Origin of the sequence: Paeniclostridium hominis (assembly GCF_014306135.1) — a bacterium.
Classification (GTDB): domain Bacteria; phylum Bacillota; class Clostridia; order Peptostreptococcales; family Peptostreptococcaceae; genus Paraclostridium; species Paraclostridium hominis.
The window spans coordinates 1-57671 of sequence record NZ_JACRWD010000006.1; the positions used below are offsets into that span (position 1 = coordinate 1).

Annotated in this window: 59 protein-coding genes and 1 rRNA gene (1 of these 60 running past the window's edge); 8 read left to right on the plus strand and 52 right to left on the minus strand. The window is 28.4% G+C overall.

Going from position 1 to position 57671, the window contains the following annotated elements; genetic code table 11:
* The 11 genes from H8891_RS11960 to tilS all read right to left on the minus strand — a co-directional run.
* Positions 1–402, minus strand: a 16S ribosomal RNA gene (locus tag H8891_RS11960); the annotation flags it as partial.
* A gap of 254 nt (positions 403–656) precedes the next feature.
* On the minus strand, positions 657–860 hold the full coding sequence (locus H8891_RS11965; protein ID WP_187006632.1) for a hypothetical protein: 204 nt from the start codon (positions 858–860) through the stop codon (positions 657–659).
* 223 nt (positions 861–1083) lie between these two features.
* Positions 1084–2610, minus strand: a complete 1527-nt coding sequence (gene lysS, locus H8891_RS11970; protein ID WP_147547510.1) for a lysine--tRNA ligase — start codon at positions 2608–2610, stop codon at positions 1084–1086.
* 15 nt (positions 2611–2625) lie between these two features.
* Positions 2626–3105: a transcription elongation factor GreA gene (gene greA, locus H8891_RS11975; RefSeq protein WP_187006633.1), complete on the minus strand. Its 480-nt coding sequence runs from the start codon at positions 3103–3105 to the stop codon at positions 2626–2628.
* A 99-nt stretch (positions 3106–3204) separates the two neighbouring features.
* A complete protein-coding gene (gene dusB / locus H8891_RS11980) occupies positions 3205–4173 on the minus strand; it encodes a tRNA dihydrouridine synthase DusB (RefSeq protein WP_187006634.1) in 969 nt (322 codons plus the stop codon).
* Positions 4174–4274: 101 nt separating this feature from the next.
* Positions 4275–5045 carry a type III pantothenate kinase gene (locus tag H8891_RS11985; RefSeq protein ID WP_147547517.1) on the minus strand — a complete coding sequence of 257 codons (771 nt, stop codon included), beginning with the start codon at positions 5043–5045 and terminating at the stop codon, positions 4275–4277.
* Between the two features lie 17 nt (positions 5046–5062).
* Entirely contained in the window at positions 5063–5656 is a 594-nt protein-coding gene (locus H8891_RS11990; protein WP_243207845.1) for an ECF transporter S component, read from the minus strand.
* Positions 5657–5821: 165 nt separating this feature from the next.
* On the minus strand, positions 5822–6781 hold the full coding sequence (locus H8891_RS11995; RefSeq protein WP_187006635.1) for a P1 family peptidase: 960 nt from the start codon (positions 6779–6781) through the stop codon (positions 5822–5824).
* Positions 6774–7760 carry a biotin--[acetyl-CoA-carboxylase] ligase gene (locus H8891_RS12000; RefSeq protein ID WP_334298953.1) on the minus strand — a complete coding sequence of 329 codons (987 nt, stop codon included), beginning with the start codon at positions 7758–7760 and terminating at the stop codon, positions 6774–6776. The genes H8891_RS11995 and H8891_RS12000 overlap by 8 nt, the downstream gene beginning before the upstream one ends.
* Positions 7761–7819: 59 nt before the next feature.
* Complete coding sequence (gene ftsH / locus H8891_RS12005) at positions 7820–9757, minus strand: ATP-dependent zinc metalloprotease FtsH (RefSeq protein ID WP_187006637.1); 1938 nt, start codon at positions 9755–9757, stop codon at positions 7820–7822.
* Positions 9758–9788: 31 nt separating this feature from the next.
* The gene (tilS, locus tag H8891_RS12010; protein WP_187006638.1) at positions 9789–11177 is read right to left on the minus strand and encodes a tRNA lysidine(34) synthetase TilS; all 1389 of its coding nucleotides are present in this window, start codon (positions 11175–11177) and stop codon (positions 9789–9791) included.
* 258 nt (positions 11178–11435) lie between these two features.
* Here tilS and H8891_RS12015 point away from each other — a divergent pair, with 258 nt between their 5' ends.
* Entirely contained in the window at positions 11436–12134 is a 699-nt protein-coding gene (locus H8891_RS12015) for a polysaccharide deacetylase family protein (protein ID WP_187006639.1), read from the plus strand.
* Positions 12135–12196: 62 nt separating this feature from the next.
* Here H8891_RS12015 and H8891_RS12020 read toward each other — a convergent pair whose 3' ends face one another.
* From H8891_RS12020 to yabG, 10 genes are all read right to left on the minus strand, one after another.
* Positions 12197–12619, minus strand: a complete 423-nt coding sequence (locus H8891_RS12020) for a DUF1934 domain-containing protein (protein ID WP_187006640.1) — start codon at positions 12617–12619, stop codon at positions 12197–12199.
* Positions 12620–12676: 57 nt separating this feature from the next.
* Positions 12677–13486, minus strand: coding sequence for a glutamate racemase (gene murI, locus H8891_RS12025; protein WP_187006641.1), 810 nt, complete (start codon positions 13484–13486; stop codon positions 12677–12679).
* 19 nt (positions 13487–13505) lie between these two features.
* On the minus strand, positions 13506–14570 hold the full coding sequence (locus H8891_RS12030) for a D-alanine--D-alanine ligase (RefSeq protein WP_187006642.1): 1065 nt from the start codon (positions 14568–14570) through the stop codon (positions 13506–13508).
* Positions 14571–14699: 129 nt separating this feature from the next.
* Positions 14700–15224 carry a cell wall hydrolase gene (locus H8891_RS12035; RefSeq protein WP_187006643.1) on the minus strand — a complete coding sequence of 175 codons (525 nt, stop codon included), beginning with the start codon at positions 15222–15224 and terminating at the stop codon, positions 14700–14702.
* A gap of 27 nt (positions 15225–15251) precedes the next feature.
* Positions 15252–15914 (minus strand): stage II sporulation protein R, encoded by a 663-nt coding sequence (gene spoIIR / locus H8891_RS12040; protein ID WP_187006644.1) that lies wholly within the window; start codon positions 15912–15914, stop codon positions 15252–15254.
* Between the two features lie 115 nt (positions 15915–16029).
* Positions 16030–16713: a GntR family transcriptional regulator gene (locus H8891_RS12045; protein ID WP_187006645.1), complete on the minus strand. Its 684-nt coding sequence runs from the start codon at positions 16711–16713 to the stop codon at positions 16030–16032.
* Positions 16706–17587, minus strand: a complete 882-nt coding sequence (gene ispE / locus H8891_RS12050) for a 4-(cytidine 5'-diphospho)-2-C-methyl-D-erythritol kinase (RefSeq protein WP_187006646.1) — start codon at positions 17585–17587, stop codon at positions 16706–16708. The genes H8891_RS12045 and ispE overlap by 8 nt, the downstream gene beginning before the upstream one ends.
* A 116-nt stretch (positions 17588–17703) precedes the next feature.
* On the minus strand, positions 17704–19251 hold the full coding sequence (locus H8891_RS12055; protein ID WP_187006647.1) for a DUF3794 and LysM peptidoglycan-binding domain-containing protein: 1548 nt from the start codon (positions 19249–19251) through the stop codon (positions 17704–17706).
* A 95-nt stretch (positions 19252–19346) separates the two neighbouring features.
* On the minus strand, positions 19347–19613 hold the full coding sequence (locus tag H8891_RS12060) for a Veg family protein (RefSeq protein WP_147547546.1): 267 nt from the start codon (positions 19611–19613) through the stop codon (positions 19347–19349).
* Positions 19614–19778: 165 nt separating this feature from the next.
* The gene (gene yabG / locus H8891_RS12065) at positions 19779–20675 is read right to left on the minus strand and encodes a sporulation peptidase YabG (protein ID WP_187006648.1); all 897 of its coding nucleotides are present in this window, start codon (positions 20673–20675) and stop codon (positions 19779–19781) included.
* 203 nt (positions 20676–20878) lie between these two features.
* On the opposite strand from yabG, the gene H8891_RS12070 reads away from it, so the two are divergent.
* The gene (locus tag H8891_RS12070; RefSeq protein WP_187006649.1) at positions 20879–21967 is read left to right on the plus strand and encodes a PfkB family carbohydrate kinase; all 1089 of its coding nucleotides are present in this window, start codon (positions 20879–20881) and stop codon (positions 21965–21967) included.
* A complete protein-coding gene (locus tag H8891_RS12075) occupies positions 21967–22884 on the plus strand; it encodes a pseudouridine-5'-phosphate glycosidase (RefSeq protein ID WP_187006650.1) in 918 nt (305 codons plus the stop codon). Before H8891_RS12070 ends, H8891_RS12075 begins: the two co-directional genes overlap by 1 nt.
* Positions 22885–22918: 34 nt before the next feature.
* Here the strand turns inward: H8891_RS12075 and H8891_RS12080 are convergent, their stop codons facing one another.
* From H8891_RS12080 to H8891_RS12100, 5 genes are read right to left on the minus strand one after another with little or no spacing between them, the layout of a single operon-like run.
* Entirely contained in the window at positions 22919–23080 is a 162-nt protein-coding gene (locus tag H8891_RS12080) for a hypothetical protein (RefSeq protein ID WP_187006651.1), read from the minus strand.
* A 9-nt stretch (positions 23081–23089) separates the two neighbouring features.
* Positions 23090–23596 (minus strand): SEC-C metal-binding domain-containing protein, encoded by a 507-nt coding sequence (locus H8891_RS12085; RefSeq protein WP_147547554.1) that lies wholly within the window; start codon positions 23594–23596, stop codon positions 23090–23092.
* Between the two features lie 56 nt (positions 23597–23652).
* Positions 23653–24357, minus strand: coding sequence for a peptide arginase family protein (locus H8891_RS12090; RefSeq protein ID WP_187006652.1), 705 nt, complete (start codon positions 24355–24357; stop codon positions 23653–23655).
* 1 nt (position 24358) lies between these two features.
* On the minus strand, positions 24359–25030 hold the full coding sequence (locus H8891_RS12095; RefSeq protein WP_187006653.1) for an RluA family pseudouridine synthase: 672 nt from the start codon (positions 25028–25030) through the stop codon (positions 24359–24361).
* Positions 25030–25902: a class I SAM-dependent methyltransferase gene (locus H8891_RS12100; protein ID WP_187006654.1), complete on the minus strand. Its 873-nt coding sequence runs from the start codon at positions 25900–25902 to the stop codon at positions 25030–25032. Before H8891_RS12100 ends, H8891_RS12095 begins: the two co-directional genes overlap by 1 nt.
* Positions 25903–26068: 166 nt before the next feature.
* On the opposite strand from H8891_RS12100, the gene H8891_RS12105 reads away from it, so the two are divergent.
* On the plus strand, positions 26069–26581 hold the full coding sequence (locus H8891_RS12105; RefSeq protein WP_187006655.1) for a ferritin: 513 nt from the start codon (positions 26069–26071) through the stop codon (positions 26579–26581).
* A gap of 71 nt (positions 26582–26652) precedes the next feature.
* Here the strand turns inward: H8891_RS12105 and H8891_RS12110 are convergent, their stop codons facing one another.
* The 7 genes from H8891_RS12110 to H8891_RS12140 all read right to left on the minus strand — a co-directional run bounded on the left by H8891_RS12110 (position 26653) and on the right by H8891_RS12140 (position 36373).
* A complete protein-coding gene (locus tag H8891_RS12110; RefSeq protein WP_187006656.1) occupies positions 26653–27846 on the minus strand; it encodes a phospholipase C in 1194 nt (397 codons plus the stop codon).
* A 196-nt stretch (positions 27847–28042) separates the two neighbouring features.
* Positions 28043–31249: a carbamoyl-phosphate synthase large subunit gene (gene carB, locus H8891_RS12115; RefSeq protein ID WP_187006657.1), complete on the minus strand. Its 3207-nt coding sequence runs from the start codon at positions 31247–31249 to the stop codon at positions 28043–28045.
* Between the two features lie 38 nt (positions 31250–31287).
* Positions 31288–32337, minus strand: coding sequence for a carbamoyl phosphate synthase small subunit (locus H8891_RS12120; protein WP_187006658.1), 1050 nt, complete (start codon positions 32335–32337; stop codon positions 31288–31290).
* 14 nt (positions 32338–32351) lie between these two features.
* Positions 32352–33068 (minus strand): orotidine-5'-phosphate decarboxylase, encoded by a 717-nt coding sequence (gene pyrF / locus H8891_RS12125; RefSeq protein ID WP_187006659.1) that lies wholly within the window; start codon positions 33066–33068, stop codon positions 32352–32354.
* 385 nt (positions 33069–33453) lie between these two features.
* The gene (locus H8891_RS15610; protein ID WP_187006660.1) at positions 33454–34179 is read right to left on the minus strand and encodes a LytTR family transcriptional regulator DNA-binding domain-containing protein; all 726 of its coding nucleotides are present in this window, start codon (positions 34177–34179) and stop codon (positions 33454–33456) included.
* A gap of 12 nt (positions 34180–34191) precedes the next feature.
* The gene (locus H8891_RS12135) at positions 34192–35058 is read right to left on the minus strand and encodes a sensor histidine kinase (RefSeq protein ID WP_187006661.1); all 867 of its coding nucleotides are present in this window, start codon (positions 35056–35058) and stop codon (positions 34192–34194) included.
* Between the two features lie 538 nt (positions 35059–35596).
* The gene (locus tag H8891_RS12140; protein ID WP_187006662.1) at positions 35597–36373 is read right to left on the minus strand and encodes a nitroreductase family protein; all 777 of its coding nucleotides are present in this window, start codon (positions 36371–36373) and stop codon (positions 35597–35599) included.
* 308 nt (positions 36374–36681) lie between these two features.
* Here H8891_RS12140 and H8891_RS12145 point away from each other — a divergent pair, with 308 nt between their 5' ends.
* Entirely contained in the window at positions 36682–37911 is a 1230-nt protein-coding gene (locus tag H8891_RS12145; protein WP_187006663.1) for an aminopeptidase, read from the plus strand.
* A gap of 82 nt (positions 37912–37993) precedes the next feature.
* Here H8891_RS12145 and H8891_RS12150 read toward each other — a convergent pair whose 3' ends face one another.
* Entirely contained in the window at positions 37994–38947 is a 954-nt protein-coding gene (locus H8891_RS12150; RefSeq protein ID WP_187006664.1) for a carbohydrate kinase family protein, read from the minus strand.
* Between the two features lie 356 nt (positions 38948–39303).
* Between H8891_RS12150 and H8891_RS12155 the strand changes: the two genes are divergently transcribed.
* Positions 39304–40029 (plus strand): tRNA 2-thiocytidine biosynthesis TtcA family protein, encoded by a 726-nt coding sequence (locus H8891_RS12155; protein ID WP_187006665.1) that lies wholly within the window; start codon positions 39304–39306, stop codon positions 40027–40029.
* Positions 40030–40420: 391 nt separating this feature from the next.
* Here the strand turns inward: H8891_RS12155 and H8891_RS12160 are convergent, their stop codons facing one another.
* On the minus strand, positions 40421–41077 hold the full coding sequence (locus H8891_RS12160; protein WP_187006666.1) for a YitT family protein: 657 nt from the start codon (positions 41075–41077) through the stop codon (positions 40421–40423).
* Positions 41078–41338: 261 nt separating this feature from the next.
* Here H8891_RS12160 and H8891_RS12165 point away from each other — a divergent pair, with 261 nt between their 5' ends.
* Both H8891_RS12165 and H8891_RS12170 read left to right on the plus strand, forming a co-directional pair.
* A complete protein-coding gene (locus H8891_RS12165; RefSeq protein ID WP_187006667.1) occupies positions 41339–42550 on the plus strand; it encodes a glycine C-acetyltransferase in 1212 nt (403 codons plus the stop codon).
* 33 nt (positions 42551–42583) lie between these two features.
* The gene (locus H8891_RS12170; protein ID WP_187006668.1) at positions 42584–43558 is read left to right on the plus strand and encodes an L-threonine 3-dehydrogenase; all 975 of its coding nucleotides are present in this window, start codon (positions 42584–42586) and stop codon (positions 43556–43558) included.
* A 61-nt stretch (positions 43559–43619) separates the two neighbouring features.
* On the opposite strand, the gene H8891_RS12175 is transcribed toward H8891_RS12170, so the two are convergent.
* From H8891_RS12175 to H8891_RS15615, 17 genes are all read right to left on the minus strand, one after another.
* On the minus strand, positions 43620–44066 hold the full coding sequence (locus H8891_RS12175) for a DUF7832 domain-containing protein (protein ID WP_187006669.1): 447 nt from the start codon (positions 44064–44066) through the stop codon (positions 43620–43622).
* A gap of 37 nt (positions 44067–44103) precedes the next feature.
* The gene (locus H8891_RS12180) at positions 44104–44721 is read right to left on the minus strand and encodes a DUF488 domain-containing protein (RefSeq protein WP_187006670.1); all 618 of its coding nucleotides are present in this window, start codon (positions 44719–44721) and stop codon (positions 44104–44106) included.
* Between the two features lie 158 nt (positions 44722–44879).
* Positions 44880–45605: a DeoR/GlpR family DNA-binding transcription regulator gene (locus tag H8891_RS12185; protein ID WP_187006671.1), complete on the minus strand. Its 726-nt coding sequence runs from the start codon at positions 45603–45605 to the stop codon at positions 44880–44882.
* A 226-nt stretch (positions 45606–45831) separates the two neighbouring features.
* Positions 45832–46173, minus strand: a complete 342-nt coding sequence (locus H8891_RS12190; RefSeq protein ID WP_147547596.1) for a zinc ribbon domain-containing protein YjdM — start codon at positions 46171–46173, stop codon at positions 45832–45834.
* A gap of 123 nt (positions 46174–46296) precedes the next feature.
* Positions 46297–47070 (minus strand): sulfite exporter TauE/SafE family protein, encoded by a 774-nt coding sequence (locus H8891_RS12195; protein ID WP_187006672.1) that lies wholly within the window; start codon positions 47068–47070, stop codon positions 46297–46299.
* Positions 47071–47083: 13 nt separating this feature from the next.
* Entirely contained in the window at positions 47084–47215 is a 132-nt protein-coding gene (locus H8891_RS15525; RefSeq protein WP_276510628.1) for a hypothetical protein, read from the minus strand.
* A gap of 249 nt (positions 47216–47464) precedes the next feature.
* The gene (locus tag H8891_RS12200; protein WP_330606241.1) at positions 47465–47701 is read right to left on the minus strand and encodes a hypothetical protein; all 237 of its coding nucleotides are present in this window, start codon (positions 47699–47701) and stop codon (positions 47465–47467) included.
* A 273-nt stretch (positions 47702–47974) separates the two neighbouring features.
* The gene (locus H8891_RS15135) at positions 47975–48214 is read right to left on the minus strand and encodes a YcxB family protein (RefSeq protein WP_200820157.1); all 240 of its coding nucleotides are present in this window, start codon (positions 48212–48214) and stop codon (positions 47975–47977) included.
* A 15-nt stretch (positions 48215–48229) separates the two neighbouring features.
* A complete protein-coding gene (locus H8891_RS15140) occupies positions 48230–48508 on the minus strand; it encodes a hypothetical protein (protein ID WP_006440996.1) in 279 nt (92 codons plus the stop codon).
* Between the two features lie 191 nt (positions 48509–48699).
* Positions 48700–50658 (minus strand): tetracycline resistance ribosomal protection protein TetB(P), encoded by a 1959-nt coding sequence (gene tetB(P), locus H8891_RS12210; protein WP_006440995.1) that lies wholly within the window; start codon positions 50656–50658, stop codon positions 48700–48702.
* Complete coding sequence (gene tetA(P) / locus H8891_RS12215) at positions 50642–51904, minus strand: tetracycline efflux MFS transporter TetA(P) (protein WP_006440994.1); 1263 nt, start codon at positions 51902–51904, stop codon at positions 50642–50644. Before tetA(P) ends, tetB(P) begins: the two co-directional genes overlap by 17 nt.
* 996 nt (positions 51905–52900) lie before the next feature.
* Positions 52901–53770, minus strand: coding sequence for an AraC family transcriptional regulator (locus tag H8891_RS12220; protein WP_006440993.1), 870 nt, complete (start codon positions 53768–53770; stop codon positions 52901–52903).
* Between the two features lie 227 nt (positions 53771–53997).
* Positions 53998–54582, minus strand: coding sequence for a hypothetical protein (locus H8891_RS12225; RefSeq protein WP_057537347.1), 585 nt, complete (start codon positions 54580–54582; stop codon positions 53998–54000).
* A 160-nt stretch (positions 54583–54742) separates the two neighbouring features.
* On the minus strand, positions 54743–54991 hold the full coding sequence (locus H8891_RS15145; protein WP_057537348.1) for a YkvA family protein: 249 nt from the start codon (positions 54989–54991) through the stop codon (positions 54743–54745).
* A gap of 84 nt (positions 54992–55075) precedes the next feature.
* Positions 55076–56722: a recombinase family protein gene (locus H8891_RS12235; protein ID WP_057537349.1), complete on the minus strand. Its 1647-nt coding sequence runs from the start codon at positions 56720–56722 to the stop codon at positions 55076–55078.
* Positions 56723–56896: 174 nt separating this feature from the next.
* On the minus strand, positions 56897–57085 hold the full coding sequence (locus H8891_RS12240) for a hypothetical protein (RefSeq protein ID WP_057537350.1): 189 nt from the start codon (positions 57083–57085) through the stop codon (positions 56897–56899).
* A 94-nt stretch (positions 57086–57179) separates the two neighbouring features.
* A protein-coding gene (locus tag H8891_RS15615) for a DUF927 domain-containing protein (protein ID WP_081012895.1) crosses the window boundary here: on the minus strand, positions 57180–57671 show its end. 984 nt of this gene lie beyond the right edge of the window; only the last 492 of its 1476 coding nucleotides appear in the window; the start codon falls outside the window, past its right edge — the gene reads right to left on this strand; the stop codon is at positions 57180–57182.

Here is a 57671-nt window from a genome sequence, read left to right on the forward strand (position 1 = left end):
TTCATCGCTCACGCGGCGTTGCTGCATCAGGCTTTCGCCCATTGTGCAATATTCCCCACTGCTGCCTCCCGTAGGAGTCTGGACCGTGTCTCAGTTCCAGTGTGGCCGATCACCCTCTCAGGTCGGCTACTGATCGTCGCCTTGGTAAGCCGTTACCTTACCAACTAGCTAATCAGACGCGGGTCCATCCTGTACCGCAAAAGCTTTGATATTTTTATCATGCGATAAAAATATATCATCTCGTATTAGCATACCTTTCGGTATGTTATCCGTGTGTACAGGGCAGGTTACCCACGCGTTACTCACCCGTCCGCCGCTCTTCTCCGAAGAGAATCGCTCGACTTGCATGTGTTAGGCACGCCGCCAGCGTTCATCCTGAGCCAGGATCAAACTCTCAAATAAAAGTTGTCCATCGCTCAGCTATCATTATCTGAATATCTGGCTTGGTTGTTTGTTGTTTAATTCTTTAAAAAGAATTTTTATAATTAACCTACTGTTTAATTTTCAAAGTTCATTTAACAACTTCATTAGTTTAACAAGTTTTTTCTTTCTTGTCAACTCTTTTTTGTTATTTCGTTTGCCCTTTTCTCAAGGACAAGTAATACTATACCACCTCATTTTAATAACGTCAATACTTTTTTAAAACTTTTTTTATTTTATTTTGCAATTTTTTGTGTATAATAATTTTCATACTCTGCAAATCTAGTATTTTCAATACTTACATTCTTTTTCTTTACTAACTTTCTTTTTCTATTAATTTTGTTATAATCACTTATAACTTCACTATTCATATAAATCATAACTTGTAAAACTAAAATCATTATAGAAATTAAACACATCCAATTTATTAAATTTTTCATTTAATTACCCCCAATATTTTTATTTATTATAGATTTCTATTTTTTATTCACACTTCCTCTCTTTATTTTTCCCCATACATTTTGTTTTTATATTTTTATTTATCACCTTACCCCAACATTTAATTTTAAACTACATATTTTTGTATCATTATTATAATTTTAATGTTGAATTAATAATAAAAAAACCTTTCTGATTTTAAAATCAGAAAGGTCTTTATTTATATTATTCTTCTATTTCATCATTAGAAGTTTCTTTTATAGGTTTCATTGTAGGGAATAATATAACGTCTCTTATAGATGGAGAGTTAGTTAATAACATCATAACTCTATCTATACCTATTCCTAGACCACCTGTCGGTGGTAAACCTACCTCTAAAGCATTTACGAAGTCCTCATCCATATCACAAGCTTCGTCATCTCCTAATTCTTTCTTTCTTAATTGGTCCATAAATCTTTCTTTTTGATCTATTGGGTCATTAAGTTCTGAGAAAGCATTTGCTAATTCCCATTTATTTGCGAAAGCTTCAAATCTGTCAGTTTTTCTTGGATCTTCCACATTTCTCTTAGCTAACGGAGATACTTCAACTGGATGATGAGTTATAAATGTAGGTTGGATTAATTTATCTTCACCAAACTCTTCAAATAAAGCATTTATAACTTCTCCTCTTCTCATTCCAGGAGTTATTTCTATACCTTTTTCCTTAGCTACAGCTAAAGCTTCTTCATCTGTGTTAATAGTAGAGAAATCTACTCCAGCATATTCCTTAACACATTCTTCCATAGTCATTCTTCTCCATGGAGGAGTGAAGTCTATTTCAGTTCCTTGATAGTTTATCTTCATACTTCCAGTAGCAGCTTCTGCCATGTAAGCTATCATATTCTCTGCTATTTCCATCATATCAGTATAATCTGCATATGCTTGGTATAATTCTACAGCTGTGTATTCTGGGTTATGCTTTATAGACATACCTTCATTTCTGAACATTCTACCCATTTCATAAACTTTATCAAATCCACCTACTATAAGTCTCTTTAAATATAGCTCGTTAGCTATTCTTAAGTACATAGGTATGTCTAAAGTATTATGGTGAGTTATAAATGGTCTAGCATTAGCTCCACCAGCTATAGTATTTAATATAGGAGTCTCAACTTCTAAGAATCCTCTTTCGTCTAAATAAGATCTTAAAGCTTTCATAGCTTTAGTTCTTGTAACGAAAGCATTTTTTACTTCTGGATTAACTATTAAATCAACATATCTTTGTCTATATCTTAAATCTTGGTCTTTTAGTCCATGATACTTTTCTGGAAGTACTTGAAGAGATTTTGTTAATAATTTTACATCGTTAGCTTTTATAGATATCTCTTCTTTTTTAGTTTTGAATACTTCACCTTCAACACCTATTATGTCACCTATATCATATGTAGAAAAGACAGCATACTCTTCTTCACCGATTCTATCTAATCTTACATAACATTGAATTCTACCTTCTTGGTCTTGTATATCTATAAATCCAGCTTTACCTTGGATTCTTTTACTCATTATACGTCCAGCTAATTTTACAACTTTTCCTTCAAAAGCTTCAAAATTATTTTTTATATCTGTAGAGTAATTAGTTCTATCATATCTACTTACGTGGAATGGATTTCTTCCCATCTCTTGTAACTTAGCTAATTTATCTCTTCTTACTTTAAGCACTTCAGTAAGTTCTTCTTTTGCTTGATCATTAGCATGTTGTTGATCATTATTCATTTGTATACCTCCAGATTATCTTCTTATTTCTAATATCTCGAACTTAGCAATCCCGTCAGGAACTTGAACATCTACTATTTCTCCTTTTGCTCTACCTAAAAGAGCTTTCCCTACAGGTGATTCATTAGATATTTTACCTTCATATGGATCAGCTTCAGCAGAACCAACTATTGTATATTCTACCTCTTCTTCAAATTCCATATCATTAACCTTAACTATAGATCCTATAGTTACTATATTTGAATCTATCTTAGACTCATCTATTATAACTGCTTTTCTTAGCATGTTTTCAAGCTTTATTATTCTTTCTTCAACTTGAGCTTGTTCATTTTTAGCTTCATCATACTCAGCATTTTCTGATATATCTCCAAAAGATATAGCTATCTTTATTCTTTCAGCAACTTCTCTTCTTCTAACTGACTTTAGATACTCTACCTCGTCCTCTAACTTTTGGTAACCTTCTTGAGTTAATAATATTTCCTTATTATCTTCCATAACCCCTACAACTCCTTCTCTTAATTATTATTTAAAATTAAACAAAACTTATTTTATATCTTAAGCATTTATGCGCTATATTATAAATTACTATCATCCTTATGTCAAGGAGTGGTCCAGGTAGTCACTTAGCTTGTTTACAACTTCTTCACAGCTTTCTATCTTGTTAATTTCATCTCTTAATCTAGCTGATCCTCTAAGACCTTTTAGGTACCATGCAATATGTTTTCTCATCTCTCTTACAGCAACATACTCTCCATGTTCCTCTACTGCTAATTTTAAATGCTTTAAAGCTGTATTTATTCTTTCTTCGCAAGTAGGCTCTGGTAATATTTCTCCTGTTTTCATATAATGATTTATTCTTTTAAATATCCATGGATTACCTTGAGCACCTCTACCTATCATTATTGCATCGCAATTAGTTTTATTTATCATATTTATAGCATCTTCTACTTCAAATACATCACCATTACCAATTACAGGTATATTTATATTTTTCTTTATTTCAGCTATTATATCCCAATCAGCTTTTCCTGAATAATATTGTTCTCTCGTTCTTCCATGTATAGCTAATGCACTTATACCTGACGCTTCTGCAATTTTTGCAATTTCAACAGCATTCACACTATTATCATCCCAGCCTTTTCTTATTTTTAAAGTAACAGGCTTTTTAGATTTTTTAACAACAGATTTTAATACTTCTTCAGCTAATTTAGGATTTTTCATAAGAGCAGATCCGTCTCCATTTTTTACAACCTTAGGAGCTGGACATCCCATATTTATATCCAATATTTCATTTGGATATTCATTTAATATTTCTGCGGCTCCTCCCATAAATTCTGGATCTGAACCAAAAATTTGAACAGCAACAGGATGTTCTTCATTCTCTATCTTTAGCATTTTTTTAGTATTCTTATCATCATAGCAAAGGGCTTTTGCATTAATCATTTCTGTATATAACATACCACAATCTTGTTCTTTACATATTAATCTAAATGGTAAATCTGTTACTCCTGCCATAGGAGATAAAAATACCTTATTGTCTAGTGTAACATTTCCTATTTTCATATATAGTCTCCTCTTTTAAAGTTTTACTTATATCTATACCCATTTTCCTATAATATCTTATCATAAAAAAGGAACTGGATTTAATATCCAATTCCTTGTTACTATTCTTTATTTTTATCATAGATTATTCTTAATCCTTCTAAAGTTAAGAACTTATCTACACAATCTATACTATTAGTCTCAGATGCTATTAATGATGATAGTCCTCCTGTAGCGACTACTTTCACATCTTCATTTCCTAATTCTTCCTTCATCATCTTTACAATTTTATCTACTAAACCTACATATCCATATATTATCCCAGATTGCATAGCCGAAACTGTATTTTTACAAATCGTCATTCCAGGCTTTAAAAGTTCTACTCTAGGAAGTTTTGATGCTCTTTGGAATAGAGCTTCACTTGATATTTTTATACCAGGTGCTATAGTTCCTCCTAAATAGTCACCTTTTGCTGATATAGCACAAAAAGTTGTAGCTGTTCCAAAATCGATTATTATCATAGGTGCTTTATACTTTTCTATTGCAGCAACGGCATTTACTATTCTATCTGCCCCAACTTGCTTAGGATTATCATATTTAATATTTAATCCTGTTTTTATTCCAGGCCCAACTACTAATGGTTGTTTGTTGAAATATTTTATACAAAAATTCTCAAGAGAATGCATAACATTAGGTACAACTGATGATATTATCACATCTTTTATTGATTTTATGTCTACATTATCATATTGAAATAAATTATTTATCAGCATCCCATATTCATCTGATGTTTTTGCTTTATCAGTACTAATTCTCCAATACTTTTTTAGCTCTTTTCCCTCATATATACCTAATACCATGTTGGTATTTCCAACGTCAAATACTAAAAGCATCTAATCTAACCTTCTTTCTATTTTTTGCTTTTCTTTAGTATAATTACAACTCCAGATACAACTAAAGCTCCAACAATAGCTTCAGGTATACCATTAGTAGCAGCAATTCCTAATATTACAGCTCCAGCTGTAGATGTATCTCCTCCTATAGCTTCTACATATCTTTGTGCATACAGTAAATATACAAGCCCTAAAACTCCAAATGTATTTATAATCGAACCTAAAAAACCAGAGCATAACCCTGAAACAGAAAGATTTTTAGTTAATTTAAATACACTTTTATAAATGTAATATGTAGCAATACCCATTAAAACTCTTGGAAGTATCGAAACTATCGGGTTCATAAACATAAAATTAGTTGGACTTGGCGTAGTTATGGCTCTCATAAAACTAGTTAGCCCAAATATTAATCCTAATATTCCCCCAACCATAGGCCCTTCAATTATAGATCCGATTATAACTGGTATATGCATTATAGTTGCATTAACAGGTCCAATCGGTATAAATCCCAGTGGCGTCATAGATAACATTATAGATATAGCTGATAACATACCTATTATAGCCATTTGCCTAACATTAATTTTTTTCTCTACTCCTACTTGTGTTTTCATTTCTAAAATACACCTCCGTTCCAGCTCTTAAAAGATGCCGGACTTTTCATTAAAATTTTTAGTTGTTATTTATCTATATCATAATCAGTCAGGCTCCTAATTTATAAGGATGCCAGCTGCAACAAAAACAATTTTATCAATAGGTAATAACATTGTCAATAATTCTTATTTTAAATTAATTTCATTGTATGAAGGTATATTATTAATTGATTTTGCATTTTTAATCGCATTTATTATACTCTTTTCAACTACCTCTGTAGCCAAGGAACCTAGCAACGTTACATCCGTTTCAATCTCACCAGTTGCTAATGTAAATATAGTATCTCCATCATGTGGAGTATGTATTGGAAATATCGTTTTTGCATATCCATTATGTGCCATCTGAGATACCTTTTTACACTGGGCCTTGTCCAACTTAGCATTAGTAGCCACGACTCCTATAGTCGTATTATCTATATTAAATCCACCTTTGTTCACACCTTGTTTCATAAGATCGTAAGTATTTAAAAATTCATCTTTACTATCATTTAAAACTCCAGCTATTACTTTCCCTTCTTCATATACATCTCCAAAAGCATTTACAGCTATTAATGCAGCTACAACTAACCCATTATCTAACTTAATCGAGTAACTTCCTATTCCACCTTTAGTACAGAAATTACTACCTTTTATTTTCCCAACAGTAGCTCCACACCCTGCACCAAAATTACCTTGCTCAAGATTTGTATAACTAGCTACCTTACAAGCTTCATATCCCATATCAATATTTGGTCTACATTTTGGATCTCCAACTCCTAAGTCAAATAATACTGCCCCAGTTACAATAGGTACCTTTGCAACTCCAACATCAAAGCCTATCCCATTTTCTTCTAAATATTTACTTACACCACATGTAGCTTCTAATCCAAACGCAGAACCACCAGATAATACTACAGCATGCACTTTTTGAATCATGTTAATAGGATCTAACAAATCAGTTTCTCTTGTCCCAGGTGCTGAACCCCTAACATCAACCCCACATACTGCACCTTCTTCACATATAATAACACTACACCCAGTTAAGCCTTCCATTTGTTGTACTTGGCCTACTTTAATCCCTTTAACATCTAAAATATTATTATACATATCCATGCTCCCCTCTTATAGATACTTCTCCAGATATAATTTCTTTTCTATTTCCTTTTTCATCTTCTATAACTAAATTTCCATCTTGATTTATATCAATACATTTAACTTTTTCTTTTTTATCATTTTTTATAGTATATATATTATGTCCTATAATTGCAGAGTGTTTTCTACAAATATCTAAAGTTTTACTCTTATCATTATGGTATATATAATCTATATAATTTTTTTCAAATTCCAATATGAAACTTCTAATTACTTCTACCCTAGATATATTATACCCTTCCTTTTGAATTGATGTCGCAATATTAACTATATCCTCAGAAAAATCTAATGTTTTAACATTTATGCCTATCCCTAAAACTATATAATTTACTCTTTCAATTTCAGCTGATAGTTCTGTTAGTATACCACATACTTTTTTTCCATTTATGATTACATCATTTGGCCATTTTATACTCGCATCTATCCCTAAGTTGTTAAGAGCTTTTACTATACTTGCTCCAGCGATTAATGTTATAAATGGCGCATCCATAGGAAGTATATCAGGTTTTAATATAATACTCATCCATATTCCATCATATTTTTTAGAGTGCCATTGTCTTCCTAGTCTACCTCTACCATTTACTTGTTCTTCACTTATAATTATTGTTCCATTTTTTTTATCAATAGAAACACTTTTAGCATAATTATTTGTTGAATCTATAGAATCAAAATGAATTATATCTTTTCCAATAAATTCAGTTTTTATTTCATGCATAATATTTTCTTTACTAAGAATATCATTAGGTATCTCTTTTAATCTGTAACCTTTTCTGTTTACAGATTCTATATCATAACCTTGTTCTTTTAAAGCTTTTACATGTTTCCATACAGCAGTTCTAGATATACCTAATTGTTTAGATATTTCTTCCCCTGATATAAACCCCAAACTATTATCTAGCAATATATTAATAACTTTTTCTCTCAACAATAACACCTCTACCTTAATAATAATTAAACTAAAGGCTAGGGTAAACCCTAGCCTTTGATTTTTTATTAATTATTTATTTGATCATCATTTTGATCTTTATTTATATCTTTTGATAAATCTATTTTTTCCTCTTTTGTATCAACAACTTCTTCTGTTGTTGCATTTTCTGATTTAGCCTCTAAAGGTAACTCTTTATTAAATGCTTTTATAAATTGATCTGCATCTAAAGTCTCATATACTAATAGAGCTTGAGCTACATACTCTAAGCTATCCATATTATCTTGAAGTAATTTCTTAGTTTTCTTGTAAGCTACATCAACTATATCTTTTATCTCATTATCTATTTCAAATGCAACCTCTTCAGAATAGTTTCTCTTACTTCCTATACTATTACCTAAGAATACTTCTTCTTCACTATCACCAAAAGTCATAGGTCCTAATTTAGAACTCATTCCATACTTAGTAACCATTTGTCTAGCAGTAGCAGAAACTCTTTCTAAGTCATTTGAAGCTCCTGTAGATATATCATCTAAAGTTAATTCTTCTGCAACTCTACCACCAAGTAAAACAATTATATTTTCTTTCATTTCATTCTTAGTAGCATAGAATTTATCTTCTACTGGAAGTTGCATTGTAAATCCTCCAGCTCTACCTCTTGGAACTATTGTTACTTGATGAACCGGACTTACATGCTCAAGTACATGAGCACAAACTGCATGCCCTGCTTCATGGTAAGCTGTAAGTTTTCTTTCAGGTTCACTTATAACTCTAGATTTTTTAGCAACACCTGCTATTACCTTAGTTATAGCTTCTTCTATAGTTTCCATTTTTATTTTCTTTTCTCTTTTTCTAGCTGTAAGTATTGCAGCTTCATTCATTAAGTTTTCTATATCAGCCGGAGTAAATCCAGGAGTTCTTCTCGCTAGTACTTCAACTTTAACATCATCTTCTAGTGGCTTATTCTTAGAATGAACTTTAAATATAGCCTCTCTACCTTTAACATCCGGAGCTCCTACAACTACCTGTCTGTCAAATCTACCTGGTCTTAAAAGGGCTGGGTCTAATATATCTGGTCTGTTTGTAGCAGCCATTATTATTATACCTTGGTTAACACCGAAACCATCCATCTCAACTAATAACTGGTTAAGAGTTTGCTCTCTTTCGTCGTGTCCTCCACCAAGACCTGCTCCTCTTTTTCTACCAACTGCATCTATCTCGTCTATAAATATTATAGCTGGAGCATTCTTTTTAGCATCTTCAAATAAAGATCTAACTCTTGAAGCCCCTACTCCAACGAACATTTCAACGAAATCTGAACCACTTATACTAAAGAAAGGTACTCCCGCTTCTCCTGCAACTGCTCTTGATAAATATGTTTTCCCTGTTCCTGGAGGTCCAACCATTAATATACCTTTAGGAATTCTAGCTCCTAAATCTATATATTTCTTTGGATTTTTTAAGAAGTCAACAACTTCTTGTAAGTCTTCTTTTTCCTCATTAAGTCCAGCTACATCTTTAAATGTAACTCTTGTCTTTTCATCATCTTTATGAACCTTAGCTTTAGATTTACCAAAGTTCATAACTTTTCCGCCTCCACCTTGAGACTGATTCATGAAAACAAACCATAATATTAATACAAAGAACAGCATAAATAATGATGGTAATATTTCGAAGAACCATGGTGTAGTTGGTTTTGGTGCTCCTGTTAACTGTAATTTACCTTCGTCAGCTTGCTTTAATAACTCATTTGCAAGTTGTTGAGACTGAATTTCTTCTGGTATGTATGTTTTAAACTTTTTGTTAGTACTCTTTATAGTTCCTTCTAGAACTGTGTCTTCTACAATCTTTATACTAGATATATTTTCTTTCATTAATTCTCTATAGACGCTTGAAAACTTCATTTCTTCTACTTTGTCTGTAGAACTACCTGAGAACTGTACTATACCTACTATAATGATAAATATAAGTAGATAAAAACCTGCTCCCTTTAAAAATTTATTCAAAAGAAGCCCTCCTTTCGTAAGTTGTTTTAATTTATAGTTTCTTAAAGGTAATCTTTAAGACTTCTTTTGTATTTGCATTAATTTTATAATTTTCACTGATTTTATAATCTCCAACACAAACAACTTCATTATCATCCACCAATACAGGAATTTTGCTTCTTTCCTCTCTTGGTATTTTTAAATCTATGAATAAATTCTTTAATTTCTTACTTCCTCCAGTAAGTTTAATTTTATCCCCAGATTCTCTATTTCTTACAATTATCCCTCCTTTAAATTTATCTAAATCAAATCCTTTAGAGGATTTATCAACCTTCATACTGTTAAATCTTTCAATACTCATTACTTGAGTTTCTATAAACAATCCTAATTCTTTTACCTTTATCATACCTTCTTTAGGAAGTTTATAAGAAAACTCTATTTCATCATAAGTTATTTCTTTGTTAGTAAATAATATGCTATTACTATTTCTATAAACAAATAAACCTCTAGGTAACACTAACTTTTTATTTATTTTATTATCATCCTCTAAATCTAGTATATCTTCTATGTGTTTTTGATCTACGAAATTAGTATCTCCTAAAATATACTTAATAGAATTTCTAATTATTCTAGTTTTTATTGCTTTATGCAAGTTAGTATATTTATCTAGTAAGATTTCTATATTTTCATCATCACTCGATTTAGTTACCTCGTTGAATTTATTTATACCCTCTTGTTCAATATAATCACTATCTAGCTTTAAATTATTACCCATTCTACATATAGCTTCAATCACATTAGCATTAAAATTTTCTTGCATATATGGAATTAAATCTAATCTTATTTTATTTCTAGTATATATATTTTCTAAATTTGTACTATCTATTCTTGGGTTTAAATTATATTCGTCACAATATTTTTCTATACTGCTTCTTTCTATATCAAGAATAGGTCTTATTATAGTGTCATCTCTTTTATATTCTATACCTTTTAATCCCTGTAATCCTGTACCTCTCATAAGCCTCATAAGAATAGTTTCTGCTTGATCATTTAAATTATGTCCAATTGCAATTTTATTTGATTTAGTCTTTTGTTTTATTTCATAAAACATTTCATATCTTAATTTTCTTGCACCTTCTTCAATTGATAAGCTATTTTCTTTACAGTATGCTGGGACATTTATTGATTTAACGAAAAGCTTAACTCCTAAACTATCACATAAATTAGATATATACATTACATCTTTTTGAGCCTCTATACCCCTTATCTGGTGATTTAAATGAGCTGCATATATAGATATATCATACTCATTTTCAAGCTGTTTTAGTATATGTAATAAACATACTGAATCAGGACCTCCAGATAAACCTAATACAACTTTATCGCCTTTTTGTAATAAATTATATTTATTTATAGTACTTCGTACTCTATCTACTATCATAAACTATACCTCTTACACTTAGTTTTTTAACTCAAGTATACTTTCTATAAAAACTTCTCAAATCCTTGTATAAATTATTTTATTTTTATAACCTTATCAAGTAATATAATACCAAATAAATTAATCTAGGGATAGTTTTTTATATACATTTAATTTTAGTTATACAAAATTACTTTATCCTAAATATATTTTAAATAATATCATACAATAACAATATAAAATATAATTTTTAAAATTTATAAACAAGGAGCATCTAATATGAAAAAATTTATATCAACCTTAGTTATGTTGTCTATATTTATTTCATTTATGACAACCAACAGTTATTGTTTTCAAAGTCCTATATCCAAAAGTAAAGTAGCTTATATTACTTTTGATGATGGACCAAACAAATATACACCAAAAATATTGGATTTATTGAAAAAATATGACATGAAAGCAACATTTTTCTTATTAGAAGATAGAATTAATGCTTATCCTGAGATAGTAAAAAGAATTTTAAACGAAGGTCATTCTATAGGCTTACATGGACAAAGCCATGAAAAAACTGTTTTTTATGCTAATAATTCATCTGCTTTAAATGAAATGAATAGCACAAATCATACTCTAAAAGATTTAATAGGTTATAATATAAAATTAGTTAGAGTTCCTTATGGAAGTAAGCCACATTTAACTGCAATTCAGTATAATAGTCTAATAAATTATGGTTATAAAGTTTGGGATTGGAATATAGATAGCACAGATACTCATAAAGGTTGTACTACATCTTCAATAGTATCAAATACTTTAAAAGAATTAAATAATTACCATACTCCTATTATACTGTTTCATGATAAACAAATTACAGTAAAATCATTGCCTTATATATTATGTCATCTTAAAGAAAATAATTTTGACTGTAAACCTATAAATCAAGATCAACCTTCTATGAATTGGTGGAATAAAGCTCTTTACTAATTTAAATTTAATAAAGTTTAAAAAGCTGACTAATAATAATTAAATATATAGTCAGCTCTTTTTTAATTCTTTTTTCTAACTTCTATTCGTATTTTATTTACACCCTCAAATAATCCTACAATCTCCATATTATAATTTATATCTATCTCTATTGTCTCATCTGTTTTTTCTACATTTAATTTATTAGTGTTTATCTTTATATTAAATAGACCTTGAGGAGTTTTATAGTTAGTAAAAGTTTCTTTTCCCAAAATAAATCTCATATTAGAGTTAACTACTCCAAATCTTTTTATCAAAATCTCTTTCTCTGATATTTTTATAGTGGTTGTAACATGAACTGCTCCCTTTTCTAATTCTTCTTTATAAACAATATATGTATCTCCATTTTTTTCATACATATTTCCTACTGATACAACCTCTATACAATCTTCATTTCCTAAACTATCATATTGCTTGGTATTCATAGATATGTTAACATCTATCATTTTTAACCTCCATAATAATATAAACTTTAGGGAATTTTTCCTAAAGTTTATATATTTTTAATACTTTTGTATTTCGATCTGATTTATGTCCTCTATTTCTGTATTTAAAAATTCTCTTCCTATTGTTGCAAATCTTTCTGGTATATCAGACACATAATATTTGTAATAAGGTTGGTCTGAAGAATTTTCAGCCAATAAGTTATTTTTAGTTAGTACATCTTTTAAGTCTTTTGCTGTTTCTCTTGCTGGATTAACAAGTTTAATTTTACCTTCAACAACTTTATTAATTGTATTTGTTAAAAGAGGGTAGTGAGTACATCCTAAAACTAAAGAGTCTATATTTGATGACTGTAACTCTTCTAAATATTTTTTAGCAGTTAATCTAGCTACTTCTGTATCTGCCCAACCTTCCTCAACTATCGGTACAAATAGTGGACATGCTTTACCTATGATTTTTATTTCACTATCTAACTTATTTATTTCTTTTTCATAAGCTTTAGAATTTATAGTTCCTTCCGTTCCTATAACCCCCACTAACTTGTTTTTAGTGGTATATGCAGCTGTTCTAGCTCCAGCTTCTATAACTCCTATTATAGGAATATCATACTTTTCCTGAGCTAAAGCTAAAGTTCTTGCTGTAGCTGTATTACAAGCTATTACTATAGCCTTAACATTTTTAGATATTAAAAAATTTATAGCTTGAAAAGTGTATTTTATAACTGTCTCTTTAGATCTTGATCCATAAGGAACTCTTGCAGTATCCCCAAAATACACTATATTTTCGTTAGGTAGTATACTAGTTATTTCTTTTAAAACTGTAAGCCCACCTAGTCCTGAGTCAAAAACTCCAATCGGATTATTATTCATATAATATACACCTTCTTTATTATTTACCTTCAATGGCTAATTGTATTAATTTGTCTATAAGGTCAGTATATTGAATTCCTGTAGCATCCCAAAGTTTTGGGTACATGCTTATATTAGTGAATCCTGGTAATGTATTTATTTCATTTATATATATTTCATCTGTTTCTTTATCTATAAAAAAGTCTACCCTAGAAAGTCCACTACCATTTATTCCTTTAAATGCATTTATTGCCATATTTCTTATACTTTCCATTGTTGTTTCGTCTACTTTTGCTGGTATTTCTAATTTAGAAGCTCCATTTACATATTTATCTTCATAGTCATAAAAATCTTTTGCAGGTATTATCTCTCCAGCTATAGATGCTTTTACATCATCATTACCTAAAACAGCTACTTCTATTTCTCTAGCATTTATACCTTGTTCTAAAACTATTCTTGTATCATGCTTTAAAGCTTCATTTATACCTTTTAAAAGCTCTTCTCTATTACAAACTTTAGATATTCCTACACTCGAACCCATGTTAGCAGGCTTAACGAATACAGGATAGTTTAATTCACTTTCAATTTTATCTAATTCTTTTTCTTTATTTAAATTAAATTCCCACTTATTCGTATAAGTGTAATTTACTTGTGGCAGTCCTATTTGTGAAAATATTTTTTTGCATATAAGTTTATCCATACCAACACTAGATGCTAAAACTCCACATCCAACATAAGGTATATTACTTATTTCAAATACACCTTGTATCTTACCATCTTCTCCATATGGTCCATGTAAAACAGGGAATAAAACATCTATCTTTTTAAAACTTCCATCTTTAAACTCTAGACCAACTTTAGAATTCCCATTAGGTATCAAATTTATTTTAACATCATTATTCGCTAAACTTTCCCACTTACCATTAGCCATATCTTCTGCTGAACCGTTATAATAAATCCAATTTCCATCTTTTGTTATACCTATTGTATGAACATCGTATTTTTCTTTATTTATATGCTTAAATATAGATGAAGCTGAAACTCTAGAAACATCATGTTCCCCAGATTTTCCACCGAAAATTAATGCTACACTTAATTTTTCCATCTCGCTCACCCTTCTATCTCACTTATATTTTTTTATAATTATATGCGTTTTTATTATCTAAGTGATTATTATAGTGCATTTGGCAAAAAAAATAAAGGAGTATAAACTCCTTTATTTTTTAATATTTAATTATTTTGCAAACACATGATTACCTATTCTTTTATATGGATCTAGTGTTTTAATCCAACTGCAGGTTGCAATTTCTGGATTCCAAAAATATATAGCTCCACTAGTAGGATCTTTTCCATATAAAGCTTCTCTAGCAGCCTTATATGCACTGTCTGTAGGGTTTTTATATATTTCTCCATTATTTACTACTGAAAAGGCATTTTTTTGATATATAACATCTTTTATATTGTTGGGGAACCTTGAGTCTAAAACTCTATTTATAACGACTGCAGCAACAGCAACTTGTCCCTCATAACTTTCACCTCTAGCTTCACTAGATACCAACTTAGATAGTAAATATAGCTCATCATTTGTAATGCTTATAACTTCTTTAGACCCCTTTTCAGATTCTCTCTCATTTACTATTTTTTTATCATAATCTTTATAACTTTCTTTAATTTCATTTTCAGCAAATATATTATTTAAGTTAGTGCTAGCAAATAATAAAGTAAAAACTACTAAAAAAAGTTTGGTGTGGTATTTCATATTATATAATTCACTCCTTTTAAAATATTACTTACTATTTTTACTAAAAGATTTTAATATCTCTAGTATTTTAAATTTTAGTTTTTTATTAGAAGCTTTATCTGCATTTTTCCCAGATATTAATTTGTATTCTTCTTCAGTTAATACATTTTTTAACTTTTTATCTGTTTCTTTATCTATAACACCATTATTCTCATCCACAAAACATAGTGGTGGAAACATAACACACCACCAATTTTTACCTTCCCCATCTCCTATAATAATTCTTAAAGCTTTATATTCTCCAGCAGGTAAAACTATATTTGAATATTGCTTTGCAGGAAATTTACTATATTCAAGATTTACCTTTACTTCATAAGTATAACCATTTTTCGAAATAATATTTTTAGATATTCGTTTGATGTTTTCACCCTCTGATAGTATTATCTTTTCACTTTCTTTTATACTATTAGATTCTTTTAACAATGGTTGTAAATATTTTATTACTTCATCTCTAACTTTTAATTTTAATTTTTGATCTTCTTCACTATCACTATTTGCTAATACATGAAATCTTATTAATTTATCTTTATAATTACTAGAAACTTTCTCTACTTTAGATACTTCCCCATATATATATACCGTACTTATTGTAAGTATAGATAATAATAATAAACTTAATCCAACTATCCTTAATTTTATATTTCTCATAATATATATCCCCCTAATATATTTTAATATCTTGATTATTTCCAAAATACATAGTTTTATTCCTAATCTATATAAATAAAAAAGAGACTGTTAAATTTAACAGTCTCTTTTTTATTTATAAGTCCTTATTGTTTATAGCTTTTTCTATTATGAAATGTTCTGCTTTTTCTATATGTTCTATTGCATATTTTTTAGCATCTTCATTATTTCCAGAAATAATTGCTTCTAATATATTATTATGTTCAAGCACAAGATTGTATGATGTATCAAAGTCTGATATATAAGTAGCTCTAAATCTATGAACTTGTTCCCAAAGTGAATTTATAATTTGGCTTAACTTTTTATTTTTAGTAGTATTGAATATAAACTCATGAAACTCTACATCTTTTTTTAGCAATGTATCTATATCATCTTTATTTTCTATACTTTTCTTAAAATCCTCAGCTATTTCTCTTAATTTCTTAGCATCATCTTCATGTATTCTTTCTGCAGCTAAGTACGCAGCTAGTCCTTCTAAGCTTGATCTTATTTCTAATACATCAATAATATCTTTTAATGACATATTAGCTACATAAGCTCCTTTTCTAGGCAACATAACTACTAGACCTTCTAGCTCTAATTTTCTTATAGCTTCCCTTACAGGTGTTCTACTAACCCCTAATTGTTCTGCTAATTGAACTTCCATAAGTCTTTGTCCTGGCTTTAAATGCCCTTCTAAAATAGCTTCCCTTAAATTTTCGAAAACTACATCTCGTAGAGGTTTATAGTTATCTAGATTTAACTTTGTTAAACTATCCATAAATTTCAACTCCTTTGTTGCTACTATTAACTAAATATACTTGATTATAGTCTATTAGTAGCTCTTCTTTGGCCTTTATTGCATATTCTTTATTGTCAAATAACCCAAAAACTGTAGGGCCACTTCCACTCATCATAGATCCTAATGCTTTATTTTTCATCATAGTAGCTTCTATTTGCTTTATTTCTTTATACTTTGAAGCTGTAACTTCTTCTAAAACATTAACCATATTTTCAGATACATATTTTATATCATCATTTTTTAAACTCTCTATAAGCTTTTGATTTTCTGGTCTTTTTTGAACTTTATTCATATCTAAAGATTGATAAACTTCTTTAGTTGACACAAAAATATCAGGCTTACATACTAATATGTTTACACCTTCACTTAAACCATGTATGTTAGTTAATTCTTCCCCTATACCTTGTGCTAATGCACTTCCTCCTGTTATACAAAACGGCACATCTGCTCCTAATTGTAAACCGATTTCTTTAAGTTCACTTTCACTCAGCCCTAAATTCCAAACCTTATTTAATCCTACTAAAACTGCAGCTGCATTAGAGCTTCCTCCAGCCATTCCTGCTGCCACAGGTATATTTTTTTGTATAGAAATTTCTACTCCATCTTTTATATTAAATCTCTTTTTTAAAATATCAGCAGCTTTATAAACAATATTATCCTGATTTAAAGGTATATCCTCACTATCACTTTTTATTTTTATAAAGTCACCTTCTATTTTAGTGATCTTCAAGTTATCATATAAATCTATGGTTTGCATTATCATCTCAACTATATGATATCCATCATCTCTTTTCCCAAGCACATCTATTGATAGGTTTATTTTAGCTCTGCTTTTTAAATCTATAGAGTTCATTATTACCTCCTTACTTATGCTAAAACGGTCATAAATATTTACAGTATACATTATACTACAAAAAATAAAATAATAGGGAATTATAATTCCCTATTATTTTATTTTGCATATATTTTTTATTCTACATTAACCTTTTTCTCTATTATTAGACATTGCCCTGTAAGTAACTGATCATCTGGTTTTATTTCATTTACTTCTGCTATATCGTCTATCGTAGTATTATATTTTTTAGCTATGTTCCATAACTTATCTCCATCCTTAGCAATATAAAGAGTTATACTTGGTCTTTGAGATAAATCTACTGGTCCTTGATCTTCACCTTTTATTATAAAACTATCTTTCTTTTTATCTAATACTTCACAATATCTTCTCACTTTTACTGTTACATCAATTTGGTCTCTATTTAAATCAAATTCTACTCTATCTATAGTTACATTATTAAATGCATTTGTAGTATCCTTTATATTTTCAACTTCTATATCATGAGTAAATGGAATTTCTTCTGTTAGTCTATATACTGGTCTTAATCCTTCTACTGGAGTATATAAAGCATCTACACGAACTACACCTTCTATTATATTTTTATTTCCTTCAAAGAATGAATTTTCCACTATTATGTTTGAATCAACGCTCACTACATCTTTTATTTGTATATCATCACTATTACTTTTTATCGTATCTCTTATATTAAAAAATTCACTTCCACTATTTATAACTTTATTAAGTTCTACATTTCTACTCTCAAATTTTAAAATTCTATCAGGTGAATACGCATCTTGTAATACTTCTCTAGTAACATCTTCTGAAACTTTAACTTTTGCTCTAGCTGTACAATCAATTTCTAAAGCTCCAGTATTAGCTTCTTCATTTCTTTTAAATACATAATTTAAATCAACTATATCTACTATAGCTTCTTCCTTCATTCCTTCAGATACGCCTGGTACTTCTATAAATTGAGTAAAATCTAATCCAACTCTATCTAATTCAACTAATTCTCCTTCATAAGTGTAAGCTACAGGATTTAAATCTAAAACCCCACCTACTATAACCTTATTATCAGATACCCTAGTTTCTTTTAATTTTATTCTAGGCCCTATTGAAACTATATTAGCTATGTCTTCTGTACTTATATTTATAGTATCTCTTATAACACTTTCTGACTTTTCTATTCCAACTATATCTTCATATTGAACTTCTTTTCTATGCTTTTGAACATCTTCTATTTGAGAAACATCTTTTATTATATCTATAGTATTTTTTTCAAATAAGCTACCTCTTATATTTAAAAGCGCTCCTACTCTTATCTTTCTTTCATTTATAACTGTACAATCTATATGTTCTACATCATAGAAAAGCATATTTTCCATGTCTGCAACGATATTATCTTTTTCTACTACTTCATTTATCTCTATTCTTCCTTCTACATTTGATACAGTATTTTTATCTTCTGTCAAATAAATTACATTGTAGTTGAAGTTTCCTCTAAATATTATCTTTCCATCTAATACTTCTTGCTTCTTTAAAGCTATGTACCCTTCTGTTTTTATAATTTCATATACATCATCTTTCTTATCTGATACAACAGCCTCTGTTTCTATGAAAGTTTGAAATCTTCCAAAGTCTATCCTGTTGTCAACTTGTAATATATCTTTTATTAGATTCATACGTTACCCCTCCTAAATTAAATATAAATATCACACTATATTTATATTTAGGAAACAAAAAAAAAATTACACCTATTTTTAATAGGCATAATTTTTTAGCTTACATTTAATTTATTTGTCTCTTTAATTACTTTCAATTTAACGTTATCAGTTAATAAGTCTGAGTAACTGTATGACACTCTAGAGTATCCATTATCCTCATCATCTAACTTAACAACAAATATACTTGGATATACTTTTTCTAATATACCTCTTTTAGTAACTATTTGTTTTCTTCCTTTGTTTGCTTTTAATACAATTTTTTTTCCTAGGTGCTTCTCTAAAGTCTGTCTTATTTTATTCAAAGTTTGAACAGTGGCCATTATATCACCTTCTTTAACATTATATGTTCACATAATGATATACTACCACACTTAACCTTTTTTGTCAAACCAAACTAATTATTTTATATATTTTTTAATAAAAAGTCAATACTGTTTTTTTTATAAATTTTATTTTATAATTTATACCTCTAATTTGAAACATTGTCAATAGTTATTATATATAGATAAAGGCATTGTAAGTCTAAATTTACCTCTTGTTTCTATCCCACCAACACCTTTAATACCTGTTACGGTATGACTTAAAATCTCTTCTAGGGGAACTACTTTATCTATTCTTGAACAAGCAATTTTTTCAACTACTAACAGTGGATCTAAGGCATGTATCATTACACGGCTTGGAGAACTTGCAAAATTTGCTCCTGCTTTAATTATTTCTTCATAATTTGATTGACAGGCACCTGCAAATATAACTAAGCTATCTAATGATGGATCATACTTTCTTGCTTCTCTAACAGTTTTTATAAAATTAGCAGTATTTCTATAGTTTTTTAAATCTTTAAGACTACCTTTATTATTAACAATTGCATCATGACCTGTTATTACTAATATGGATGGATTATGTTGTTCTAATAAAGTTCTAACTTCTTTATATTGTAAATTTTCAGGTATTGCCTTACCAATTGCTGGTATGCCCAATTTTGTGTAAACATCTAAACAAATCTTTAAATACTCAGGATCTCCATCTATATGAAGTACCTTTCCTGGCATACCATATGAATTTTGTACCTGACTTTGAACTTGCGCTTGTTTTGGATAATTTGAAGATTTCTGTGTAGCTCTACTTAATTTTTTATTTCTTTCTTTAGTTTTTTTTATACTCTTATATAAAATATTTTCAACATCTTTATCTATAAGAGCATTTCTCATATCATAAAAATTTGTTTTTTCCAAGTCATCAATACTAGAATCCGCAATTATTCTAAATGCAACCCCCTTTAGAATCGCTATTTTTTGGTTATTCTCATCTATTTCAAAACCTATTATTCTAAAAACAATATCTTTATTGTAGGATTTTCTTACTACAGTGTCTCCTATCTTCATAACATAGATGTCCTCCTAACAAATATTAGTTTTCTTAATTTATATTATGAAAGTCGACAAAATATTGTTCCTATGCTGCCTAATTTGTTCAATTTTTGTAATTCAAAATTAAAATTTACTATTGAAATTGTTTTATGTAAATGTTATCATCTTCTTAACAAATGCTTATTTATATAAGCAAATATTAATTTATGGTGATATTAATGACTGATAGAGAAAAAGAAATTTTAGAAATTTTAAGAGATGACCCTATGGTTTCTCAACAAACTTTAGCAGATATGCTTAACATAACTCGTTCATCTGTTGCAGTACATATAACGAACTTAATGAAAAAAGGTTATATAAAAGGAAAAGGTTATATCATAAGTAAAAGTAATTTCGTCACTGTTATAGGTGGCTCTAACGTTGATATACAAGGATCCCCTAATGATGAACTTACTATGTTTGATTCCAATCCAGGTAAAGTTGATATTTCACTTGGAGGAGTAGGTAGAAATATATGTGAGAATATTTCTAAACTAGGTATAAATACGAAACTTATATCAGCCGTTGGAAATGATGTTTATGGAGATAGAATATTATCAGAATGCAAAAAGTTAAATATAGATACTTCTGATTGTTATGTATCAGATTTATATCCAACTTCTATGTATTTATCAATACTAAACAATAACTATGATATGCAATTAGCTATATCTCATATGGATGTTATGGAAAAAATAGATATTGATTATATAGTATCTAAACATACTTCAATTAAAGACTCTTTAGCTATCGTATTAGATACAAACTTATCATTTGAAGTTATAGATTATATAAGTAGAACATATAAAGATATTCCTATATTTATTGATACTGTTTCTACACAAAAAAGCCTTAAGGTAAAAGATATAGTAGGTAGATTTACTACTATAAAACCTAATAAGTTAGAAGCTGAAATACTATCAGGTATAAAAATAAATAACAATGATGATTTACACACATGTGCTAAATACTTTTTAGATAAAGGGGTTCAAAATGTATTTATAACTCTAGGACATGACGGTGTATTCTGTGCTAATAAAGATGAATCTTTACTACTGCCAGGGGTTTCAGTAGATATAGTGAGTGCTACAGGCGCGGGAGATGCCTTTATAGCAGCATTAGTTTACAGTTATTTAAAAAACTACAATTTGACTGATACAGCTAAGTTTTCAACAGCTGCTTCAATACTTACATTACTACACAAAAATACTATCAATCCAAGTATGTCTGTTGATAGTGTTGAAAAAATATTAAAGGAGATGATCTAATGTTAGAAAAATACTTGCATATACACCCAGAGGTTAAAAGAGCTTTATCAGAAGGTCAACCAGTAGTTGCTTTAGAATCTACTATAATATCTCATGGTATGCCTTATCCTAAAAATATAGAAATGGCTAAAAATGTTAGCAAAATAATAAGAGAAAATGGTGCAATACCTGCTACTATAGCAATAATAGATGGTGTTTTAAAAGTTGGTCTTACAACTGAAGAAATAGAGTTTCTAGGCACTAGCAAGGATGTTTTAAAAGCTAGTAGAAGAGATTTACCTTTTATTATATCAAAAAAACTAAACGGAGCTACTACAGTAGCCACTACAATGATATTAGCTAACTTGGCTGGAGTTAAAGTATTCGCTACAGGTGGTATAGGTGGAGTACATAGGGGTGCTCAAGAAACTTTTGATATATCTGCAGATTTACAAGAATTAGCTAATACAAACGTTGCTGTTGTGTGTGCTGGTGCTAAATCTATACTAGATATAGGTCTTACTCTAGAGTATTTAGAAACTAACGGAGTTCCAGTTGTAGGATTTGGTACAGAAGAATTCCCTGCATTCTACACTAGAAAAAGTGGATTTGGAGTTGATTATAAAGTAGATTCTTCTATGGAAGTTGCTAATGCCTTAAAAGCTAAATGGGATTTAGACTTAAAAGGTGGTATGGTTATAGGAAATCCAATACCAAAAGAGTTCGAAATGGATTATGATACTATAAATAGCGCTATAGAATCAGCTTTAAAAGAGGCTGATGAGAATAATATAACTGGTAAAAAAGTTACTCCTTTCTTACTAGATAAAGTAAAAACTATTACTGCTGGTAAAAGTTTAGATGCTAATATAGAGTTAGTTTACAATAATGCCAAAGTAGCTGCTCAAATAGCTAAAGATCTAGCTAATTTAAAATAATACTATAAATAAAAAAGGAGCTTAAGCTCCTTTTTTAATCTTCTTTTAGGTTAGGAATTACTTTTTTTACTTCTTCCACTTGATGCCACGTCTTATCGATGTCGTTATCCTTAACGTAATCCTTCAAAGAACTTAACGAATTAAATTCTTTTGTAGATAGATTATCATCTTCATCAATGAATTTTAGTAAAAACATGTTATCTCCTTATTTTCCACAACATTTTTTGTATTTTTTACCGCTTCCACATGGACAAGGTTCATTTCTTCCTATCTTTTCGTCCTTAACTACAGTTTTAGTAGCTTTGAAAGCTTTTTGTAATTCTTTTCTCTTATCTTCTGATAATATGTTGTTCCATCCTTGTAAGTTATATAACCAATGAGCTTCTACAGCTACCATATTGTAGTATAACTTTTCCCAATCTATTTCTAACTTAACTTCTGTATCTGCTTCTATAGTTTCTAATTTTTCTTCTGTTAAATCTTCTTTTAAACTTTCGCTTATTCCATCTATGAATCCCATCATATATTCTACTGATGTATTGTAAGCTGTAGCTAAATCGCTAACTTTTCCTTCTATAACGTCTTTTTTAGCGTTTAATATTTCATTATATATTTCTGTTTCTTTCTTTAAATATTCTTCCCAAAACTTAACTTCTTCTTCTTGGCTATTATGATTTTCACTTAATGATCTCCATGTAGTGTATAAACTCATTTTTATTTCCTCCTATTCATGACTAAGTCATGGTTTAATTTATAAATAATTAACTCTTATATTATATCACAATTGAATAATTCTTTTAATACTTTTATAGCATAGTCTTGTTCTATGAAAAACGGGCTACTTGCAATAGTTATAACACTAGATCTTTTTATATATTCTCTAATTTTATTAACTCTTAAATCATAAGACATATACTCCATATCTTTTGAAAAAATATCTAAATCTATATCTAAAACTATTTCACCTTCTACATCCATTTCCAAGCCATAAGTACTATCTATTATCACAGCCTCTGAGAAAATATTATGATATAATGCAGGTTTTATAAAATTCCCTACATTCAATACGTAGTTTGTATATCTAAAAACATCATCTATATTTTCTACATCTACATCATAATTTTCTGGCTCTCTCATGTCTTTATGTTGATCTATATGAACTAACTTACACCCTTTATTGAATAAGCCTTCTTTAAGGCTTTTTATCCAAAAATAGAAAGAATGATTGTGATTGTCAAAAATATATACAGTCTTATCTCTATAGTTAAATTTAACCATATTCTTTAGACCTATAGCATTTATTTCTTCTTCAAATTCTATTTCACTAAACACTACTTCATTTCCTACTTTTACATCACTTAAATCTCCTTGTATAAGCTTAGGAACGTATATTTTTTTATTCTTTCTCTCATTATATGAAAACATATTATTTCCTAGAGGTTTATCTATATAAAAACCAGTATATTTATTCATTTTAAACCTCGAATAAATTCCATGGGTATTTATTTGGAGGCTCACATATAAACTCCATTTTTTCTTTTGTAGTAGGGTGAGTTATTTCTATTTTATAAGACCAAAGAGCTATTTGATCTCCTTTTTTATTTATATCTTGACCATATCTTTGATCTCCAAATAAAGGATGCTTTCTACTTGAAAATTGTACTCTGATTTGATGCGGTCTACCTGTTTTTAAATCAACTTGAACCATGCTAAATTTTTCATTTTTAGCTATTGTTTTATAGCTTAACTCTGCATCCTTAGCATCTTTGTGATTTTTATTTACTACACTTACCATATTGGTTTTTTTATTCTTGTAAAGATAATCTTTTAATGTATCACTATCTTTTCTCATATTTCCATTTAAAACGGCTCTATAAGTTTTCTTAAAACTTTTATTTCTAACTTGTTCAGATAATCTAGATGCAGCTTTAGAAGTTTTTGCAAAAACCATTATTCCACCTACTGGTCTATCTAATCTATGAACAAGACCTATAAATACATTCCCTGGTTTATTGTACTTAACTTTTATATAGTCCTTTAATAAATTAACCATATCTTTATCATTAGTATCATCTCCTTGAGATAATACATTAACAGGTTTTTCTACAACTAATAAATGATTATCTTCATATATGACTTTTATCATTATTTAGACTCCCATCTTCCAAATATTCCACAAGGAAGAACTTTTCCATCTTTAGATGTAGGTATCCCTATTTCTCCACCATATATTTTTCCACCTTTAGCATGCTTAGCAACTGTAGCATCTAATATATGTTCAAGTATTATTGGAGATAATCCAGTTGTATATGAATTTATTAAGAAAAATAATGGATTGTCTGATAATACCTTAGTACATAATTCAACTAGTCCATATAACTTTTCTTCTATTTGCCATACTTCTCCCTTTGGACCTCTTCCATAAGAAGGTGGATCCATTATTATAGCATCATATTTATTTCCTCTTCTTATTTCTCTTTCAACAAACTTAACAACATCATCAACTATAAATCTTACTTTTCTATCTTGAAGTCCTGATGTATGTAAATTTTCTTTAGCCCAAGTAACCATACCTTTAGATGCATCTACATGACATACTTCTGCTCCAGCATATGCACATGCAACAGTAGCTCCTCCAGTATATGCAAATAAATTTAATACTTTTATTGGTCTTCCTGCATTTTTAATTTTATCCATTGCCCAATCCCAGTTTGCCGCTTGTTCCGGGAATAATCCTGTATGTTTAAATCCTGTTGGACTTATATTAAATTTTAAGTTCTTATAACTTACTGTCCATCTCTCAGGATATTTCTTTTTATGTTCCCATTGACCTCCACCTCTACTACTTCTGTGATAGTGTCCATGAGGATTTTTCCATAATCCTTTTTCATTGGCTATTGGCCACATAACTTGAGGATCTGGTCTTCTTAAAACAATATTTCCCCAACGTTCTAATTTTTCTCCATTTCCCATATCTATAAGTTCATAATCTTTCCATTTATCAGCTAATAATAACATTGATTTCCTCCTAGAATTTTAATCTCAATTTATGTATTATACCATATTATTACTTGATATTTTGAGTATTTTAAATACTTTATATTCTTATTGTTAAATTTTGGTATTACTAGTGTATAATAATATTGTAGTAAAAATTTTAATGTAAATTTAGGAGGTTTTTTTTATGGCAAGTCAAAGAGTTTTAGATGCATTAAACAATCAGCTCCAAATGGAATTTTTCTCTGAGTATTTCTACATATCAATGGAAGCATACTTTGCAGATAATAATTTAGATGGTTTTGCAAACTTTTTCAACGTTCAAGCTAGAGAAGAAAGAGACCACGCATATAAAATATTTAACTACATAGGTAGAGCTGGAGGTAAAGTGGTTTTACAAGGAATTGAACAACCAAAGATAAACTTTGAAAGTCCATTAGACGTGTTTGAATCAGCTTTAGAACATGAAAGACTTATAAGTAACTCAATCCATGACTTAGTTGATTTAGCAATATCTGAAAAAGATCATACTACATCATCTTTCTTAAGATGGTTTATTGATGAACAGTCAGAAGAAGAAGAAAGTATGGAAAAGATAGTAAGAAAATTAAGATTACTAAAAAATGATCCTGCTGGTCTTTTAATGATTGATCAAGAATTAGCTCAAAGAACTTATATACCACCAACTCAAAATGCATAAATTCAATATCTATGATAAAAGCCATTTATATAAATTAAGTTTTTTATATAAATGGCTTTTATTATTTTTATTTATTTTATATTATAAATTTCATTCCCTGAAAATACTTCATTAATATCCTTTTGAAGAATTACTTTTCCATTTGATATTAATTTTATGTTGCTTAATTCCCAGTCATCGCTTATAGGTGTTCTATTTTCTTTTCTAACCCAGTATTTTGTTATATCATTTGTATTGACTTTTACATCATCTTTTACTTTTAATATATAATTATCTATTTGATTTCTTTCAAAGTCATTTCCTGCATTATCTAAATTCCATTCATACTTATTTCCATCTTTAGTTTCGAATCCAAAGTGTACATTATCGTCAGTTCCTGCGTATTCTTTATCTGCTGTTTTTAAAACTACATTAAACTGATTTGATAAGCTATTTGCTATTTGATCCTCAGAAACTTCATTTATAAATCTATATAAAAAACCTGCTGTACATACTTGAGAATTTTTTACTGCTTCTCTTCCTGAATAATCCCAATCATCCCAATTATGTTTCATAGTCGAATGACTATAATATAAAGCTTTTGCCTTTTTAGCATATTTTACAGAGTTTTGAGTCATCCATTGATCAAAATCCTTATTAGCTAACGCCTCTTTATATACACCTTGAGTTGTATCATTTCCAGTTGTATTTAAAGCATAATTCTCTTTTCGATTTTCTACAAATGTTTCATACTTTACATGACCAGGACTATCTACTGCAGTTACATTAGCTGCATGATATGGTGTATTTAAGTCCCCTAAATAATGCATTCCTTGCCCTAGTAAAAATGTAGCTTCTTTGTAATTTCCTTTTTTCCATTCATCTTGTGCTAAAGTAGCAAATTTTCTTACTTGTGTTTCAGCGGTATCATAAATAGGTGATGCTACATACCATTTATTATCTAGTGTGAAGTTATTTCCCGTGTCTGGATCAAAGAAATGATCCTGATATAAATCATATGCATTAGGATCATAGTCTGGAAAAGTTGAACCTAATTTTAAATCTTTTAAATACTTGTTTAATATTTCTATGTTTTGTTTTACTGGTTGTGGTTCATTTTTATTTAAATCATTATTTAACATAGTTAATCCATGTTCTGCAATAAGTGCATGTGTTCCAGTTCCGTCTTTTTTACCATCCCAAGCATAAGATGTACCTCCCATAAGTGTACATAATCCTAACACAAAAAATGCATTAATTGATTTTTTTAAAATCTTATTTTTCATCATTTATCCTCCCTAATATATAACAAGAAAATATTTTACCACTTTCTCTTTCCTATGATATTAACATTAACATTATTAAAAACAATAATTTTGGACTAATATGCCTATATTATGGAGTAAAATTGAAAATTATAAAAAAAGTACCTCTAATGATTATAAAAATCACTTTGAGGCACTTTTTAATTGAATAATTCTATTAATCAGCTATGTTATAAACAGCTAATTTTTCTCTATTTATTTCTTTCTTCTTAACCTCTACTAAAGCCTTTAAAGTATCTAATGATGTCATTACTTCTGTTGAGAACTCTGTAGCAGTTCTTCTTATTTTAAATCCATCTCTAGTTGAATCATTTCCTTTAGTAGGTGTATTTATAACTATATCAACTTGTTTATTTCTTATAACATCAAGTATATTTGGTCTAGATTCTTCTACTCTATTTACTATTTCTGCATCTATTCCATTTTCTATTAAAGCTTTTGCAGTTCCTTCAGTTGCTACGAAAGTATATCCTAATTCATTCATGTCTTTAGCTATTTCCATAAACTCATCTTTATCATAATTATTTATAGTAGCTAATACTACTCCTCTTTTGTTAGACATCTTCTTACCAGCAGCTAAGAATCCTTTATATAGTGCTTCTTCTAAAGTTTCTCCAACTCCTAAAACTTCTCCTGTAGATTTCATTTCAGGACCTAGACTTACATCAACTCTAGCAAGTTTAGACATTGAGAATACTGGCACTTTTACAGATACTAATTTAGGTTCTTTATAAACTCCTGTTCCATATCCTAAATCTTTTAATTTAGATCCTAACATACATTTTGTAGCCAAATCAACTATAGGCACCTTACTTACCTTACTTATATACGGAACTGTTCTACTTGCTCTAGGGTTAACTTCTATTATGTATAGTTCTCCATGGAACTCTATAAATTGTATATTTACCATTCCTAATACATTTAACTCTAATGCAATTTTTTTTGTATAATCTAAAATTTTAGCTTTTATCTCATCACTTATGTTTTGACTTGGGTACATAGTTATACTATCTCCAGAGTGAACTCCAGCTCTTTCTAAGTGCTCCATTATCCCTGGTATTAATATATCTTCTCCATCACATATAGCATCTACTTCTATTTCCCTACCAGTTAAGTACTTATCTATAAGCACAGGGTTTTTACTATCTCTTAAGAAAGCATCTGTTAAATATTGAGTTAACTTATTTTCATCATAAGTTATTTCCATACCTTGACCACCAAGTACATAAGAAGGTCTAACAAGTACTGGATATTCTAACTTCTTAGCTTCTTCGATACCTTCATTTACTGACCATATGGCTTTACCTTTAGGTCTATTTATATCTAACTTTTCTAATAATTCATCAAATTTTTCTCTATCTTCTGCTTCATCTATATCTTTACAACTTGTTCCTAAAATTTTTATTTTCTTTTCATCTAAGAACTTAGCTAATTTTATAGCAGTTTGACCTCCGAATTGAAGTATAACTCCATCTGGATTTTCTTTTTCTATTATATTTAATACTTCTTCTTCTGTTAATGGCTCAAAGTATAGCTTATCTGATGTATCAAAATCTGTACTTACTGTTTCTGGGTTGTTATTTATTATTATAGTTTCTATTCCTTGTGCTCTTAATGACTTAACACAGTGAACTGAACAATAATCAAACTCTATTCCTTGCCCTATTCTTATAGGTCCAGAGCCAAGTACTATAACTTTCTTTTTATCACTTACTACTACTTCATCATATTCTTCATAAGTTGAGTAATAGTATGGAGATAATGCATCAAATTCTCCTCCGCAAGTATCTACCATTTTATACGATGGAGTTATATTGTATAGATTTCTTAATTCATAAACTTTTTCTGGACTTATTTTCATTAAGTCAGCTATACCTTTATCTGAGAATCCTTTTTTCTTAAGTTCTAATAAGTAGTCTTTACTTAAGTCTTCTATATGCATTCCTCTTAATTTCTCTTCTTGTTCTACTATCCATTTAAATTTATTTATAAACCACTTATCAACTCCAGTGATTTGCTCTATCATTTCTATTTTATAGCCTCTTCTTATCATTTCAGCAAGGTCAAATAGTCTTTCATCATCAGGAACAACTACTCTAGCCTTTAACTGCTCTATACTTCTGCTTTCAGAAGCTTTATGCACTAAAGAGTATTTTCCTATTTCTAAAGATCTTATACCTTTAAGTATAGCTGCCTCAAAGTTACTTCCTATACTCATTATTTCCCCTGTAGCCATCATCTTTGTACCTAATTTTCTATTCGCTTGCTTAAATTTATCAAATGGCCACTTAGGTATTTTAACAACTACATAATCAAGTGTTGGCTCAAAACATGCATAAGTTTTCTTTGTAACTGCATTTTGTATTTCATCTAGTGTATATCCTAAAGCTATCTTTGCAGCAACCTTTGCTATTGGATATCCTGTAGCTTTTGATGCAAGAGCTGAAGATCTACTAACTCTTGGGTTTATTTCTATTATTGCATATTCTAAACTATGCGGATTTAAAGCTATCTGAACATTACATCCACCTTTGACTTCTATGGCATTTATTATATCTATCGATGCTTTTCTAAGCATTTGGTATTCTTTATCACTTAAAGTTTGACTAGGTGCAACAACTATACTATCTCCAGTATGAACTCCTACAGGATCTATGTTTTCCATGTTACATACCGTTATACAGTTTCCGTTTCCATCTCTCATTACTTCATATTCTATTTCTTTCCAACCTTTTATACTTTTTTCTAGTAATACTTGACTTACTGGACTTAATTGTAATCCTTGAGAAAGTATTTCTATCAATTCTTCTTCTGTTTCAGCTATACCTCCACCAGTTCCTCCAAGTGTATATGCAGGTCTAACTACTACTGGGTATCCTATTTTATTAGCAAAAGCTAATCCATCTTCTAAGTTAGTTACTATATCACTTACTACTACTGGTTGGTTTATTTCTTTCATAACTTCTCTAAATAAATCTCTGTCTTCACCTTTTTTTATAGATTCTATAGAAGTTCCTAATACTTTTACATTATATTTATCAAGTATACCTGAATCATAAAGTTCAACTGCTAAGTTAAGTCCTGTTTGACCTCCCATACCTGCTAAGATACTATCTGGTCTTTCTTTTTCTATTATTTTTTCTATAAATTCTATTGTTAATGGTTCTATATATATTTTATCCGCTACCTCTTCATCAGTCATTATAGTAGCTGGGTTACTGTTTATTAAAACAACTTCTATTCCCTCTTCTTTTAAAGCCTGACAAGCTTGTGTTCCAGAGTAATCAAACTCTGCTGCTTGACCTATTATTATAGGTCCTGACCCTAATACTAATGTCTTTTTAATACTATCTATTTTAGGCATACTCTTAATCTCCTTATCTGGTTAATTTAAGCAATCTATTATATTAATTCTAAGAACTTATCGAATATATAATCATTGTCTTTAGGCCCTGGACAAGCCTCTGGGTGATATTGAACACTATATATTGGTAATTCACTGTGTCTCATACCTTCTACTGTGTTATCGTTTAAGTTTACATGTGTTATGTTCATATTTTCTGGCATTTGTGAAACATAGTACCCATGATTTTGAGATGTTATATAAACTTTTCCATCTTCCAAATCTTTAACTGGATGATTTCCACCTCTATGTCCAAACTTAAGCCTTGCTGTTTTTCCACCTAGTGTTAAGGCTAAAAGTTGATGTCCTAAACATATACCTGCTATAGGTTTTTTGCCTATTAATTGTCTTATGTTTTCTATAACATCTTCTAAATCTTCTGGATCTCCAGGTCCATTTGATAAGAATATTAAATCTGGATTTTCATTTAGTATTTCTTCGGCTGTTGTTGTTGCCGGTAAAACTACTAAATCACATCCTCTTGCTTTAAAAGATCTTAATATGTTTTCTTTAACTCCAAAGTCCATAACTGCTACCTTTGGACCATTCCCCTTTATATATTCTGTTTCTTTTCTAGTTACTGTTTTTACTGCTTCTGTATTTGAGAATTTATCTATTTTTGAAACAACATCTTCTAATGTCGCATTATTTTCTAAAGTGATTATCCCTTTCATAGTACCATTGTTTCTTAATATTTTAGTTAATGCTCTAGTGTCTATACCTTCAAGACCTATAACTTTATTTTGTTTTAAATATGTGTCTATATCCATCTCACATCTAAAGTTATTTGGATTATCACTCTTTTCTCTTACTATAAATCCTTTTACATGAACTCCTCTTGATTCCACATCTTCTAGATTTATTCCATAATTCCCAATTAGTGGGTAAGTCATTGTTACTATTTGCCCATAGTATGATGGATCTGTTAAAACCTCTCCATATCCTGTCATAGAGGTATTAAATACTACTTCTCCTACACTTTCATTTAAATAACCAAAAGCTTTACCTTCAAATATCGTTCCATCTTCTAATATTAACTTAGCTTTCATAACTTACCTCCCCCTTAGGCATTTTCTATTTCTTTTACTATATTTGTTGCTGCTTGACTTGGATTTTCAGCCTTAGTTATTGGTCTTCCAACTACTAAGTAATGAGCTCCTTTATTTATCGCTTCTTTTGGAGTAACAACTCTTTTTTGGTCTCCTTTATCCGCACTTTCAGGTCTTATTCCTGGACAAACTGTTACAAATTCACTTCCACAAGCTTCTACTATTTTATCAACCTCTTGTGCTGAACAAACTATACCATCTATTCCTGCTTCTTTAGCTAATCTAGCTCTTTTTATTGCTAATTCTCCCGCAGTCATATTACAACCTATATCTTGTAAATCTTTATCACTTAATGAAGTTAATACTGTAACTCCTACTATTATTGGTTTTTCTATTCCCAACTTTTCAGCTTCTTCTTTTGCAGCTAATGCACATTGTCTCATTCCTTCCATATCTGAAACATGTATTGTCATTAGCCAAACGTTATCTCTAACTGCTGCTCTTACTGCGCTTTGCATTGTATTTGGTATATCGTGAAACTTAAGATCTAAAAATATCTTTTTACCCTTTTCTTTTAAATAATCTACTGTTTTACCCCTTGTTGCTACATATTGTTCTAACCCTACTTTAAATATATCTACACTATCTTCTAACTTATCTATTAATTCCTTAGCTTTATCAAAGTCGTTAGTATCAATTGCTACAATTAGTTTGTCTTTTCCATTTATCATTTTACTCTCTCCTTTTTATATAAAGCCCCTAATATCAGAAAAATCCTTATACCTAGAGGTATAAGGATTCAATACTTCATAACTTTGTGTTATGGCGATATCTTTCCCAGCCTCTCTGGACTAGTTTAAAAGACTTTATTTTATTTTTATATATTAAAAAAACCTCTAACTAATCCAGTTAGAGGTTATATGTATGCAAATTAAATCTATTTATATAACCTTACTAGTCTCTCTGGACTACTTTCAAGGAAGTTTTTATTTTTAATTTATAAATAAGATTGCTTAATATCCTCTCGGGATAATTTAAAGCCTTCTCTTGTGTATAATTATTACACTTATTCATATACATGTCAACTATTTTATGTATTTAAGCTATCATAGTATCTTAAGATACAATACTTTCAACTGTCTTTTTTAAAAGCAACAAAGATACATAGCATTTACTTCCATCTTCCATAGTAATAATTCTTTGTTTTTTATTAATGTTTCTTACTTTATTTTTATTTACAATATAAGACTTATGACATCTTATAAATCTATCATCTAATTTTTTTTCTAGTTCTTTTAGGGTTCCATTAAACTCTATGTAACTTTTAGTAGTATTAAGTCCTATAAATCTTTTTTTACAAGTTTCAAAGTAAAGAATGTCTTCATATTTAATCTTATCTATACAGTCTAATCTTTCAATAAAAAAATAGTCTTTATTTAAGCTATCTTTCATTTTATTATTTGCACATATTATACATTCTCTTATTCTATGTTTTACTTCTTCATAATCTTCTTTAATAATATAATCAATTGCACCTATGTGATATTTAAAAACAAGATGACTCATATCTTTATGAGATGTAATCATAATAATTATTGCACTTTTATCGATATTATTTATCTGCCTTGCTAATTCGATTCCATCTATATCCTCACCTATGTTTATATCTAAAAAGTACACCCCTCTACCTTTGTTTTCTGATATATAATCTATAATTTTCTTAGATGAGTTACTAGATAATACTATATCACCTTTTATATTTTCATTTTCTAAAATAGATACTATAGATTTTTCAAGGCTATACCTTTGATCGTCATTGTCCTCACATATAAATATTCTCACCCTAACTCCTCCTTATTTATATATGTCTAACTTTTGAATAAATTCCCCTTCTGCTTTTATAGTAAAATAAGCATTATTATAGTTACTCAAAATTTCTTTTAAATTGCTAAGTCCAATTCCTCGTCCTTCCCCTTTTGAGGAGTATCCATTTTTAAACAACTCAGATGTATTCTTTATATTACTTTTATATGTATTTAAAATTATTATTGAAGTTAAATCTTTTTCATCTATAATCGATAAAGTTATTAATGGATTTTCAGATTCTAAAGAAGCTTCTATACAATTATCTAATGCAATCCCTAAAATCCTGCATAAATCTAAACTATTAAAATTTATATATTCTATAACATTTGGAATATATACCTTAATCTCTATTCCTTTTTCTTGAGCCTCTATTAATTTTGAAGCTATTACCCCTTTAACTTCTATATATTTTATATTTCCAATTGATGCAAGACTTAGATTGTATAAATCCAAATTTTTTGTTGAACATTCTATATTTGAATAAAAAAATTTTTTCAATCCTTCCATATCATTTTCTTCTATATATCCACTCATAGATAAAATAATATTTTTATAATCATGTCTAAATTTTTTTATTTCATTTGTCATATCTTCTAATTTTTTATTATATTCATGTATCTCTTTTAATCGGTTTTGATTATTCATTAACATAATTAGAGACATAGTTGATAAAAATGTTAAAAAATTTAAAAATGACAACATTAAACTATGTTTAACTTCTAATTCAGTTATACAAGATACATCTATTTGTCTAATAGTCTCAAAATATATGCATATAGAAAGTATACTTATTAACAAAATTAATATTTTAATTTTAGATTTATATAACACTTCAAAATCTTCAAGTGTTTTCATAAACTTACAGTTTAAAATTTTTGAAACAATAATGATAATTAAATATGTAATTAAATAGTATAAAATTAAATACACTATTGAACTTATTTTATATATGTTTATATCTGTTAAAAATAAAACTATATAGTAACAAAAAATATTAACTGCTATATATAATACTGTAGATATTAAAGGAATTATAACAGTTAATAAAGTTTTCTTTGTAAGCCTATAAACAAAAATAGCATTTATTATATTTAATCCATATAAAGGTGATACCTTCAAACATTTAGATACCATACATATACTTATATATAAAATCAAAAAGTATACAGCTAACTTAAGTTTATTTCTTTTAAAATCATAAATATTTATAAAACTTAAGCAAATTCCAACACTTGTTAAAAGTATATAAAAATGAAACATATCCCATATACCTTTCTAATTAATTTAACAACATTATAACATAAATTATCATATTGTTAAATTTTTACATATTTTGATAAATTTATGCAAAAATTAAAAAGCAACTCTATAATTTAATAGAGTTACTTTTTAATTATACGACACTTATATAATATTCTTTTCTTAATTTATCTTTAAGATTTAGCTTTATATATTCAAAATCTATATTATTATATTTACATGCTATTTCAAAATGTTTTAAAGCAATCCCCATATTCACTTGGTTTATATCCTCATTAGAATCTTTTTTCATATATATATCAAGATATTCATTATTTTGATAAAATCTCCATGGTTGCGAATTTTTGTATGATGGCGATAATCTTACACATTCTATTATATCTTCCCATTTTTCATCTATATTTTTAGCTATTTGTTTTAATGGTTTTCTATCTAACTTTTCTTCTTTTTTTCTAAACAAACCGTCTTTTCCCTCTGGAAATCCGAAAGCTATAAGCATTGATGGAATTTCATTTTCGTCTAATATAACAAAATCTAAAATTAATTCCTTATTAAAACTATTCCCTATCCAACATGTAGCTAATCCCATTTCAGTTAATGTTAACACTAACTTTTCTCCAGCATATCCAACACTATCAAAGTAATTTATTGGTTCTTCTTGACCACTTTCTTCTGGTAATTGAACTGTTAATAAAATATAGTGTGGTGCTACTATTCTATGACCTTTTTTTATTATAAACTTTAAACTATCACCTTTTAATATAGGATAAGCTTTAACTTTTATACTTTCATCCAAACTTTCTATATCAGTGCATATATTCCTAACTTCTTCAAACATACTTATACTTAATTTATTCTTTGAGTACTTTTTAGTAGATTTTCTATAAAAAATAGCGTCATATAACTCCATCTATTGCCTCCTAACTACCAATATAATAAGTAATATTATATCAAAATTTAATATCTTATACTATCTTTCATTACCCTTTAAATGGTTACATTATTTACTTTATTTTGTTAAATTTTTCAAAAATGGGTATTTAAAAATTATATTAATAAATAGTATACATGAATATTTTGAATTCTTTTTTATTTTAGAAAAATACAATTTTATTTAATAATAAAAAGTATTTTGGAGTAATATAGAAATGGTGCTATACTTAAATTGGATGAATATATTTTTACATTAATGTAAATTTTTGAGAGGATGTGACCTTTATGAATTTAGAAAGAAATCTAGAAAAATATGCTGAATTATCAGTTAAAGTTGGGGTAAATATACAACCCGGACAAACGTTATTAGTTAGATCTCCTATTGAATGTGCTCCTTTTGTAAGAAAGGTTGTAAAAAAAGCTTATGATTTAGGAGCTAAAGAAGTATTTGTAGAGTGGTCTGATGAAGAATGTACTCTTATAAAATATTTAAATGCTCCAGAAGAAACTTTCAATGAGTTCCCAACTTGGGTATCTGACCAATATGTTGATATAGCTAAAAATGGAGGAGCATTCTTAACAATATATGCTCAAGATCCAGATCTTTTAAAAGATGTTGACCCTCAAAGAGTAGCAAATTTCCAAAAAGCTTCTGCTGAAGCACTTAAAGAATGGAGATCTTATACTCTATCAGATAAATCAAAATGGAGTATAGTTTCTGTACCTACAGCAAACTGGTCTAAAAAAGTATTCCCTGGTGTTTCTGAAGAAGAAGCTATAGATAAAATGTGGGAAGCAATATTCCATTGTACAAGAGTTGACCAAGAAGATCCTATAGAAGCTTGGAATCAACATAATAAAAATTTAAAAGTTAGAATGAACTTTTTAAATGATAGTAAATTTAAAACTTTATACTTTAAATCTGGTAAAACAGATATAACTATGGAATTACCAGAAGGTCATATATGGGCAAGTGGTGCTTCTAAAGACCCTAATGGCGTAAACTTTAATCCAAACATACCAACTGAAGAAGTATTTACATTACCTCATAAATTTGGGGTTAATGGTGTTGTTGCAAGTACTAAACCACTTGTTTACGGTGGAAATGTTATAAACAACTTTACATTAACATTTAAAGATGGAAAAATAGTAGACTTTACTGCTGAGCAAGGCTATGAGACTTTATCTAAATTAATAGACACTGATGAAGGTTCTCACTACTTAGGTGAAGTAGCTTTAGTTCCATTTAAATCACCAATATCTGATACAAATATAGTATTTTACAATACTTTATATGATGAAAATGCATCTTGTCACTTTGCAATAGGTACAGCTTATAAGAGTTGTATAGAAAATGGAGTAAATATACCACAAGATGAATTAGATAAACACGGTATAAACTTTAGTATAACTCATGTTGACTTTATGATAGGTTCTGCTGATATGGATATAATAGGTGAAAAAGCTAATGGTGAAAAGGTTCAAATATTCAAAGATGGAAACTGGGCATTCTAGTTTAGTCTTTAGTAAATAAATAAGCTATAGGTTTATGTAATTGCATAAATCTATAGCTTTTATCATTTTGATTATATAAATTTTAGTATTCTTTTTCCGTCCAATCAATTTTTTCTATATGTTCTAAAACAATGGCATCGCTCATTTCAGGATGGATAGTCTCTTCATGAGCTATTGTTAAAACAGACATAGCTACTGCATATTTAACAGTATCTTTTAATTTTATATTTTTCATATATCCGTATCCTAATCCTGCTACAAATGAATCTCCAGCACCTGTAACATTTACAACAGGAACATTATTAGCTTTTATAGTTCCTTCTTCAACTCCATTATTGTAGTATATACCATCTTCATCTAAACTTATAAATACATTTTCTATTCCTAAGTCGATAAAATACTTTCCTGCTCTTCTTAAATCTTCTTCTGATTTTATTTCAAATCCACACATTATTTCAGCTTCATATCTATTAGGCTTTATAGTATGGAAATATTTTATTAAGTGTTTTATATTTTTAGCTTTACATGCAGACACTGGATCTAATACAAACTTAGTTTCATCCTTAAATGTCTTTAATATATATTCAACTATGTCTGGTTTATCCGAATCTAAAAACATATACTCAGAATTTCTTATTATATCAGCTTTAGAATCTATAAATTCTGTAGTAAACATATCTGTTATTTTCATATCAACAACTGCTGATTCTAATTCTCCCTCATGGTTTAAAACTGCCATATATGTAGGAGTACTTTCACCTTTAATTACTAATGAATCTTCCATATCATAGTTCATAACTTTAGAATGTTCCATCATTCTTCTTCCTGTTTCATCATCACCTAATATAGATATGAACTTCGTATTTATTCCTACTCTTGCCATATTTTCTGCTATATTTCTGCAAACTCCACCAAAAGAAGTCTTAACTTTTCCTGGATTTGAATCATTACATCTATAATTATTATGCGTAAATCCGAAGATATCAAATACTGATACTCCAAAAACTAAAGCATATGGTTGTGTATTATTTGCCATTTTTGTTTTCGCCCTCCCATAAGAATCACTTTCATATTTTAACACAAAGATATACACCTTTTCTAGACAAAAAAGCACATATTTTGACGTTTTGCAATATTTTCTAGAAAATTTTTATTATTTAAACTTTTTGATATCGTTTTCTAAAGACTCATTAACATATATGTTTCAATATTTTTATTAAATTGTATATACTATATAAATTTAATTATTTTAATTTTTTACTCTTATTATTTTAATATTTAATAGAAAACATACTTTAAATTAAATATATATTGTTGTGATTGTTATAAAAATTCTAGTCTGATATAATAAGTTTTTAATGAATAATCTATATTCTTAGGAGGAATATATACATGCAAAAACTACTTAGCAAAACAAGACAAGCGATAAATGACTTTAATATGATACAAGATGGAGATAAAATCGCAATAGGTCTATCTGGTGGAAAAGATAGCTTAACGCTTCTCCATATTTTAAATAATTATAGAAAATTTTCACCTCAAAAATTCGAACTTATAGCAATAACTTTAAATCCTGGTGGAGTTGATAATTCTCCATTATATGATTTATGTAGGAATTTAGAAGTTGAGTTTCATGAAGTCCAAACAAATATAAAGGAAATAATATTTGACATAAGGAAAGAAAAAAATCCATGCTCATTATGTGCAAACTTAAGACGTGGTGCTTTAAACGATACAGCAAAAAAATTAGGATGTAATAAAGTTGCATTAGGTCATCATAAAGATGATGCTGTTGAGACTTTTTTAATGTCAATGTTTTATGAAGGTCGAGTTAGCTGTTTTTCTCCAAAAACATACCTTGATAGACAAGGCTTAACTGTAATAAGACCTATGGTATATATAGATGAGTATATGATTAAAAAAGTAACTAGAGATTATAATTATCCAGTTATAGAAAATCCATGTCCTGCTGATGGTCATACTAATAGACAAAATATAAAAGAATTGATTCAAAAACTTAATGCTGATATACCTAATGTTAAAAGAAATTTATTTAAATCATTAAATAATTCAAATCAATTATTTATATGGAATAAAGATAAGATAAAAAATATTTAATCATTTCACTCCATAAAAAAGCAATGTTAGTCCAATTTTCACTTTTTTAAAAATTTTTGTGATAATATTTATTCAAGTAATTCTAGTTAATTTGCGGAGATATTCTATGATTAAAAACTGTGTATTTTATACTAAATACAGATATATATTTATTAACGTTCTTGAAAATATCTTTTATATATCCTTACTAAGTAATACACATTTACACAGTTTTAATATCTCCTATACAAAAACTAGTTATGTTGATTCTTAAGTTAAGATTTAACTTAAGAATTTTTTATTTATATTATGGTTTTTCGTGAAACAAATTTACTTTCATTATTTAAATATTTCCCAGGAAAATTTGAAATTAACACAAGTTATTTATAAAAAAAGTAGCATAATTATTAAACTATGCTACTTTTTTTAAAGTTTCTTCCTCTTCAGTTAGTTTATTTTTTCTGTTTTTTTCTATCTTCTCTATTACCCTATCTATCAATAATCCATTTAAAACTATAACCATCATAGAATATATACCTTTTTCTAATCCAAAAGTAAATCCTCCCACAATAGCTACAAATAAATCTACTATTAAAAGTGATATACCTATGTTAAATGTTGTATATTTATTTAATATCTTAGCTAGTATGTCAGTTCCTCCAGTTGATGCATTGATAGCAAATACCATAGCTAAACCTATTGCTGTTACTAACGTTCCCAGTATTACAGCAGCTAATAAATTTGTTGTTAACGCTGTTGATTTTAATATTTTATCCATAAACTCTATCACTACTGATAGCATAAAACTCGCATATATAGTTTTTAATCCAAAATCTCCACCTATTACTATAAATGATATTGCAAATAATATTAAGTTGCCTAAAAATATTATAGTACCTATAGATAGTTTGGGTATATAGTAGTTTATTATAAGTGCTAAACCACTTAAGCCTCCACCAGCTATATTATTTGGTGCAAAAAAATACTGTATTCCAATTGCTACTAAAATTACACCTATAGTTACAATGGCATACTCTTTTAATCCCTTAATAAAATTAAATTTATTCATATTATAATGTCCTTCCTTTATTGTTAAAGTTGTTTTGCAAATCAATTAATAGCATATCAAATTTTTTATATTTTTAATAGTATAAGGATGAATATTTTATATACTTTTTTTGTTAATTTAGCTTTTATTTTATGATTGTGTTTCTTAATTGTCATTTATGTTTCTTTTTACAATTATTTGATTTTCGATTATTATTTACAACTATTAAATTTAAAACTTAAAATTATATTAGTATAGTAATATAATTGAGGAGGATAATAAATGAGTTCAGATACAAGTACAAAAAACAAAGCTTTATCTACTTTTCTTAATAAAAACCTAAATGATTTAAAATCTAAAGGCTTATATAATAAAATTGACTCCCTTCAAAGTTCAAACGGACCTATCATAACAATAAATGAAAAAAAACTGATAAATTTATCTTCAAATAATTACCTTGGGCTAGCTACAGATGAAAGATTAATAAATTCAAGTATAGATGCTACAAAAAAATACGGTGCCGGTGCCGGTGCTGTAAGAACAATAAATGGAACATTAGAGATACATGATATTTTAGAAGAAACTATAGCTAAATTTAAAGGTACTGAAGCTGCAATAGCTTTTCAATCTGGATTTAATTGCAATATGGGTGCTATTCAGGGTGTAATGGATAAAAATGATGCAATCTTATCAGATGAACTAAATCACGCTTCTATCATAGATGGGTGTAAACTATCCGGTTCTAAAATAATAAGATTTAAACATTCAGATATGAATGACTTAAAAGTTAAAGCTAAAGAAGCTAGAGAAAGTGGACTTTATAATAAAATTATGGTTATAACTGATGGTGTTTTCTCTATGGATGGAGATATTGCTAAACTTCCAGAAATAGTTGAAATAGCTGAAGAATTTGATTTAATTACTTACGTTGATGATGCACATGGTTCAGGAGTAACTGGTAAAGGAGCTGGAACTTGTAAACACTTTGGGTTGTCAGATAAAGTTGATTTTCAAATAGGGACTTTATCTAAAGCTATAGGTGTTGTTGGTGGATATGTTGCAGGTTCTAAAGATTTAATAGATTGGTTAAAAGTTAGAGGGAGACCTTTCTTATTTTCTACATCTTTAACTCCAGGTGCTGCTGCTGCTTGTACTGAGGCAATAAATATACTTATGAATGATGATACTTTAGTTAAAAAGGTATGGGAAAATGGAAATTATCTTAAAGCTGGTTTAAAATCTTTAGGATTTAATATAGGAAATAGTGAAACGCCTATAACACCTTGTATCATAGGTGATGAAACTAAAACTCAACTATTTAGTAAAAGATTATTAGAAGAAGGAGTATATGCTAAATCTATAGTATTTCCTACTGTTCCAAAAGGAACTGGAAGAGTTAGAAATATGCCAACAGCAGCTCACACTAAAGAAATGTTAGATGAAGCTTTAGCTATATATGAAAAAGTAGGTAAAGAATTAGGAGTTATAAAATAAATATTTTAATTATATTTTATAGGGGGAAATTAAATGAAAAGAATTCTTATAACAGGTGCTTTAGGTCAAATAGGTTCAGAGTTAACTGCTAAACTTAGAAAAGAATATGGAAAAGATAATGTTTTAGCTACTGATATACGTATAGCAGAAGATAGTGAAGTTTCAAACAATGGTTTATTTGAAACATTAAATGTTATGGATATAGAATCTATGGGGAAAATGGCTAAAAAACATAATGCAGATACTATAATCCACCTAGCCTCTTTACTTTCTGCTGTTGGAGAACAAAAACCTCAATCTGCATGGAAATTAAATATGGGTGGTTTGGTAAATGCTTTAGAAGTTTCTAAGGAAATCAAAGCTACTTTATTTGCACCTAGTTCTATAGCTGCTTTTGGTCCTAACTCTCCAAAAAATTTAACACCTCAAGATACTATTCAAAGACCTAATACCATGTATGGAGTAACTAAAGTAGCTGGTGAGTTATTAGCTGATTATTATTTTAATAAATTTGGAGTAGATACAAGAAGTGTACGATTCCCTGGACTTATTTCTTATGTAACACCTCCTGGTGGTGGTACTACTGATTATGCTGTTGATATATATTATGAAGCATTAAAAAATAAAAAATATGACTCATTTATAGGAGAAGGCACTAAAATGGATATGATGTATATGCCTGATGCCCTTCAAGCTGTTGTAGATTTGCTTGAAGCTGATAGTTCTAAGTTAATTCATAGAAATGCATTTAACATAACTGCTATGAACTTTTCACCAGAAGAAGTAGCTGCTGAAATAAAAAAACATATACCTGAATTTGAATTCGGATACAAGGTCGATCCAGTACGTCAATCTATAGCTGAATCTTGGCCAAATTCTATTGATGCATCTTGTGCTATAAATGAATGGGGATTTAAATTTGATTATGATTTAAGTAAAATGACTACTGATATGATAGAAAAATTAGGAGAAAAAGGTATAGGTAAAGAAAACTTACAACATGCTTAGTTAATAAAAAAGACTATCTTAATGTCTACTTCTAAATAAGGAATTAAGATAGTCTTTTTACTTAAATATATTCATTTTTTATTTTCCAATCATTATATCTCTTATCTATAATCGAAAATACCCTATAGTAATTTTCCCATATATCTTTTACTTCATAAGATGAGTTTATATTATCATTTTTAAAAACTTCATTATAATCAGCAATATATTGACAATAATCTTCCCTGCTACTCAAATAGTATCCTAAAGTAAATTCCAAAGCTTTTTTATCTATAAACTTATCTTGAAATATCTTATTACAATTATTTAAGAAAAACTCTCTACCAGTTATTTTTCTTGCTCGTAGATTATATATATCATTATATGAATCTTTTCTTAAAATTTCACTTTCTAAATTATTTTCAATAATCCATGCTATAAATATACCTATATGAGTTGCTGCATGCACTTTATCTAATCCCTCTGGATAATTATCCCTATAATGCCAATCCATACAATCAATTATCATAATCTATCCCCCCATATACTATAATTTTATCTAATATTTATTTCCCTATATTTTCTGTTCTATGTCCAATTTCTTTATTAGCTAATTTATAACCTTCTTCTATCATTTCTTCTCTTGATTTATCAGTTCCTAACAAACTATCTATACTTAATTGATTTCTATCACTAAAATACTTATTAAGCAAATCTTCTTCAATATAATCTTGATTAACTATATTACCTTCATGCATTATATATTTTACATCAAAACCTTTTTCATTTAAATATTTCCCTAACATTATACTTCTATGACATCTTATAGGTTCTTGCATAGCTCCTAATAAAACTATTTTATAACCCATCTGTAGACCTTTTGTAATTCTTTCAATTCCTTTCAAAAATAACTCTTCTTTAATTACTTTTTCAAAATCTGCATACCCCTCATCATTATATGATTCTTTAGTCTGCCTTTTAGCTCCAAATTCATGCCCCATATATACATATGTAAATCCACTAGATTTTAAATTTTCTCTTAATATCTCTCTATTATATTGAGTATTATATTTAGAATATGGTGTTTCTCTTATGTCTACTACACAGTCTATACCGTATTTTTTTATCATTTCAATAAACTTCTCATAAGGATAATTAGAATGTCCTATCGCAAATATCTTCATATAAACACCTACCTAAAACTTTCATATTATCTAACTATTCTAGTATTTAAAATTTTGGCATCTGCAAATTTTTTAGTAAATCACATACATAGTTATTATATGTATTTTTTATTTATACAGTTATTGATATATTTATAAATTTAGTAATCACTAAATATTTAAATTTCATTAATTATCTTATCTTCAGTTATCACACCGGCTACTTCAGTTAAATTAGCAAATTTATAAAATTCTTCATAGTTGAATTTCTCATTCTCCATTACTAAATAACTTTTACTAGAGCATTCAATTATAGTTCTCTTAGTATTTCCATCTTCTAAATTAATCGTACTTATATATCCTGTTTCTATATTAATACCACACAATCCTATAAATGATTTATCAAAGATAAAGTTTCTTATATACCTATCAGCAGCAGCTCCTACTATAGCTCCTACTTCTTTGTTAAATTCTCCCCCAATACAAATTACTTTTATATTCTTATTACTTCTTAATTCTAATACAATTTCTATCATATTTGTTACTACTGTAATTTCTTTATCTGTTTCATTTAATTCCTTTGCAATTTCTAAATTATTAGTTGAAACATCTAAAAATATTATGTCATTATTATCTATCAAACTAATTGCTTTTGCTGCTATAGCCTTCTTTTCCTCTACATTAATATTTTTTCTTTTATCAATATTTTTAATCTCATCATAATCTCTTTGTAGAATAGCTCCCCCATACACTCTTTTTAAATGTCCTCTAGATTCTAGCTCTTTTAAATCTTTTCTAATACAGTCTTGTGTAACTTCAAATAAATTAGATAAATCTTTAACCTTTACTCTACCATTTATCTTAATTATTTCAATAATCTTTTCATACCTTTCCTCTAAAAACAAATGCTTCACCTCTCACTTCATTTTTTATTATTTATTATTATTTTTTATCATTTATTATTGATTCAACTCTATTACTATATTATACTAGAAATATAATAATTACGGTATAAGGTAGCGTTATAAGTTAGTTCTTAGCGTGATACCCAATATCATAATAAAAGCACTAATCTTTTTTAAAAGATTAGTGCTTTTATATTGTAGATTTTGATTATATTGTTAAATTTAATTATGCTTTTTTAACAACACTAGACTTTAACTTCATAGCTCCAAATCCATCTATCTTGCATTCGATATCATGTCCATCTGTTGCATCAGGAACTAAACGTATATTTTTTACTTTTGTTCCTATCTTTATAGATGATGAGCTTCCTTTTACTTTAAGGTCTTTTACTACTGTTACAGCATCTCCATCATTTAATACATTCCCATTTACATCTTTTATAACATTTTCTTCTTCATTTGAAGATTCTAAAGTCCATTCATAAGCACATTCTGGACAAACTAAAAGACTTCCATCTTCATAAGTATATTCTGAATTACATTTTGGGCAATTTGGTAAATTTTCCATAATTTAATATCCTCCGTTCATTATTATTCCTAATTATTCATAGGTTTATATAATATCATAGTCTTTTGATATTGACAAACTTTCCTTGAATTTAACTTAGTAAAACACCCTAATATTAATAATTTATTTAAAGATATTATATACATTTAATAAAACTATACTTATAAGTACAGTATCAAATATTGTTATTATATTTTTTTCTGAAACAGACTTATTTATCCTATAACCAACAATTCCACCAATAACTCCTCCCGCCATCATTAAAGGTAGTATTTCTAGTTTATAGCTAGAAAATCCTGTTGTTAGAGCCACTGAAAGAATTTTAGACCCTTGTGAGAAAAATATAACTATTATAGAGTTTCTCGCTGCTTCATTTGTTGACATAGAAAATAATATAGTAAAAGCCGCTACGTTAAGTGGTCCTCCTCCAATTCCTAAAAATGCAGATATAGATCCTAAAAATATTCCTAAACATCCAATTAATACAATGTTATTTATATTGTGTGTTTTAATATTATCTTTATTTTTCATATAAATAAAAACAATTATTAATATAACTATCAAAATTATATTTTGGATATTACTAACAATTCCCATATTAATCCCTTTTTTTGCTATAATATCCATTATATTTTGTCCTATGACTCCACCAATTATAGATCCTAGAGCAACTACAATTGTATTTTTAAGATTTATCTTATCCTTTTTCTTTAATTGATAAAATACAGTAACTATAGACATTACAAATATGGTTGAAGACGACAATAAATTAACTGTAGGAAGGGAGTAATCACTTAAAGTTTCTAATACTGGCTTTATTATAACTCCGCCTCCTAATCCAACAGATGATCCTATTATAGTAGAAAAAGCAGCAACAATAAAATATAAGATTTCCATTTACTTAATTCTCCTATGATTTTATTTGATAAAACTTGCTACAACTTATGTTCATTTCTTTTAGTTCACTATTGCATTCAGTAAATATATCGCCTAATGCCATATCCCATCTATCTAACTGATTTACATTTAAGTTAATCTTCATATATTCTTCACCTTATCTATAATAAATTTAATACCTAGATTTATTCTATACTTAATTTTATACCCTATGTATAAACATGCTAATAAATTTTAATAAACTTTTATTGATAAATAGTTTACTCTAATATTTTTAAGTTAGAATCTCGTCCCTATAATACTAAATAATATTTTACAATAATAAAACTGCACCACTAATCAGTGATGCAGCTTTATTATTTGTGATTATAATTTAAATTTTAAATATCAATGATTAATAAGGAAACGGTGGTGCAATATAAGGGTAAGATAATAATGATAATGCAAGTAAAGTAGCAAGTGGGAAAGATCTACGTCTATATCTTCTATGTCTTCTAGGGCGTCCATATTGTCTTTGTTGATTAGATTGATTTCCACCTTCTTGTTCTATTACATCTTCACCGACTAATATAATGACACAATCATTATCTACATCTTCGATAATTCCATCAAATGTGCTTCCATCTTTCATTGTGAAAATAGCATGATAATTCAAAAACCTTTCACATTTATCACGTAACTTTTGTAAATCTCTGTTATTGTTTTTTTCTAAACTCATTTTTAACCATCTCCTCTCCAATATTATGATATTCATCTGTAAGGAGAGTGCTACTAATTTAATATATAAATTTTTAGTATAATCCTACAATTAGTTCTATATTTATTATTAAAGTCTAACTATAAATAAAAACCGTATCAATTACTTATGATACGGTTCTCCGTTACACCTCCAAAGGAGCACGTTTTACTTTAATTGTTCTAAAGCCTTACATTTTTTAAGCTCTTTCATAAGTTCTTTCTCTATTTCTTTATCTAAATATCTCCTTGGAATTATATGAGCTACAAATCCACTTATATATATAAGGATCATATCTTCGTAAACTTTTACATCTTTTATACTTTCTAACGATACTGTTTCTGATATAGAATCCCCTTTTACTACTATTGTCCCATCAATAATTTCTAAAGTCTTACTTCCAAATATTGATGAATTATCTCCTTAACTTATGAGTTTATCAGTTTCTTTAGCTACTAATTTTTTGTATTGCTTAGGATATGTTAAAATCCAAATGACTAAAAAAACTATCGCTACTATAATCCAATATATACTCGGTTGATTAAATATCCCCGTTCCTGTAAAGTAGATTGGTATAGAAAGTACTATGGGTACAGCATATCTAAGTATGTTAAATGTACTTTTCTGTGATTTCGAGTTTTCTAAATGATGTAAATTGAAGCTTATATAGTCATCTTTTGTTATTTTAAAGTCGATTTTCATTTGTGCCGTCCCCTTATTATTAAAAACTTTATTTACATTATATTACAAATTTCAAGCACTTACAATTAAGCATAGTAACATGAAAAAAGGAAGGGTCTTCATCTTCTTCAGACGACCCTTCCTTTACTTTTAGGCTTTGAATGTCTTATATTTAAATCCTACATATAAAAATTTAACTTATCTATTTAAATTTAATCTCTAATTGCGTTTAGTTTATGAAGCAAATACTCTTTTTTATTCAATGGATCATACGTTGTTTTTTTGCGTGCTTTTGAAAATTCAGCTGAAGCTTCCTTATACCCATAAAATTTTGTCACAAACATTCCTCTACCTTCTGTATATGAAGCTATTTTCATTTTATATTCTTTTGAATTTTCTACTGGAATTAATCCCTTTATTGAGAATTCATCCCCTATAACAATAGGATTATCAAAGGTTGCCCTCATAGTTTCTAAATCCCATACCGCTTTGCTTAAAGCATTTTGAGGAATCTTTAACTCAAACTCATGTAATGGCTCTAATAAAACAGTTTGTGCTTTATATAATGCTTCCATGAATACCATAGGTGTCACATTTCTAAAATCTGCTGGAGTGCTGGCTGGACTAAAAAATTCACCACAGCTAAGAGTGACTTTTACATCTGTAACCTCCCATCCAAATAATCCTTGTTTACTTGTCTTAATAACTGCTTCTTCAATTGCATTTTGAAAAGATTTTGGCAATGACCCTACTGAAACATTAGAAATATACCTAAGACCTTCGCCTCTCCCTGCTGGTTCTATTTCTAAGCCTACTGTCGCCCAAAATGGATTTAAGTCTTCCTGCATATGCATTATTGACGCTCCAAAACCTTTAGGTGTTTCCTTATAGATAGTCTCAATATTCGAAAACTCTACTTTTATTCCATATAAATCATCTAACATGGAACTTAGTATTTCCATTTGAACTTCACCGAATAAGTTGACATAAATTTCTTTATCTATGTCATTCATCTCTAATTCTAGTAGTGGATCTTCCTCTGCAAGTAATGTTAATGCTTTAAATAGCTCTGGATTTTTTTCTTTATCAATTGCAGAAATTGTTGTTTTTAATGCTGGTTTAGCTATAGATATATTTTTAATTTTATCATTTGAAATTCCAATAACATCTCCCACTTGGAAACTTGTAAGTCCATATAAAATACCTATATCCCCTGCTTCTATCCTCTGTGCTTCAACAACTCCCCCATTTTCTAACCTATTAATTTTCTTTACTTTTTCTGCTATCTCCTTATTAGGTACTTGAATTTTATCTCTTACAGATATTTTTCCTCCAAATAATCTTACATAAACCTTCTTTTCATTTTTACTTGTTCTTTCGATTTTAAATACTACTCCAGATAAATCACTTTCACAATCATCACCTGCAAATGGAAAATAACTACAAATTCCATCTAATAAGTCTTCAACTCCAAGTCCAATTGCTGCCGCACCACAAAATACTGGATATAGACTTCCTTCACTTGCATATAATGAAAGCTTTTCTTGTATTTCTTCTTTATCAGGTTCTATTCCACCAATATATCTTTCTAAAAATGCTTCGTCTAAGTCTGATAAAACATCAATAGCATCATCATTTATCATGCATGTATCAAATAGTTTTTTTATATAAACAGCTTTGCTTCCTACATCATATACTTCTTGTAATCTAACTACTTTATTGGACATATTCTTCTTTATATCTTCAAATACTTTATTGAAATTTGCCCCAATTCTATCTAGCTTATTTACAAAAATTATTGTTGGAATGTTTAACTCCTTTAATGTCTCAAATAATATTCTTGTTTGTGACTGAATACCCTCTACTCCTGATATAACTAGTATCGCTCCATCTAAAACACTTAATGAACGTTCAACTTCCGAAATAAAATCCACATGTCCTGGAGTATCAACAATATTAACCTTGACATTATTCCAATTAAAAGATATGGTTGATGATTTAATGGTAATCCCTCTCTTACGCTCAAGCTCCATAGAATCCGTCTGTGTATTGCCTAAATCAACTCTTCCAACTGATTTTATAGCTCCACTATAATATAATAAGTTTTCTGTTATAGTTGTTTTTCCTGCATCCACGTGTGCTACGATTCCTATATTAATTATTTTCTTCATAATCAATACCTCCAACTCTATCAACCACCTTTTTATCCATTATCATAGCAACAATATATAACACTAATACCGGTGTTACTAATAACGAAGTACATGCTATACCCATACTCACTGAAATATTTGTAGCTATGATTCCTATAATTGGTCCACCTAAAATTTGACCTAAGGAATTTATTTGTCCATTTATAGAAAGTACAGTAGATCTGGCCTTGTCATCTATATGTCCATTAAGCCATGCACTAAATATAGGTTCATTTATAGTTCTAAAGGTACTTGTCGCTAAATAAGCTATTAGCATTAAGTTAAATCTTTTTGTAATAGCAAATATGAACATAAATGATATATAAAATATATTTATACATAATAACAGCTTTCCATTTTTATTCTTATCATCATCCTTAAGCTTCTTTTCCATAAAATGCATTACTATAGCACTCAATATCATTCCTGCAATTCCAAAAATTCCGAACCAAGTCACTGGTTTAAGGTTTCCAAGTTTAGGAAGCATAGTATCTTGTAAAAAATGCATATTAGAAAGTCTATCATAACCTTCACTGGATAATCCATAAAATAAAGTTACTGAAAGCAAAATTATAATTATAGGTTTATTTTTTATAAATTTAAGACCAGATTTAAAGGTATATCCCATCTTTTTAAAAGTATTTAAATCCTCTGGAGCAGATGATTTAAAATTATTTTCTGGCATATATAACCATAAAAATAATGCAAGAATTATAAATAAGACTCCACTAACTATAATAGGTAGTCTTACAGATAAATTAGCTATTACAGTGCTTAGTACTATTCCAATAACCGATCCTATCTGTCCTGCTTGTGCTCCCTTTATATAAATTTTATCCAAATCTTTATCTTTCTCTTCTTCTGCAATCCAAGCTTCAACAGATCCACTAATAAAAGTAGAACCTAATCCCCATACAATCTGTGCTACAAGTACGAAAACGAAACTAGAAATAGAACCTTCTAAAATAAATCCCACTCCTGTTAAAACTACACCAATAACAATAGATAGTTTACGACTGTACACATCTGCAACTATTCCTGTAGGAATTTCAAATATAAAGCATGCTACTTCTAAAGTAGTTCCAACAAGTATAAGCTGAAGTGGATTTAAATGCACCGTTTCAATGTGATACACTATCATAACTGTAGCTACTAGTGAAAAACACATTGCTGTAATAGCTGAAAATAATAAATAAGTTTTATATGCTGAAAGTTTATTAACCATTAATAATCACCATCCTAGTATTTTTAAAAAAATTTATTTGTTTTTCATAATCTTCATATTTAAATATATAAATCATCAAAATAATCTCCTTAAATAAAAAAAGCTGTAAGTGAACATAATTCACTTACAGCCTCATAATTATATAACCTAAATATAAACATGAAATATACAACTTTAATTTATATAACTTATGATTAAGCTATGCAAATTAAAGTCTTATATCATATCTATAAATATAGTAAAAATAGGCATAAAAATACCGTGTTTAGAACACAGTTTTCCTATTCTTCAAATAAAGATGTAATATGCTCATTATAATACTGATTATTTTTAGAGTACACAAATAGACATGGTAATATCAATATTATTAATAATTGTTTCTACCACAAATAAACCTTGAGTTATCCAAGATTTTTTTCATATACTTTTTAAAATAATCCTTATTCAGTTAGTTTAGTTAAAAACTACCTCTTTGCGCATATTTACATCTCCTTTACATTTATATTTTTCATGTTTATATTTTAGTATAATTACATTATATATAAACTTTTATTTTTTTTCAATACTTTTATATTCATATTTATCCAAATTCAATTGAAACTTTATTACTTCAAATAACTTATATACACAAAAGAATAACTACTAACTTTAACCTAAATCTGAAATGAATATAAAAAATATATTTGTGGAATGTTTTACAATTTCTTTCAATACTATAGATTAGAAAAAACAAATTCTAATTTGCTGAAATAGGTGAAAAACGAAGAACCTATGAATAAAACTACAATAACCTACAAAAATTCAAATTTTAGATTTTTGTGAGTTTCATTGCAGAATTAAAGCAGACCTACCTTTCATTTATATATCCAATTTTGGTAAAGTTCGCACTTACTTGTGATACGGTTCCTTAATAGTTATTCTAAATAAGTATCAAAAGGCACCTTAAATTATTCAAGGTACCTTTAACTGTGATATAGAATAAAATTTCAGTTCTAATTACTTTTCTTTTACCCCAATCCAAATTTCGCTATAAACATTTTGCATATCTGACATATCTCTATTGAAAGATATTTCTGGAACGTTTATTAATTCATAATTTGAAGATGGCAACCATTCAGATAAAATTTTTCCCCATGTATCTTGAAATACAGTTGGAAATGGTCCTTTACAAGAAAAAATTGCCCAAGTACAAGCAGGAACTTCTACAACATCAAATTCACCAAAATCTATATCTAGAGTAGTTATAGATCCAATTAAGTGATTTAAGTTACCTTTTTCTTCATACCTTTTATCATCAAAATCAAATGAAGCGTTAACAACAGTTTTAACATCTTCATTTCTATATGATTGTAATAATTTTCTTTGTTCTTCTGTTATACTTTGTGCTATTTTCATTATTTCTTGATTTATACCTTCAAACACAATAGGAACTTGACCTTTAACTCCTACTAATTTAAAAGCTTCTTTTTTTTCAATACGATAATTCATATTACTTCCTCCTTTAATAGTTAATTGAAAAGTCATACAAGGAAATACTTTAAGATTCTTAGCATCTTTAATCTCTGAAGGATTCACACCAAACCATTCTTTAAATGCCCTACTAAATCCATCTGCTGAATCATATCCATATTTTATAGCTATATCAATTATTTTTATATCTTTTTGCATTAAATCAAAACTTGCTTTAGATAGCCTTCTTTTTCTTATATAGCTCGAAAGTGTCATACCTGAAAGATACGAAAACATCTTTCTAAAATGATACTCAGATACTCCTGCAATCTTTGAAACCATATTAAAGTCTATTTCTTCTTCTAAATGCATTTCTATATACTCCATAACTTTATTGAAATTGGTAAGCATATCCATGTATAATCACTCCTCATACTAACAATTATAATTTTTAGTAATATACTTTTATCGATATTATCTATACATATATTATCGTACTAATTATTTTTTAAGTATAACTAAGATCTAAATTATATATCTAAATTTTTACTCTTATCATCCGCGCTACCTTACTTGTGATACGGTTCTCCGTACCTTACTCTACGGAGCTAGTTTTAATTTATTTTAATTTCTTTCATCTGTAACTACTCAAGGCACTTTTCACACATACCTATTGTTCCCATATACATATTAGATGTTCTTCCACAATTAGTACAAGTATACATAGAGTCTAAATCTCCTTCAGGATAATACAAATCATAATCACTAGGGTTATATTGTGATGTTGGCTCACATTCAGAGCATCCCTCACATAATCCTACAAATCCATTTTCACAATTTTTAGGAAGATTATAGCATGTTGTACATAGTAATCCTTCATAAAATTTATTTAATTGATTCTTAGGAAAATATGCTCCACAATTTCCACATTGTCCTTTTTCAACTTTAACTTCATCTTTCTTATCTACTGATTCTTTTTCTTTACTATTTCCTATTTTATTTTCCTCATCATTATCATTAGTTACTTCTGCTATCTCAGGCTTTTCAGATACCCATTTAGCTTCTACTCCACAATTTGAACAAAATTTTGTTACTTCTTTTGACTCCTCACTACAACTGTCACAATATACACTCTTAACGACTTCTTCCTTTTCAATTTTTTCAGTTTGTGTACATCCAGCTATCATTAATGACATAACTAATACCATTAATATAATTACCTTTTTCATCCACTTCATCTCCCCTTTATACCTTATAATTTAGTATCTATTTGTTTAAAATTTTCTTCTGTCACATTATTAAACCACTCTTTTGTCTTTTCTTTAGCTTTTATTTTAATTTCAGGTGTTATGAATATATAAATTATTCCTAAAGCGGTTGTTATTGCAGTTAAATCATCTCCATATCCTGCATCTGGTATAGGATATCTGCTATTAAGTCTATTGGCGATATAAAATATCCTAATGCTCCTACTATTGTAGCTTTCGCTTTAATTGGAACATTTGAATCTTTAAGTGCATAAAATAACAACCATGCTCCATACACTATAGATAAGCCTGCTTCAGAAAAAACTGATTTAATTTTATTAAATAATGATTTTTCTGAGTAATAACTATTATACTTACTACTAACATTCATATCTTATCTCCTTAATTATTATATATTTTTTAATCGCTATTTTTTGTCATTTAATGTCATTATTTTAAATATTTATTTCTATAGCTAAATTGATATTTTTAGATTTATATGATTAGTTCCTAATAAATGTAAAAAGGATGAATCACCTTTTAGTTTAGGCAACTCATCCTTCATTAAGTATGTTATTACATCATCATTTATTTGAATCTCTATACTATCTATCTCTCGCTTTTCATTCATAGTTATTTGTGAAACTAACAGATGTATTAACTGTTTTCTTTGTTGACTCGTACTCATATTAAGAAATACTTCTTTAAACCTATCCATTATTTCCTTTATGATCTCAAATGGTACTGGTTCTCCTTCTGCAAGTTGAACTTCTTGTATTAACTCTTGTTCTCTATACTTTAACTTATCTATATCATCGTTTATTGATTTAACTCTTATTGAAAGTTCATTTTTATCTAGTATTCCATCTTCAAACAACTCTATGTTCTTACTCTTCTTAGTATTTAACTTATTTATTTCATTTGTTATTCTATCTAATTCATCTATAGTCGGTTGTAATTTGCTAGATTTATTCTTGTTTATATTATCTATTACTTTCTTTAGTATAGATTTGTTGTTTATTAGTGTCATTATTTTGTTTAATACATACTCATCTGCAACTTCTACTCTTATTGAGTTAGATTTACATACTGCTGTACCTTTATTCTTCCAGTTTCCACAAGAGTAATACTCTAAAACCTTCTTAGTTCCATCTTTTCTTTTACTAGTTGACCTACTTATAGTCATTCCTGCACCACATACAGGACATTTAAGTATTCCCGTTAAAGGGAATTCACTATCATAAATTTTATTATGTTTCTTACTTCTTTCTTTTAGTATTACTTGTACCTTGTTCCATGTTTCCATATCTATTATTGGTTCATGTTTCCCATCTGAAAGTATAGGGTTTGGATTTATGTTATTCCTTCTTTTCTTACTCCAATCTTGCCTTACATTGTATCTAATTTTACCAATGTAGACTGGATTTTTTAGTATCTCTTTAACAGTTGCTACTGCAAATTCATTATTTCTCTTAGTTTTATATCCTTCTTTATTTACTCTATTAACTACTGCTTTGTATCCATATCCTTGACTATACAAGTCAAATATTCGCCTTACTGTATTCGCTTCTCTTTCATTTATCTGCAATTTAGTGCTTTTTCTCTTCTTTCCATCACTTGGAATTTCAACTATATCATACCCTAATACTACTCCGCCACACCACTCACCTAACCTAGCTTTTGCCCCCATTCCCAGCTTTATATTTTCAGCTATTGTTTCTCTTTCAAATTCTCCTATAGCTCCCATTATGTTTAGTTGAAGTTTACCTGATGGTGTTTCTGTCTCAAAGTTCTCTGTTAGTGAACGAAATGCTATATTATGCTTATTTAACAACTCTACTATGTTAAGAATGTCTAGTAGTTTTCTACTTATTCTATTTAATTTCCATACAATTACCAAGTCAAACTTATTCTCTGTTGCATCTTGTAAAAGTTGTTTTATTCCTGGTCTATTAGTTATATTTTTTCCACTTATTCCTCTATCTTCGTATAAATTATATATTTCATGACCTTCCCTTTCACAGTACTCTCTTATTTTTAGATTTTGCTCGTCTATACTGTACCCTTCTTCAGCTTGCTCTACAGTTGATACTCTGCAGTATATTGCTACTCTTTTAATCATTTTCTTTATCTCCTTTGTTTTCTTTTTTTACTATGGATTTTTGAATTATAGTGCTTAGTATTTCTAATATTTCTTGTGCTTTTATTTGATCTAAACTAACTGTATCCATATATCCTCCTATATTTATTACACCAAATTTATAATATATATTTTCTACCTGTAGTGGAACTAACTCTAAAAAGAACTAGTTATACAGTAACTTTCTAAGATTTCACTTATACTCTTTCTGCAAATACTAATTTCTTGAAGTATAAGATCCAATGCTCTTGCTTTATATGCATTTAGCATAATATAGTCATAATATTCTTGCTCTTCTTTTATTGATAACTCCAACATCTCTTTCTCTATTAATTCATAATTCATAACTAAAGACACTCCTTTATTATTTTTATACTACTAGGATATTTACTTTTGATTTATCCTAGTAGCCGATTTATTTTACATTATTTATTTTGATCTATTTTTTAGGTAATTTTATTACTATATAGTTAATTTCAACTCCTGCACTATTGTTTCTAGACCTAGTTAATCTATCTTTTTCACAGTCTAAAAATCCAGCTTTTTTTAGCTCTTTTAGGACTATCTTTCTATCCTCGTATCCACCTTCTTTTATCATTAGTTCAAAAGAAAGTTCCTCCATTTGAAGTTCTGTATAATCTTCCTTCTCTGTAATTTTTCCTAATATCTCTTGCGAGTTAGATTTTGATTTTCCATCAAACTTATTTCTATACCTTTCTACATACTCTTTTATGAAATCCATTACTGATTTTTGTAAGTTCCTATACTTGATTGATTCTATTTCTATTTTAATTATCATCTCTACCATTCCTTCTATATCTAATTCTGTATCTAGTATTTCTTCTAAAATTAATGCTGTTTGTATTATGATGGCAAACTTACTACATCTCCTCATTGACATATCATCATATACACTTCTATTGCGAAGCTC

Coding starts and splice junctions, on each gene's coding strand:
- H8891_RS11965 (WP_187006632.1), bottom strand. CDS start 860: ATGAAAAATTTAATAAATTGGATGTGTTTAATTTCTATAATGATTTTA.
- lysS (WP_147547510.1), bottom strand. CDS start 2,610: ATGAATAATGATCAACAACATGCTAATGATCAAGCAAAAGAAGAACTT.
- greA (WP_187006633.1), bottom strand. CDS start 3,105: ATGGAAGATAATAAGGAAATATTATTAACTCAAGAAGGTTACCAAAAG.
- dusB (WP_187006634.1), bottom strand. CDS start 4,173: ATGAAAATAGGAAATGTTACACTAGACAATAAGGTATTTTTATCTCCT.
- H8891_RS11985 (WP_147547517.1), bottom strand. CDS start 5,045: ATGCTTTTAGTATTTGACGTTGGAAATACCAACATGGTATTAGGTATA.
- H8891_RS11990 (WP_243207845.1), bottom strand. CDS start 5,656: ATGAAAACACAAGTAGGAGTAGAGAAAAAAATTAATGTTAGGCAAATG.
- H8891_RS11995 (WP_187006635.1), bottom strand. CDS start 6,781: ATGTATAATAATATTTTAGATGTTAAAGGGATTAAAGTAGGCCAAGTA.
- tilS (WP_187006638.1), bottom strand. CDS start 11,177: ATGATAGTAGATAGAGTACGAAGTACTATAAATAAATATAATTTATTA.
- H8891_RS12015 (WP_187006639.1), top strand. CDS start 11,436: ATGAAAAAATTTATATCAACCTTAGTTATGTTGTCTATATTTATTTCA.
- H8891_RS12020 (WP_187006640.1), bottom strand. CDS start 12,619: ATGATAGATGTTAACATATCTATGAATACCAAGCAATATGATAGTTTA.
- murI (WP_187006641.1), bottom strand. CDS start 13,486: ATGAATAATAATCCGATTGGAGTTTTTGACTCAGGACTAGGTGGGCTT.
- H8891_RS12030 (WP_187006642.1), bottom strand. CDS start 14,570: ATGGAAAAATTAAGTGTAGCATTAATTTTCGGTGGAAAATCTGGGGAA.
- H8891_RS12035 (WP_187006643.1), bottom strand. CDS start 15,224: ATGAAATACCACACCAAACTTTTTTTAGTAGTTTTTACTTTATTATTT.
- spoIIR (WP_187006644.1), bottom strand. CDS start 15,914: ATGAGAAATATAAAATTAAGGATAGTTGGATTAAGTTTATTATTATTA.
- H8891_RS12045 (WP_187006645.1), bottom strand. CDS start 16,713: ATGGATAGTTTAACAAAGTTAAATCTAGATAACTATAAACCTCTACGA.
- ispE (WP_187006646.1), bottom strand. CDS start 17,587: ATGAACTCTATAGATTTAAAAAGCAGAGCTAAAATAAACCTATCAATA.
- H8891_RS12055 (WP_187006647.1), bottom strand. CDS start 19,251: ATGAATCTAATAAAAGATATATTACAAGTTGACAACAGGATAGACTTT.
- H8891_RS12060 (WP_147547546.1), bottom strand. CDS start 19,613: ATGGCCACTGTTCAAACTTTGAATAAAATAAGACAGACTTTAGAGAAG.
- yabG (WP_187006648.1), bottom strand. CDS start 20,675: ATGAAGATAGGAGACACTGTAGTAAGAAAATCCTACAATAAAGATATT.
- H8891_RS12070 (WP_187006649.1), top strand. CDS start 20,879: ATGACTGATAGAGAAAAAGAAATTTTAGAAATTTTAAGAGATGACCCT.
- H8891_RS12075 (WP_187006650.1), top strand. CDS start 21,967: ATGTTAGAAAAATACTTGCATATACACCCAGAGGTTAAAAGAGCTTTA.
- H8891_RS12080 (WP_187006651.1), bottom strand. CDS start 23,080: ATGTTTTTACTAAAATTCATTGATGAAGATGATAATCTATCTACAAAA.
- H8891_RS12085 (WP_147547554.1), bottom strand. CDS start 23,596: ATGAGTTTATACACTACATGGAGATCATTAAGTGAAAATCATAATAGC.
- H8891_RS12090 (WP_187006652.1), bottom strand. CDS start 24,357: ATGAATAAATATACTGGTTTTTATATAGATAAACCTCTAGGAAATAAT.
- H8891_RS12095 (WP_187006653.1), bottom strand. CDS start 25,030: ATGATAAAAGTCATATATGAAGATAATCATTTATTAGTTGTAGAAAAA.
- H8891_RS12100 (WP_187006654.1), bottom strand. CDS start 25,902: ATGTTATTATTAGCTGATAAATGGAAAGATTATGAACTTATAGATATG.
- H8891_RS12105 (WP_187006655.1), top strand. CDS start 26,069: ATGGCAAGTCAAAGAGTTTTAGATGCATTAAACAATCAGCTCCAAATG.
- H8891_RS12110 (WP_187006656.1), bottom strand. CDS start 27,846: ATGAAAAATAAGATTTTAAAAAAATCAATTAATGCATTTTTTGTGTTA.
- carB (WP_187006657.1), bottom strand. CDS start 31,249: ATGCCTAAAATAGATAGTATTAAAAAGACATTAGTATTAGGGTCAGGA.
- H8891_RS12120 (WP_187006658.1), bottom strand. CDS start 32,337: ATGAAAGCTAAGTTAATATTAGAAGATGGAACGATATTTGAAGGTAAA.
- pyrF (WP_187006659.1), bottom strand. CDS start 33,068: ATGATAAATGGAAAAGACAAACTAATTGTAGCAATTGATACTAACGAC.
- H8891_RS12135 (WP_187006661.1), bottom strand. CDS start 35,058: ATGAAAACACTTGAAGATTTTGAAGTGTTATATAAATCTAAAATTAAA.
- H8891_RS12140 (WP_187006662.1), bottom strand. CDS start 36,373: ATGGAGTTATATGACGCTATTTTTTATAGAAAATCTACTAAAAAGTAC.
- H8891_RS12145 (WP_187006663.1), top strand. CDS start 36,682: ATGAATTTAGAAAGAAATCTAGAAAAATATGCTGAATTATCAGTTAAA.
- H8891_RS12150 (WP_187006664.1), bottom strand. CDS start 38,947: ATGGCAAATAATACACAACCATATGCTTTAGTTTTTGGAGTATCAGTA.
- H8891_RS12155 (WP_187006665.1), top strand. CDS start 39,304: ATGCAAAAACTACTTAGCAAAACAAGACAAGCGATAAATGACTTTAAT.
- H8891_RS12160 (WP_187006666.1), bottom strand. CDS start 41,077: ATGAATAAATTTAATTTTATTAAGGGATTAAAAGAGTATGCCATTGTA.
- H8891_RS12165 (WP_187006667.1), top strand. CDS start 41,339: ATGAGTTCAGATACAAGTACAAAAAACAAAGCTTTATCTACTTTTCTT.
- H8891_RS12170 (WP_187006668.1), top strand. CDS start 42,584: ATGAAAAGAATTCTTATAACAGGTGCTTTAGGTCAAATAGGTTCAGAG.
- H8891_RS12175 (WP_187006669.1), bottom strand. CDS start 44,066: ATGATAATTGATTGTATGGATTGGCATTATAGGGATAATTATCCAGAG.
- H8891_RS12180 (WP_187006670.1), bottom strand. CDS start 44,721: ATGAAGATATTTGCGATAGGACATTCTAATTATCCTTATGAGAAGTTT.
- H8891_RS12190 (WP_147547596.1), bottom strand. CDS start 46,173: ATGGAAAATTTACCAAATTGCCCAAAATGTAATTCAGAATATACTTAT.
- H8891_RS12195 (WP_187006672.1), bottom strand. CDS start 47,070: ATGGAAATCTTATATTTTATTGTTGCTGCTTTTTCTACTATAATAGGA.
- H8891_RS15525 (WP_276510628.1), bottom strand. CDS start 47,215: ATGAAGATTAACTTAAATGTAAATCAGTTAGATAGATGGGATATGGCA.
- H8891_RS12200 (WP_330606241.1), bottom strand. CDS start 47,701: ATGAAAGATGGAAGCACATTTGATGGAATTATCGAAGATGTAGATAAT.
- H8891_RS15140 (WP_006440996.1), bottom strand. CDS start 48,508: ATGAAAATCGACTTTAAAATAACAAAAGATGACTATATAAGCTTCAAT.
- H8891_RS12220 (WP_006440993.1), bottom strand. CDS start 53,770: ATGGATATGCTTACCAATTTCAATAAAGTTATGGAGTATATAGAAATG.
- H8891_RS12225 (WP_057537347.1), bottom strand. CDS start 54,582: ATGAAAAAGGTAATTATATTAATGGTATTAGTTATGTCATTAATGATA.
- H8891_RS15145 (WP_057537348.1), bottom strand. CDS start 54,991: ATGAATGTTAGTAGTAAGTATAATAGTTATTACTCAGAAAAATCATTA.
- H8891_RS12235 (WP_057537349.1), bottom strand. CDS start 56,722: ATGATTAAAAGAGTAGCAATATACTGCAGAGTATCAACTGTAGAGCAA.
- H8891_RS12240 (WP_057537350.1), bottom strand. CDS start 57,085: ATGAATTATGAATTAATAGAGAAAGAGATGTTGGAGTTATCAATAAAA.